The sequence below is a fragment of the Rhodopirellula sp. MGV genome, from assembly GCF_002251265.1.
Taxonomy (GTDB): Bacteria; Planctomycetota; Planctomycetia; order Pirellulales; family Pirellulaceae; genus Stieleria; species Stieleria baltica_A.
In genome coordinates this window covers 1-57,671 of the sequence record NZ_NPDI01000008.1, presented here as the reverse complement: position 1 = coordinate 57,671, position 57,671 = coordinate 1, and the positions used below count along the sequence as shown (strand labels likewise).

The following is a 57,671-nucleotide window of genomic DNA, read 5'->3' as shown; positions in this document are numbered from 1 at the left end:
TCAACAGTAGTGCGACGCTGTTTTCGCTGGATATCTACAAGCATCACCTACGTCCCAATGCGAGCACTCGCTCGGTCGTGATCTCCGGTCAGTTGTGCAGCTTCATCGTCGGCACGATCGCGGTCATCTTGGCACCGACGTTGTTCTATGGCCGAGACGAGATCTTTGGGTTCTTTCAAAAACTGAACGGCGTTTACTTCATTCCGATTCTTGCGATCATGTTGGTCGGCTTGGTCAACAAGACCGTCGACGGATTGTCGGCGCTCACGACCTTGATCGTCGGCCTGGTTGTGATGGCGTTCGGGACGTTTACCGGTATGACGCTCTTCGGATCCGGTTACCACTTCATGACCGCGGTCTTTATCGGCTTGGTTATTTTGCAACTGACACTTGGCGCCTTGGGACTCCGTCGCAGCGAGCCCTATGTGCAAGCGGACGTTGGCGCCGTCGACCTGACACCCTGGAAAGCCGCACCTTATGTTGGCGGCGGATTGATCGCATTCGCTATCGGTGTCTACGCGTTCTTCGCGCTGTAGAAGTGCTGTGAAAACACTCGGCGATTGGCCAAACACCACAGGTTTGGGGTGTCGACAAACATCAATTCTGGCGACTGGCCGTCAGTTTTCAGGATTGATGGGGTAAACCCACGGGATGACAGAAATGAAACCCGCTGGACGGATTTACCGGCCTTTTCTTGTGGATTCAGTCACTCCACATGGGGAGAGTGGGGTGTGCGTAGCGTGTCGATGACTGCCTTTATGGGGTCTTAATGCATTAGTTGGTGAAATCGCCGAACAGGTTGTTTGGCGGTTTGTATATACTTCGCCTTGCATTTGACGACTTGTCGCGGCGCGGTTTAGACGTTCCGAATCGAAGTTGGCTTTACCGTGGGGCGCGGTTGGTCAAATGTAAGTTCGATCTCGTGTTCAGTCTCCCATTCGTTAATCCCGATACGCAATGGACGCCCCTCCAGAAGAACCGTTTGTGGATCCATCTGGTGAAACGCCAGTTCGCCCTGCTAGGGAGGGCGAAACGCGAATGTGTAACGCGCTGGAAACGAACATGACCTCGCCACTCGAGCCTGGTCAACGTTTCGGCGAGTTCGAAATCCGCGAGCTGCTCGGCCGCGGAAAAGCGGGATTCGTATACTCCGCCGTCGACTTGGTTTCGAAGCAACGCTGTGCGCTCAAATTGCTGTGCCGCATGTCGTCGCACGACTTGTATCGCAACAAACTAGGGTTCCGGCGCATGTCGCCGTTTCGACATCCCAGTTTGATGCGTACCGATCGAATTGAGATCATCGATAATTTCACCGTGTTGACGATGGAAGAGATCGATGGCGAGACACTGTATGCTGCCGCGCGTCGATTGCGCAACGAACCATCGCAAGTGGCGTATCGTAAGCTGCACTCGCTGCTGCATGATTATGCCTCCGGCTTGGCGATGATGCATTTTGGTGGCCTCGTTCACCGCGATCTGAAACCGACCAACCTGATGGTCCGCTCCAAAGGGAACGGTGTCATTGTCGATTATGGCTTGGTCGCGAGCTGTGATCCTGAAACCGATCCGTTCGGATTGCGCCCCTACATTGCTGGGACGCCACGATATTTCTCGCCCGAAGCGTTGTGGGATCAAAGTTATACGCCGGCAGGTGACGTTTTCAGCTTGGGATTGGTCATGCTGGACTGTCTCAACGAAGTTGCCGGCAACGATCAATGGCTTCGCCGCGGTGACTTTGCCGATTGGGTTCGCGACGAAGACGAAGAAACGATCGCGACGGCAATTTCAGAAATGGACGAAGAGATCCCGCCGGTGCTGCGCATGGCAATCGCGGGGATGCTTTCGGCGGATCGTTCGCGACGGCCATCGTCCCTCGAAGTCGCATCCATGACGAAAGTCGGCGAAGGCCCCATTCGCTTGATGACGACACATCACTTGTACGGGCGCGATCAAGAACTCGAGCAGTGCACCAATTTCATTCGCGACATCTATCGCGGGAAAACGGGACGGTTGCATGTCTATGGTGTCCCGGGTGCCGGAAAAACAAGATTGCTGGACGAGATCGAACGGCAACTGCGACAGATGCACTGGGGCCAAGTATTCCGCGTGAAATGCCGATCACGCGAAAACCAAACGCTGCAGGTCATCGACCAATTGGCTGACCAGATTGCACAGCGTTACGCACAACGCGATCGCGACCGCATCACGTTGGATTCGGTCAGCGCGTCGATTCTGAAAAAATCGTTCCCGCAGCTCAAACACGTCATTCACGAGGATCTGTATGAGGTCCCGGCGTCGTTTAACGGCAAACCACAACGTCTGGACGCGTTAACGGCCGCCATTCGACTCAGCCGCGAGCTTCGCAAGATGGGACCGCTCGTCATCATCATCGATGACGTGCAATGGTCCGACCATGATAGCCACACGATCTGGGACGCTTTGCTGTCCGACCCATCGGGCCAACTGGCAATCATCACCTCGTCGCGTGAAATGGAAACGCAAATTCGTTACCCAGCAGATTTACGTGTCCCAGTCGGCCCCTTACCGCCGGAAGCCGCGTTTTCTTTTCTGCAGACCGCTGCAAGTCGCTGGGGTGCGAACATCAACGTCGCTGGCTTGCAGCAATTGCTCAAGCTTTCGAAGTGCAATGCATTTCGGCTTCAGGAACTGGCCGAAGAATTCCGTCCGGGCGGCATGCTGCATGGCCTGGAAGATTCGCCGAACTCCTCGATGTCGAACTTTACCGATGTCGATCGGTTCTGGCAGACCCGGTTCGAAAAACTCAGTCCCGAGGCAAAGTCGATTCTGGCGTTCATCGTGACCGCCAACGCACCCGTTTCGATCGGCGAGCTGTTAGACCTCACCGGTCTCGGGGAACAAGTCGATATTTTGGTCTTCGAATTGGTCCGACAACGTTTGGCCGTGGACGATTCGTCCAACAGCGAATGCGTGACTGTCTTTCATGACAAAGTTGCCGAAGAATTGATCGACAACTTCGATAAAAAGGAACTGCGTCGCGCTCACTTGGCGTGGGCTGAACTGCTGAAGAAGCAAAACCGCCCACGTGATTTTGCCGCCCGGATCGCTGGCCACCTCTATGATGCGAACCAGGACGGTGCCGCGTTGCCATTCGCGATTCTGGCAGCTGAAAATGCGGACCGTGCATTTATGAAGGCCGAAGCGGCCGAGTGGCACGAAAAAGTGCTGCAACAAGTCGCCGGAGAAGCACGGCTGAAACACCTACGCGATGCCGCACGATGCTTCGAAGAAGCGGACTTACCCGAGCGTGCCGCACCTTACTATGAAACGCTCGCGGAGACGGCGTCGGACGAATTTCAAAAGCGACGCTTGAAAGCGACCGCAACTCAATTGTTGGTCCGCAGTGGGCGGTTAGATAAAGCGCGACCATTGATTCAGGACTTGAGCGATGAACTGAATATCTTGCCGCGTCGACCGATCACGATGGCGACCTGTCGTTCCGGTCTCGCAATGCTGACCGAACAGCTTGCCAAGATCGATTTCAAGAAACTCCAGTCAGAGATTCTGACCAGTGAATCCGTGCAACGACCAGATGACGTTGCGACGGCGATGTACCTTTGCAGCGACGCGACACGGTCGATGGCGTTCCTGGATTTTCATGGAACGATCCAGTTAATGTCGCACGGCGCAAAGCTGGCGATTGGCCACGGAACCAATGCGGATCGATTGCACTTTGGCGTCCGGGCGCATGTGTGGTCAGGCGTGCTTTCCGGTCGCGAAACCGACTCGCTAGAACAATCACAGTGCTACTTGGAATCCTTGGTCGGCAACCTCGAGAACTTTCCGCCGGGTCTGATGACCGGGGACGTTTGGTCGGGCTTGGCTTTCTTGAACCTGCTTTCCATGAACTGGACCACGGTGCCACATGCCGTCGATTCTTGCATCGCAGATTTTGGAAATGATTTGAAGCGATTGCGATTCGAGTCGACGCACACGCGATGGTTGAAATTGTGGGCCGATTGGCAACTCGGCAATTGGGATTCGCTGCGAACGAACGCCAACGACATGGCGGAGGATGCCGATCGCCGAAACGACAATTACCAGCGATTCGTTGCCACCTCCGGCTTTTCCGGAAATGGATTTCTCGTTGACGGTAACCTGGCGCGTCTGTCTCAACTCGGCAGTGATTCCTATCGCATTGTCAGTGATACCGGCAGCACGGAATTGAAACACCTGTTTCAGTGGATTCATTCGACGCAAGTTCACCTTTACGAAGGCAACTATTTGGCGGCTTCCCAGGTTGTCCGCAAGATGCGCCGTGAACTCGGACGATCTCCGATCCGAAGAATCAGCCTGTTGCAAATCGTTGCGGATTACCTGCTTTGTCTGTCGTCGTTGCATCAACGCCAAGAATCCGTCCTTTGCGGTAAACCGTCCGCGTCAACCTCCGGGGCGGCCACCACCGATCCGGCGATCGTACGCAATGCAATCCGACGGTTGAATCAGCAGCCGTTTGACTTTGCCAAAATGCTCGGTGCGTTGATGCGTGGGATCGAACGACGCATTGCCGGACGCAAAAAATCAGCCGCACAAGCGTTCTCACTGGCGGCGAAAATGGCACAGCAACAAAAGCTCGTCCCCTATCAATTGGCCGCTGACGATGGTCTGCTCAGTCTTGAGCGAGATGTTGATCATGACTCCTTACGGCAATACATGCTGACACATCGCGTTAAAGCTCCCAATCAACTGGAACGTCTCTATACCGTTGGCTTGCCGAACGACGAATATCCCAACGACTGACACAGTCGAAGTAGCAATCAAGAAGCAACTTTGACGAAGCAATCGCTCGGGCGTCACGCGAACGCCTGGGCCATCGCACCAAACGGAAAAAGAGTGTGTCGACGGAATCGACACACTCTTTTCTGTTTTCACTCGGGTGAAGCGATTGGCGACGCTAGCCGATTTTAAAATCAAACCGCTCTGAATTCAGACGCGGCTTGACCACACATTGAAATCAATCCGCTAGCAGCGACTAGAAGCGGTAGATCGCTTCGAGTTGCAAACGGCCTTCGCAAACGTCTTTGTTCGCAGTCAACGGGAACTCGTAAGCAATCCCGTATTCGGTCGAACACGTTGGCTTGCACTTCATCCCGACCGACTGGGTCACCAAGTTGTTTCCGGCAACGTCGCTAGCTGATAGGTTGAACAAGTCTTGTCCGGCTACGCCCAATGCCGCACCGTTGTCGGCACCATCGGTCCAGTGCCACCAAGCCAGTTCGGTCAACAGATACACGGTATCGGTGACCTTGACATCGAAGTGGTTCGACCAATGGACCGATTCCGTTTGGACCGTCCCATCGGCTGGCACACGCCATCCGAAAGCGCTCATCAAGTGAGCGTTTCCGTCCAAAAATCGCTGCCCACCGGTCGCGAACAGGTGAAACTCACCGTCGCCGATGTCTTGCAAAGCGTCGCGGCTTCCCATTGGGATTTCGTAAGTTCCGCCGACGGACAACAGCGTTCCACTTTGGGTGTCACGCAGCACGTTGTACTTCAAACCTGCCGTGACCGAAGCCCAGCCATCATCGAGCAACGTATCCAGCGTGCCGCCAGTGTTGTCCCAGATGTAACCGTCTTTGACGCCGATCAAGCTCAATCGCTCGGTCAACGCAACGCGGAACTGCATCGCCAACAGTTGGATCGATCCGCCTGCGGGAATGTTGTTTCCGATTGTCGACGGCACCCAGTGGTTGACAAAGATCGGACGGATCTCGGTCAGTGTACGTGGGTCTTCGAAATGGACAAAGTTGATCATTGGGCTGACGAAGTCGTCAAAGCAATGGTCAGTCGGCTTAATCAAACCGGCAAGCAAGCTATCGCCGCATGCCGATGCACAGACGGAATCACATCCGCTGTCGCAATTAAGCAGTGAATCGCAATCCGTCGTGTCACAGCATGCCGACGAATCGCAACCGTTGCTGAAGAGTCCCAAACCGGCAGCATCTGCGGCAGGCGCGGCACCCGTGGCAACGGCAATTGCCAGAACCAGTGTCTGTAATTTGTTTCGTACCGTTGATCTCATCTTATCGCCTCCGTGTGATCGATTCGGTGTTCACTTCCATTCGGAACCGCACACCATGAAAGCAAAATCAAAAAAAAGACCTCGAATAAACCGTTCAGCCGCGCCAGTTTGACGGGCAAGCTTTCCCAGACGGTTCAAGTTCTCGCCGTTGGCGATCGCCCCTCGAAAGCAAGCTGGGCGAATTGGCAGCAAACCGTGACGCATCAGCACAACCGGGACGTCGCCCCCTCAAGCACTTCTCGCGTCGCACCAAAACGACGACGAGCGGACAGTGCCACGAGGATTTTTTTCGGTGCCCGTTGTCCCGCGAGTAGCCCCACGTCAATCCGCCGCCGATTGGGTGCGTTCGAATCGATCTTGCGACGGTCAGCGGACGCGTTCTACCCTACCGTCGTATTTTGCCAATTCTCCATTCCGAGACGATTGCGCCATGGACGGCCGACTAATTGAACCACCGGCGATCACCAAGCCAACTATCGATTCGTTGCGACAACTGACTGGCCTCGGTCTGCCCAGGACTGCGATGCTGATCGCCAGTTTCGTCTGCCTCTTCGCGACGACCGCGAAATCGGCTGACGACGCCCAATGGATTTGGGCGAACGGGACAAGCCCCGAGCAGTCGATTCCTCGCGGCGCACAGTGCTTTTTCCGCAAACCGATCAACTTAAAAGTTCCCGCAGACGTCCGTGTTGAAATCGCCGCTGACGACGAATACGAGCTGTTCGTTAACGGAAAACGAATCGGACATGGCAGATCTTCGCGTGAAGTGAACCAATTCGAAGCGACTGAATCGTTTGGCGTCGGCCGCAACATCGTCGCCGTTCGAGTGATTAATCGCCAAGGCGATACTGCCGCCCTGGTGGCTCGTATCTCGGTCCGACCGGAAAACAGCGACCGCTGGTACACGTTCAACAGCGACCCGTCCTGGAAAACCAGCTCCGAGCCGCAGGAACTTTGGGAAACCGCAACGTTCAATGACCGGCTGTGGGGAGCGGCATCGTCATTCGGTACCCTCGAAGAAGAAACACCGCCGGCCGCACCACAACCCAAAATGCAGGCGGCAACACCTCGGTCGAACACGCCTCAAGCAACCAACCCTGCACTCCCTAAGCCGCCCACTGCTAGCGAAGTCGCATCCAACGATCCGAATTCGTCGGTTCTGGCTGGCCCGACCGCGACCGAAAGTATCGCTGCCGAACCGGCCGCAGGCGATTCCACCGAACAACAAGAACGCTTCCAAATTCAACGTGGCTTCGGCGTGCAGCGAATATTGGCTGACGACAAAATCGGTTCGGTGTTGGCGATGACATTTAACGAATTCGGACACCTGTTGGTCAGCCAAGAAGGCGGCCCACTGATGTTGGTTTACGACGACGACGAAGACGGCGTCCCGGAGACGATTCGCACCTACTGCGACAAAGTCAATTCATGCCAAGGCATCCTGGCTCTTAATGGCCAAGTGTTTGTGACCGGCAGCGGGCCACAAGGCCTCGCGCTTTACAAACTGACCGACGCCGACCGCAACGGGACGCTCGAGAAGGTCGAAGCGATCGTCAAGTTCACCAATTGGGCCGGCAAAGCGATCAAAGCACACGAGCATGGACCACACGGTTTACGTCTTGGTCCTGATGGAATGATCTACTTGGCCGTCGGAAGCCATGTCAAAGCGGTTGGCAAAACCGGTGACGGCGAAACCTACAACCATGAATACGAAGGCGACCTGCTGCCGCGATACGAAGATCCCGCGGGTCACGCACGAGGCGTCAAAGCTCCCGGCGGTACGATTATTCGTACCAACATCGACGGCAGCGTGATCGAACGCGTCGCCGGTGGCCTGCGAAACCCCTATGACCTTGTCTTTCACAGTGGCGGAGGACTGTTCGTCCATGACGCCGACATGGAAGCGGACCTCGACACACCTTGGTATCGTCCCAATGCCGTTTTCAATGTCGCCGAAGGCGGTGAATTCGGCTGGCGAACCGGGTGGGCGAAGTGGCCTGAATACTACTTTGACCGCCTACCAACGATGCTGGACACCGGACGTGGCAGCCCGACAGGCGGCGTTTGCTATGAACACTACGCGTTTCCAGTACGCTTCCAAAACACGCTTTTCCTGGCCGACTGGAGCGAAGGGCGAATCCTGAACGTTCGCCTGACGCCACGCGGTGCGAGCTACACCGCCGAAAGCGAAATCTTCCTGCAAGGCCAACCGCTGAACGTCACCGATTTGGAAGTCGGCCCCGACGGCGCGTTGTATTTCTGCACCGGCGGACGATCGACCACCGGCGGCGTCTATCGCGTGATCTATAAAGGCGATGTACCGGAAAAGATGAAAAACTTGGGCAGCGGAATCGCTGCCGCCATTCGCCAACCACAAATCGAATCGGCTTGGACGCGACAAAAGATCGCTTCGATCAAACGTGAACTCGGTGACCAATGGAACCAACTCGTTGCGGGCGTTGCGTACAGCGACGACAACCCCGATGACTATCGCGTTCGCGCGATGATGCTGATGCAACTGTTTGGCCCCGTGCCAAGCGAGGCGTTGTTGCTGGAACTTAGCAAAAGCAAAAGCGATCTCGTCCGTGCCCAAGCGGCTTTGATGCTTGGACGCGATCCTGGCGAAGAAAGCAAACAGCGACTGATGGAATTGTTGGTTGATAAATCACTGCCGGTTCAACGTGCCGCTTGTGAAGCGATGTTGCGTGGTAAAGTCGTCCCCGAGACTTTCGAATCACTCAACGGCATCTTGGCCAGTGGAGATCGAACACTTGCTTACTTGGGATACAAAGTCCTGCAGTCGATGCCGGTCGAAAAATACCGTGACGAAGTCTTGCAAGCACGAGACACTCGCGTTGCCATCATGGGCATGTTGTCCCTGGTCACCGTTGACCATAGTGAAGCGACCGCATTGAAGGTCTTGGCGCGAAACAGCGAACTGATGAAAGGCTTTCTCAGTGACGCCGACTTCATCGATGTGCTGCGTCTGTGCCAAGTGACATTGCACTTGAGTGAAATCGACACCAGCCAATTGCGAGCCTTAGCCGCACAAGTTGCCGAAGAATTCCCCGCCGGCGAACCACGCATCAATCACGAAGTCATTCGCTTGGCGACCTACCTGAACGCCGAATCACTCGCTGATCGTGCGATCGATTACCTGGAATCCGAAGCCCCGTACGAAAGCCGCACCCTTGTCGCGATGTGTTTGCAAGCGATGAGTGACGGCTGGAAAGCGAAGCAACGTTTTGCGTTGCTGAAATTCTTTGAGAAGGCAGCCAACCGATCGACCTCGGGTTCGTTGCCGCTGTACATGATGGACGTCACACGCGATTTCGCATCGACACTGTCCATGGATGACTTGCATGCCATCTTGGAACAAGGTCACGTTTGGCAAAACGCAGCATTGGCGGCGATCTATAAAGTCGAACGGCCGATCAGCCCCGAGTTGGCGAACACATTGATGGAACTCGATCGCAAAGTCCGTGACGGTGATGAAGAACGCGATGTTCAGCGTCGACTGCGCACCGGTATCGTGGCGCTCCTCGCGAGCAGCGAAGTCCCCGAATCGTCCGAATACCTGCGTGAACTTTGGCGTGACGAACCACAACGTCGTGCCGTGATCGCGATGGCTTTGTCCGTTCATCCGGATGGCGACAACTGGGATTACTTGGTTCGCAGCTTGAGCTTGGTGGATCACGAAGCGGGCATCGAAGTCGTACGTGCTCTACGAACGGTCGAGATTGCAACCGATGACCCGACCGCGCTGCGTCAATTGATCTTGCTGGGTTTGAAAGCAGAGGCCGAGGAACGCTCCTTTGCCGATGTCGAAGCCTTGCTCGAACACTGGACCGGAATGGAACGCCCCGAAGGCGAAGCACCATCGATGGAGCTATGGCAAGAATGGTATGCGTCGGTTTATCCAAACCGCCCGGCGGCAGTCCTGCCCGCAGCCGACCAATCACGTTGGGACTTTGAAGAGTTGGTCAGCTACCTGGAGAGCGACCAAGGACGTCACGGCGATCCGGCTGGCGGAAAACTGGCGTTTACCAAAGCCAAGTGTGCCCAGTGCCACCGCTTCGGAAACTATGGCGAATCGATTGGGCCTGATCTGTCTGGAATCGCTCGTCGATTCACCAAACGTGAAATTCTCGAATCGATCCTGTACCCGGCGCATGTGGTCAGTGACCAGTATGCCAGCCGCAAACTGCTGACGCTCGACGGAAAAGTCCACGTCGGCATGGTCAGTGAACAATCCGATGGCACGATCGTTGTTCGCGATTCGAACAATGCAATGGCGATGGTCGCCGCGGACAACGTGGATCAGATCCTGCCTAGCAATACCAGTATCATGCCCAGTGGACTGATCGATCAGATGACCGAACGGGAAATCAGCGACCTGATGTCCTATCTGGGTGTCGTCCCGGCTGCCGAAATCGCGGCAAAGCCTAATCCTGATGACTTCGCCTCCCGAATCGATCGATTCGGGACGGCGGTTGGATACGCAACGGACTTAGGCGTCGATCGCGACAATCTGTCGGATTAGAGGCGTCCTGGCGGACAATCCCTTAGAAACTTCGCGGGATTAACGACGTTCTGCGGCTGTCACGCGGAACGCGGGCAAGAGTTACAAGCCTGCAATATCTTGGTGTGAATCGCGTTTTCCCTGCAGCGAATCGGGCTCAACGCTTGTTTCGTCTTCCCAAGATTCGATGATCCAGCCAGAATACCGGGCTAATGCGCCCCGGAGGCTCGTGGACCGAGCCCCCTCTCGGTGGGTTGCAACCGGTCACACGATTTCCCCAATCGTCCCTATCGCCGGCCAAGACACTCCCAAGTCATTCCTCAACGAATCGAATCGATCGTGGATCGTCGCACTTATACCTTTCTGCTTCTCTCGGCGGCATTCTTTTTTTTCTACATGTCGATCCGGTCACAGATCGTGCCACCGGAAAATGTCGAGAACGACGCAGTCGCCCAAGTCGATGGCGATAACGCCGAGCAAGCAACTGCGGCGGACGCCGAAAACACCGACGCCGAACAATCAGACAACGCCGAAGCCAACGGCAATGAAGACGCGATCCAATCGACCGAAGGCGACGACGAGTGGTTCACGATCGGATCGATGGATCCGGCCAGCAACCAGAACTTGCTCGTCACGTTTCGTAATCGTGGCGGTGCGATCGAACGAATCGAAGTCACCAAGCGAGATAGCGAAGGCAACCTCGCTTTCCGTCGTGTAGACACACAAACGGGTTACCTCGGCTACTTCGCCGGAACACCAAGCAGCAAAATCGACGGCGTGACCGTCAACGTTGTCGGCCCCGGAACGCCAGCCGCCTTGGCCAAAGCCAAAAACGGCACCACTGGAATTCAAACCGGCGACATCATTCTGGCGATCGGCGAAACCGCGATCCAAACCAACAGCGACATCGAAGCCGCCTTGGCCAAGACAGAACCGGGGCACTCGGTCACTGTCGAAGTCCAACGTGAAGCCGGGACTGGGCAAACCCCAGTCAAACTGTTGTTCGACGTTGAATTGTCACAACACCCCTTGGACCTTGTCCGCCTGGCCGAAGACGGCGGCGACGATCAAATCGCTGGCAACCTGTCACGCCTGTCCTGCTTGGTGACGCTTGCCCAAGCCAACAACAAACGGATCCCAAGCGGCGAACGGTTTATGAAAGCCCTCGGCGATCCGTCGGCGCAGTACTGGTCCGCTTCGACGAGCGAAGGCGAAGGGGGCAGCCAATCGATCAAGTTGGAAACCGTGATCGGTTCCGCCGCGATGGAAGAAATCGGTGGCGAACCGGTGCGATTGGCACGGACTTTCACCGTGACGCCAGGCAGCTTTGTCGTCGATATGGACGTCGAAGTCACCAACCTTGGCTCCAAGCCACAGGACCTCGCCTATCGCTTGGAAGGTGCAAACGGCATCACCTTGGAAGGCTGGTGGTACAGCAACAAGATCAGCCCAAACTTTAGTGGCGCCGCGGCTCGTGACATCGTTTATCGCACCGCAGCGGACGGGCACACGTTGATCAGCGGCGTGACACTGCTGAAAGAACAACGCAAGGACCCTGAAAACGCATTCGAAGGCATCTTCGCATCGGACAGTGAATCGTCCGCCAAAGACCTCAAATACATCGGTGTCGACGCACAATACTTTGCCGTTGCGTTTTTACCAGAAGACGGCGAGTCCGCATTGAAGGGCTACTCACGCGCCGAAGCGATGCTGGTTGCAAACGAGTCGGGCATCGAAAAACACAAAGAACGCGCCGTCAACGTTTCTTTCTCACTCAATAGCGATAGCGTTCAAGTTGCTCCCAACGAGTCGTTCAAACAAAGCCTGCGCATCTTCGCCGGGCCCAAAGAACCCGAATTGCTCGCGTCCTATGGCATCGGCGATTTCATCTACTACGGGTGGTTCGCGATCTTTTCGTCGATCCTGTCGGGACTGTTGCACGTGCTGCATTCCGTCGTCGGTAACTACGCCGTCGCGATTATTTTGCTGACCGTGATCGTCCGTGGTGCGATGTTCCCGCTCAGCCGCAACGCTGCCGTCAACGCGCAGAAGATGCAAGAGCTGGCACCGGAGATGAAAAAGATCGCCGAGAAGTACAAAGACGACATGGAAGGCCGTCTGAAAGCCCAACAAGCGTTGCAAAAACGAGTCGGGTTCAATCCCTTGGCCGGATGCCTTCCCATGTTCCTGCAGTTACCAATCTTCATGGGACTGTACCGGGCATTGTCGGTCGACATCGAACTGCGGCAAAAGCCGTTCTGGTCGCCGACCGGATGGGCATCCAACTTGGCCGCGCCTGACCAGTTCATGTACTGGGGCGATTCAATGACCGACTTCATCGCCGGACGTGGCACCGGTTGGTTGGGTCCGTACTTGAACATCCTGCCGATCATCGTGGTGATCTTGTTCATCACGCAACAGAAACTGTTCATGCCTCCGGCAACCGACGAACAGACGGCAATGACACAAAAGATGATGACGTTCATGACGCTGTTCATGGGCCTGTTCTTCTTCCGTGTTCCAGCCGGATTGTGCTTGTACTTCATCGCCAGCAGCATGTGGGGCATTGGCGAACGCATGATGGTTAAAAAGACGCTGCCTAGCGGAAAGCACTTCGACCTGGACGCCGATGGAGACGTTCTGGATGCCGTCTCGGTATCGGCGAAAAAAAATGACGGGAAGCAAACGCTTGCCGAGCGTCTGATGTCGCAAATGCAACAGAAAGAACCCGAGCCCGCCGTCGCTCGCCCCAACAAACGCAAACGCCCGCCAAATAAGAAAAAATAGGGCGTTTCAAGCTCGATTCGAATACAAAGCGAGCGTTCGCCGCTCGCCAGTTCGGATCCGATTCGGCGCCTCATCCACGCCGTATGGCTGAACCCACAGTCGCGACAGGGTAAACTGAAACCGTCCTTCGGAGGACACTCGAGTTACGGTTTCTGTTTTCTTGCCCTGGCACCGGATCGGCTTGTCCATGTCGTTGCGTTTCATACGTTCTGCCGCACAGCAAGCGGCAACTTTTGGGGGACAACCAAAGCGATGGCTGCGATGGGGCCTTGTCATCATCGTGGCAGCACAGGCAGGCTGTGACCGCGGCAAAAGTGATCCGCTGCCCAGTGATACATCGAACGCAGCGGTCAAGCTTCAAGCGAGCACAGCATCCGACCTCGCGTCAGATCCAGCCCCCATCACACCAGCCTCTCGCGAAGAAACGATAGCGCTTGCCGAGCGTGCGGCACACGATGGTGACCTAGTCACCGCAGAAACAGAACTCAAACGTCTGTTGGTCCGTGACCCCGACGACGCCGAAATCGTGTTTCGTCTCGCCGCATTCTATGCCGATCAGAACAAGCTTTCGCTAGCGATCGACATGCTCAGCAAAATTCCCAGTGGGCACCCCGATGCCGGACTGCCGGCCCTTGGGCAAGCCGCCGACTGGTGTATGCAGGTTGGGCGTTACGACGATGCCGAGCAACGCTACAGGGCGATCCTTGATGTGGTCCCGTCGGCTGCCGAAGCACACCGGAAGCTCGCCTTTCTTTACAACTGCCAAGGCCGGCGTCACGAAGCTGCCTCGCACCTCCAGCAGTTATGCCGCCAAGGCAACATTCGACAAGACGAGCTGCATGCTCTTATCCATCTCAGTCATGCGATGACCGACGAAACGGAGACGGTCGAGGAAATTCAATACAAACCGCTGGGTGTCTCCGCAAAGGCCCGTTCGTTGTTTACCGACGAACAATACGAAGAGGCGTTTGAGTGTTTACAGGAATCGATCCAAGAGGACACGCAACCTGCGTCGATCGAAGCCCTATTCGGACGTGCCGCGGCCGAAGCACAGGACATGACACAACTGGAGAAATGGCTTTCAAACGTCGATCCCGAAGTGCAACAGTATGCCGAGTACTGGGCCGCGATCGGGTTGTGGCTGGTCACCCAAAATCGACACCAGGAAGCCGCCCGGGCACTGCTTGAAGCGATCGATCGTGATCCCACCGATTACCGTTCGATTAGTCGCTTGCGTTCGGTCATGGAAACATTGGGCGACGAAGATGCGGCCAACCGTTGGGACACACGTGCAGTCACACTGCGGTCATTGTTTTTGGCCAACAACCGTGTCGCCGACATGGCTGCCCCCGATCCCGAGACGATCGAGAAACTCGCAGCGATTCTGGACCAGCTTGACCGATCACTGGAAGCAGTCTTGTGGCGCTCGATCGCCGCTTACCACCAGCAAGCCCCTCGCGAAACAATGCTGAAACTTCAGCAAACGATGAGGACCTTGGTGAAAGCAGAACACGGTTTCCCCGAACGGCAGACGCGTTTATGCGGGGTGAAGATCGGTCGTTTTCCTCTCCCCAGCATTGAACAACAACAACTTCGCGAATCGATCGCTGAAGACGCGATAACATCCACGCAATCCGAACAGGAAAGGTTTCCGGCAGCTTTTCGAAACGTCGCCAACGAGATCGGTCTGCAACACTCTTATCAAGTTGCCAGTAGACCGCTTGACCATGGATTCTCGATCTACCAATCGTTTGGCGGCTCAGTCACTGTCACCGATTTCGATTTGGACGGACAAGCGGACCTGTATTTCTCCCAAGGCGGTGCGGACCCACCAACGTTCATCGGCAGTCAAACCAACCAATTGTTCCGTCATCAAGGTGACCAAGTAGTCGACGTTACCCTGTCTGCGCAGGTCGACGAGTACCGCTACTCAATGGGAACAACGGCGGGGGACTGGAACCAAGATGGCTTCGCGGACTTGTTCATCGCGAACATCGGCACAAACACCTTGCTGCTAAACAATGGCGACGGCACCTTCACGCAACAGCCAATTGATTACCGGGATGACCAGACACTGTTGACCACATCGCTAGCAGTCGCCGATCTGAACGGGGACATGCTTCCGGATTTATTTGAACTGAACTACGTGCACGACGAACGCTTGACCGACGAACCGAAACGGAATGAGCGCGGTGAAGTTCTTGAACCGTTGATGCCGCAGTACTACCAAGCGGCCTTTGACCGAATCATCTTCCAATCGGCCGACGGCGGTATCGAGTTTCACCAGATGGATCCGGATCCCGATGCCGCACGAGCAGGACTCGGTGTGATCGTCAGTGACTTTGATAACGAACCGGGAAACGAAGTCTTCGTCGGGAATGATGTTTACGCCAACCAGTGGTGGCAACGTGACCACGACGGGAATTGGCACGACCTCGCGATGCTTCGCGGATGCGCCTATGGTTTCAGTGGCGCGAAAACCGCATCAATGGGGATCGCGTCAGGAGACTTTGACCGGAACGGTTGGCTCGACTTTCACATCACCAATTTCCAACGTGAACACGTTAGCTACTTTCTAAATCAATCCGGCCAATACCAAGACCGCAATGTTCAATTTGGTCTAGCAAAAGCCAGCCTTTCGGTGCTTGGATTCGGCACACAGTCGATCGACTATGACAACGACAGCGATCTGGATTTGGTCGTTACCAATGGGCACATCGAAGATGCGATTGCCAACCGAGCACCATTTGAACAGCCCTCGCAGTTGTTTTCGAATGAAGGGTCAAGCTTTGAATTGGTTGATGTCACTGACCCATCCGGGTACTGGGCAAAAAATCACTTGGGACGTGGACTGGCAAAACTCGATTGGAATCAGGATGGCAAGCTCGATTATGTGTTAACGCACCTCAACGAAGACTCGGCGTTGCTAGTGAACGAAAGCCCCAACGAAAACCATTGGATCGAAGTCGAATTACGTGGCACGAAGTGTGAACGGGATGCGATCGGGGCACGCGTCAAGATTCAATTCAACGGACGTGAAATGTATGAATGGGTAACGGCCGGTGATGGATATTTGTGCCACAACGAAGACATTGTTTCATTCGGACTCGGAACGGCCAACAAGATTTCGGAATTGACTGTCATCTGGCCCAGCGGCAGTACGCAAACGATCAACGACGTCGACGCGGACCAACGAATCCTGATCATCGAAGACCAGCCAGAATCGTTTCGGCGATAGAGCAAAAATCGTTTATACTTGGGGTTTGCTTGCCCTACCGCCCTATTCTTGTTCTCTATGTCTTCGCACGACTTGTTCAAACGCGGGGGCCTGATCGCGATCACGTTGTTGACGTGCTTTGTGGTCGGCTGTGACTCGCAATCGATTGAAAACATCGCGACGGATCAAGTCGTCGAAGAAAAACCCAATGACCTTTCGCTCGCTCGTCGTCGAGCCGCCGAGGGGAACTGGCAAACCGCCGGTAACGCCGCGATCCGTTTCTTGGTGCAAGATCCGGAAAATCATGAAGCGATTCTGATTGCCGCCGAGTCCGCGTTGCGTCTCGATCACTTGGACAGAGCCTCCGAATTGGCCAAGTCCATCGGTAAGGAATCGCCGCTCTATGATGCAGGAATCGATTTGCGAGCGCGCGCCTTGTTTTTGGCCGGACGTGCCTCCGAAGCGGCAGATGTCTTGGTCAGCGGAATCGAAGTCCGGCCACAAGAATGGGTTTGGCATCATCGTGCTTGGGGACTGCTGACCCGGGTCGGTCGACGTGAAGAAGCTTCCCAAATTGCCGATCGACTTTGTTTGGCAGGGGAAGCAAATGAGATGGAACTCAATTCGCTCATCCGGCGAACCGAGGCGTTCCCTACGAAGCCAGATCCCGCCATCGAACTCGGCGAGTATTTCGAGCCGGGACTCGGTCTCGCCCGTTGGCACTTTACACAACTGAATTACCCCGAAGCCATCGATGCTTTGGCGTCCGAACGAGATTCCGGTTGGCCAGTTCCCGCTGCGTCGGCTCTCTATGGGCGTTTGCTTGCCGAAACACAACAGCACGAACAGTTTGTCGATTGGCATGCCGAGTGCGATCGCGATCGGCTGCAACACTTTGGCGATTACTGGGCCGCGATTGGCACTTACTTTTTTGACACACGACACTTCGAAGACTCTGCAGCGGCTCTGTTGAATGCCGTGTATCAAAACCCAACCGACCGCAACAGCACCCAACGATTAGCCAAAGTTTTCGATGCACTCGGAAAGTCCGAGCAAGCCCAACAGTACCGTGTACGCGGGATCGATTTAGCGCAATGCGAAAACACTTCGAATCAATTACAAAGCCCCGGACTGCAGTTCAGAGAACATCTGGACCTGCAGAATCGGATCATGAAACAAGTCCTGGAACTCGAACGCCCCTTCGAAGTCTTGGGCTGGGCGAGCCTCGTACATTCCGGCAGCTCGGTTGCGAAACAACGTGAAATCATTGCCAAGCGACAGCAACTTCTGCAAACCGAAGGGATCGACAAACTTGCCCGCGATTCCGCCTTGCTTGGGGAAAAACGCTCGGGCTATTCGTTGGGCGATGCCTATCAGCAACTTTGCCGCGGCACGCCACAATTCGATAAGCCAGTCGACGTAGTGGAAGTCTCGCCGATCGCTAAACCGCATTTTGAAAACGTTGCCTCGACCGTCGGCGCCGATTTCCAGTGGTACCGTTCGCTGGAACTGGACGATTCGCCGATCCCGATCCACGAATCGATCGGCGGTGCGATTGCAATCGTTGATTTCGACCTGGATGGATGGCCTGACGTCTACCTGGCACAAGGATCGGGCGAACCGCCTACGGACGCGTGCACGCGATCAAATGTGCTGCTACACAATCATGATGGAAAGTTTATCGACCGGACCGTTCCGTCGATCACGGAAGATTTTAACTACGGATCGGGCATCGCTGCTGGTGACGTCAATCAAGACGGATTCATCGACCTTTGGCTCGGAAGCCTCGGACGAAATCGCTTATTGATCAACAATGGCGATGGTACTTTTCGTGACGCCACGGTTGTCATACGTGACGCCAGCGATCAATTCACTGCTTCGTTGGCAATCGCCGACCTGAATGGCGATTCCATCCCCGATCTCTTTGAATGTGATTACATCGAAATGGAGGGCGCGTTTGCGCTCCCAAAGCTGGGGCCCGATGGGCTTCCGTCGCAGCCGTCGCCGCTGGAACACTATGCACAATCCGATCGCTGGTTTTCGAGTCGTGGCGATGGGACGTTTCAGCTTCATACGATCGGACGCGACATCGCAACTCCGGGGACCGCGTTGGGAGTTGTGGTGACAAACTTTGATCCAAACGACGGCAACGAAATCTTTGTCGGAAATGACGTGCGTCCCAATCACTTGCTGGTTTATCAAGGCGATCAAGCATTGGCGAACGCGGCTGATGCCAAAGGCGTCGCCAACGGCTTCGAAGGCGCGGCGAACGGATGCATGGGAATTGCCTCAGGAGACTTCAATCGTGACGGAACGATCGATTTACACATCACCAACTTCAGCGAAGAATCGGCCAATCTTTACCTTCAAGCGTCCGACGGCGGGTACACCGATTTTGCAACGCGATACGGGATCAAAGACCTGAGTCTCCCGATGGTCGGCTTCGGAACCAAAGCATTGGATATCGATCGCGACGGATGGCTGGATTTGGCAGTCACCAACGGCCACATCTTTGACATGCGTCCCTATGGCAATGCGTACCAAATGCGTCCGCAACTGTTAATGAATCATGGCATCCGGTTCGAATTGACGGACGTCACCGACAAATCGGGATATTGGCAAGGTGAGTACCTTGGCCGATCAATGGCAAAATCCGATTTCGATCGGGACGGTGATCTCGATTTGTGGGTCAATCATTTGGATCAGCCTTTGGCTCTGTTACAAAACCGCACAGAAACGTCCGGCTCCGCGATCCAACTTGAGCTGATCGGCACGACATCAGAGCGTGACGCGATTGGCACCCGCGTTGACGTCTTTGCCGAAGGCAATCAGTGGAGCGATTGGGTGACCGCGGGAGACGGCTACCTTTGCAGCGACGAACCGGTGCTGGACTTTGGTATCGGCAAGATTAAGTCCGTCGAACACATCGACGTAAAGTGGCCTTCCGGGATGACGCAGCATTTCGCGGGGCCGTTCACTTCGGGACGCTACCTCATCGTCGAATCTGCCGACGGCGTCTGGCAACGCAGCGAACCTGTGCAGGCAGGGCGGAAAAATGTTCACGCAGATTGATCGTGAATCCGTGTTGTGGCTAGCAAGTTCTGTTATCTTGGGGTGTCATGTTTTGCACTGATATAGTTTTATATCGTTGCCCTCCCCGTTAACGTGGATCACTCAAATGAAAAAGTTCGTCGTTGCGATGTTCCTGATTAGCATTCCGGCAATTGGTTTGACCGGATGTGGCGACTCAGGAAACAAAGTCACCGAAAAACCTGAAAACTCGTCTCCAATGACCGATCAGCAAATGCAGGACTACGAGGCGCAAATGCGTTCCGGCGCCGCGACAAGTTCGCGTCCAGGCAACTGACATCAAGACATTTGTCTGTCGATCAAAACCGCAGCGGCGCCCCAAGTTAAGCGCCGCGAGCGGTGATTGACCGATTGTGGGATTGCGGCTTACTGGTAGGTCGCAATCTCAACACCTTCTTCGCTGCCTTGTACGATCAAGTAATCCCGATTAGCCGCCAACTCGGGCAACTGTTCCGTTGATCCGTCCGGCCATTCGATTCTCACATCAGTAACGCGAGTCGAACCGCCAAGGCCAACCAGTCGCTTCTTTTCGTTGCTACAAAAATAGCCATCCCCAGAAAGCTGCCACACGGTTCGCTCGTTCCCGTCAACCTTGAAGCGAATGACTGCTCCGATGGCATCACGGCTGGATCGCGTCCCCACCAACTGAAACCCAATCCGATTGGCTTCGCTTTGCGTTTCATTCATCACCAAAGCGATTCGTTCTCGCGTGTGCGTGATCAAAAAATCGCAACGACCATCACGATCCACGTCCGCCCGCCACAACGCCCTGCCAACATGCTGCGACTGGAAATACGGTCCCCATGATGCATGCTCCAGCTCCATAAAAGCGCCGGTATCACCGCGGCGAAATGCCTGAAACGGTTGCTCATAGCGGTCGGCGCCGGGTTCGGAGAACTGGCCGATGTTCCCGTTGGTCACCACCAATTCGTCGATGCCGTCGTTGTCAAAATCGATCGCTTGAGTCCCAAAGGCAACAAACTCTAGCGTCGGCACAATCAGGTTTTGTTTGGCCGTCGTGTCACGCCATAGTCCTGGCGAGATCTGTTCATAGTAGATGTTGTACTCACGGCCGAAGCCCGTCACATAGAAATCAAGGTCGCCATCCGAATCGAAATCACCCGCCGCGATTCCCATACTGGCTTGTGCAAGCGAGCGTCCATCAACAGCCAGTCCTGCCGCCGTGGCCGTGTCGTTAAGCGATATCGCGTTGTTTGTTGTAGCGGTTTCGACAGGGTAGTAAGCGTTTCGAGTCATGTCGTTTGCGACATACACTCCCATCCGCCGCGAATCGAGTTTCCCCGCTACGATCCCAAGCCCACGCCCAATCGGTGGAGATCCGATCCACGATTCGGTGACATTTCGTAAACGCCCGTCACCAACCGACTGATACGCTTGGTCAATATCGCCCGCAAAGACCATCGGATGGCATGGCCCTTCGACTCCCGCCGCATTGGTGCACGCGCGCTCGAGCTCCGGTATCGGGACGCAGTACTGGTCAATGATCAAATCAGTTATTGAATCGCCATCGACATCGACAAAAGCAGCAGACGTCGACCATTGTGCAGCTTCCGAATCGCCGAGCCACTGTGAGCAATCTGTAAATGTGCCGTCGCCGTTGTTACGCAACAACTGGTTGCTTCCCAAGTTGCTGACCAACATGTCAGGAAACCCATCTTCGTTGATGTCACCAACGGCAATCCCCTGGCCAAATCGTTTGTCATGAAATCCTGCGCGGTCACCAACACTTTCGAATCGAGCACCGACATTCCGCAGCAGTTGATTCGGCATCGAGTCTAACTTCATCATCGTGCCACCCGCATTAATCACGGCGATGTCAACACTCCCATCCAAATCGAAATCGATCGCGCCTCCACCAGCACCGGTCGATCGAATCAGTGGCGCCAATTTTGGATCGCTGGGATCATTTTTGTTACCGACACCATCGAGTCCCCATTCCGATCCTCGCTCGACGAATTGGATGTGATCATGAGTTGTTCGCTCAGGGATGACCGCCTTGGCGTCTGTCGATGCAACGCTCGCAATCGACGGTTCTGGTAATTTCGAATAGTCAATCAGCAGGGCGGGCGCGTGCTTCGTAATCCATGATTGGTCAGCCTTCAGTGACTGAACGATTTGTTGCCGCAGCACCGCGAGTTCGTCGGTAGGTTGTTTCTCCAACGTCGCCGCGATCGCAGACCACGCTTCGGCTTCCCAGGTTCGTCCTGCATCAAACAGCGTGTGAGCAACTTGAAAGGCCGCGTGTTGGCTGTCCTTGCTGTGACCGGCGAAATCGTTGAACGCATCGCGAATCGCGAGCAAACGCTCGGTGTGTTTCTCGATCGCCTGCAAATCTTTGGGATCGACTTGTGACGCCAACTCCGAGCCACTTGCCTTGAGTTGTCGCGCCGCTTGGCCAAGACGACTCCATGACAACGCACGACTTGGCGCCCGCCGACATGCTTCCCAATAGGCGCGAACACTCGGCGCGAGCTGACCGGAATTTTGAAGATAATCACCAAGTGTCAGCCAATAGTCCGCGTATTGTTTGCTGGCGTTCGGCGCGCTACTCAGCCAGTCCGGGATCGCTTGCCATTGCGACATTCCGACAAGTGCTTGCCCCTTCATCGCGTACGCGGCCGCAAAGTCTGGGTGATGTTTCAGAACGTCATCGAGCACCTCGGCCGCAGATTTGAATTGACGGCGATAGAGGTACAGAAACGCCTCTGACAAACGGACGCGATGATCCTTAGGATTGCGTTGTAGCAACCGTTCGGCCGACTTTTCAGACAGACGCCGCGACGAATTCTCAGTCGTCGTGAGCAGCAACGGCAACGTAAAGTGGCGGTGTGCAATCAGCACTTGTAAGTGCTCAGGGATCTGCTCGCTGCGCTGCACTTCGTTGTAAAAACCGATCAGGATTTGACGATGCGCATCGCGATTGGGAAACCGCTTTAGCGACTGCTCGAGCAACTCGATGGCGGCATAGATTTCACCGACATCCATCAAGCCTCGGATCGCATTTTCAACCCTTGAAGCGGGCTCAAAATCGGCGACACGGGCTGCATCAGCCAACAAGGTTGCGGCATCACGTTTGCGGTCCCGAAAGGCGAGGACTCCGGCAGCCAACGTCATCACCCCCGGGTCATCGGGTGACTCGATCAACGCCTGGTTTGAGTACCTCTCTGCTGATTTCCAATCCTGACGGGCGATGGCTTCCCGCATCTTCGCGTCGGCCGTTCCGTTGACCTGGCTGGCTTGCGTGTCGGACTCAACATCAGCAGCAGGCGTGTATCCGCCACTATCCTTCGCTGTTGGTGCGCATCCCAACACCAACAAGCTAAACAAAAAACACACCTCTGCTGTGGGGATTGAAAAGTTCACTTGAGTGGTATTTGCGGATTATTGAGAGGTCTGAAAAGAACGAAAGCGCACTATCGCGGGATTTTACTGATTAATCAGCCCATTAGCGTGTGATTAACCCCCTAGGTTCCTATATTGAGGGGTAGCGTGCCAGTGTGAGTTAATACCCCCACAGTTTTTATCCGTGGGGGGATTCGTTCGACTTTTTTATCGGGAGACTTGGAATGGTGCGAAGTAAGGGGATGTCCCGTGGTTTCACGCTTGTGGAGCTGCTGGTCGTCATTGCAATTATTGGAATTCTGGTGGGATTACTCCTGCCGGCAGTTCAGGCGGCTCGCGAAGCCGCGCGACGAATGAGTTGCAGTAATAACTTTAAGCAGATCGGGTTGGCGATGCACAACTACCATTCTGCGTACAAGGAACTGCCTCGCCAAAACGGCGGTACTGGCCTGGGTATCCTTGATGGATGCACCCAGTGGTGGGAAGGCTCCACGACCACCAACAACGAAGAACTCAGTGCCTTCGTTGGAATGATGCCGTTTTTGGAGCAGCAAGGACTTTGGGACAATATCGTCCAGCCCGGAACCCGGACACTCGGCGGTGCAGCACTGCCACGAGCTGCTGGTACGTTGGGTCACTGGACATCAATGGGCCCCAACCCGCGTCTGGACCGTAACGGCGAAGAATCGCGTTTGTTCATTCCTTGGTCAACCGAAGTCGCGACTTTGCGCTGCCCCAGTGACCCTGGACAAGGCGCTCCTGCGGGTGGTCGGACGAACTATGCCGTTTGCTTGGGTGACTCGTACAACCAAGTTTGGGACAACGGTATGAAGAACGGTGACTTAACGCCCGGCGACGCTTGGCGTGCGAAGTTCTTTAACGCTTCGGACCGTGGTTTCTTCTCACGTAAGAAATCGACGAAGTTCCGTGACATCCTCGACGGTCTTTCCAACACCGTCGCAGGTGGCGAAATCATCACTGACCTTGGTGACCGTGACAAACGAAGTGCGTTGGCCGCCGTTACACAAAGCTGGGTTGTCGAAAACAACCCAATGTACTGCGTTCAACAGGGCTGGATTGACCAAGAGTCACCTTCGTTCTGGTGCGATGTTAGCTCCACCGGATGTACTCCTCCGACTCGTTACATGGACGGTGCAGCCGGCCGTGGGATGAACTGGGCCTGGGGTGCATTTACCATGACAGCGATGCACACCATTCGTCCGCCCAACAGCGAAATGTGTGAAGCCCACTGGTACGACAACGTCGGCCTGTGTCCACCAAGTAGCCGTCACCAAGGTGGCGTTCACATTCTGATGGGCGATGGTGCTGTTACCTTCATCACCGACTCCATCGATGCCGGTACGCAAACCGAACCCTGCATCGGTTCGCACTCGGAACCGCCACGTAGCCCCGATGAACCTTGGCGAGTCGGTAAGAAGAGTCCCTATGGTGTTTGGGGAGCTCTCGGAAGCTCTCGTGGTAAGGAAACGATCGAAGAATCGTTCAATTAATCACCTCTCAAGATGTGATTCAACACTCGGAAACCCCGTCCGCGATCGCGGACGGGGTTTCTTTTTTGTTAAACTTGAACGCTTCAGTTCTTTCTCTTTCGATAGTGAGACTCGGTTTGAAACGCGTGCTTGGAATTCCGGTCGCTGCGTTGCTGTTGCTTGGCACGTCGATGTCGCTGCACTTTGACGAGTCGACGCAAAGTACCGAGACATCGAAACCAGCGATTGCAATCGCTGATGGAGTTTCAAGCGACACCAAGCCAACCTTTGTTGGACGTGATATCTGCAAAGAATGTCATCAGACGAACTATGACTTGCACGCTCACCATGGTCACAAGTCGACGTTCTACCTGGCCGATGATCCTAAAATTGCCGAGCTGTTCGACGGCAAGACCTACGACGCGGGTGAACCGTACGGAACCTATCACTACCACACTGACGAGGACGGCCTTTACGTTACGCTGCCAGAACGTTTTGGTGACCGTCCTTTCCGCTTGGACTATGCCCTCGGTTCCCCCGAAGGCGCGATCACATTGCTCTCTTTGATTCCCGATCAACAGGGCAACACAATCGCGATCGAGCACCGGGCATCCTGGTTCAATGCCACCCAAAAGCTCGGCCCCACGCCACAGGAAGCTCCCGGCCCGATGCCAGTCCAAGCCGAAGCATTCGGATTGAAACACCAAGGCAACGTGATGCGAAAATGTGTCTACTGCCATACGACCGCCGGGGAAATCGAAAACCAAACCGTCGTCGGACTCGTTGCAAATGTGAACTGCGAGAAATGCCACGGACCGGCCAGTGAACACGTTCGTCTCGCGCGGCAAATGGAGAACCCGCCCAAGTATTCGGTTGGCAAAGCGGACTGGGATGTCGAATCAGAAATTCAACTGTGTGGTGATTGCCACCGACTGCCAATGACGATTTCACGATCCGAGTTGCGTGAATACCCCGACGAACTCGTACGGTTTCAGCCGGTAGGGATTCTACGCAGCCGATGCTACCTGGAATCCGAACGCCAGCTCGGTTGTTCGACTTGCCACAATCCGCATGAATCCGTCGAAACGGTTCCAATGGAACGGCACGTTAAGAAATGCGTCAGCTGCCATTTGGAATCCGAGTCGGATCACGTCGCTTGCCCCGTCTCGCCTAAAACCGGTTGCATTGAATGTCACATGCCGGCAAAACAATTGCCCGGTATTCATCTCGACTTCCACGATCATTGGATTCGAGTTCATGAACCACAGTAAAACCATTCGCCGCTTCCGCGTACGTGTCTTGGTCGCGACCGCATCGTTCGCGCTCTCGTTTAGCGGTTGCACCCAGCCGACCGAACCGTCCTCGTCAAAGGATCAAGCCAAGCTAAACGGTCGGTCTGTGCCGCCCCTTGACGTGGTCGGTCGTCCTGAAAAAGTCAGCATCAACACCCGCCCTTCGGAACGTTCTCCTGCGTTAGCCAAGCCACAACGGGCTGAAGAAGAAACTGATCCCGTCGCATTGCAAGACGCGGCGATCGAAGCATTGGAACGCGGCGATCTGGTCGCCGCGTACGACTCGATTCGACAAGCGAACCGAATCGCTCCAGAAGATCCGCAAACCGTATTCCTGCTCGCTCGCGTTCTCGCCGAACGAAATCGCTTTCCCGAAGCCATTCAGATTTTGGATGAGCTCGCAATGGTGACTCCGGATGCTCGCCTGCCCATTCTTGGCCAGACGGCTGAGTGGATGGTCATCCAAGGCGATTGGGAACAGGCCGAAACTCGCTACCAGTCGTTGCTGACCGCGACGGATGGTAGCCCGATGGTCCATCGCAAACTCGCCGAACTCTATCTGCGTGAAGGGCGTCGAAGTGAAGCGTTCGTCCATCTCCGGTCGCTTTGCCAATACGGGAACGTCGAAGAAGCCGAGTTACGTGCGTTGCTCAACCAAGTTCATCCCTTTACTGGCGAGCTTTCAGAGGATGAACAATCTCCGATCGGCGTACTCGGCATCGCAAGGCATCTGATTGGCCAAGGTGACTGGGTGGGTGCACACGAGGCGTTATCGAAATCGCCCAATGCGAACACACAAATCCAAGGCCTACGTGGACGAGTGGCGGCTCACTTGCCCGACACCAAGACTCTCGCAGATTGGTACAAGGAAAACGAGTCTTTCCAATCCACCATAGAAGACAACACCTCGGACCATTGGTTCGGATTTGGAATGTGGCAGGCCAGCCAAATGGAATGGCGCAAAGCCGCGTACTCGTTTGGCCAGGCTTTGAAACTCGACCCGACTGACGCAGAGGCTTACCAACACTACGCCACGGCATTGAAATCACTGGGGATGGATCGACAGTCGGACATTGCACAACAGCGTTTCGAGTGGCTAGCGAAAACCAAATCCATCGGCTCAACAATGGCGATCAAAGAGCAGCGAAACGATGCTGCCCTGGGTGAACTGGTCGACTGTTTGGATCAATTACGTCGGCCGCTGGAAAGTGTCGCGTGGCAAGCGATTCGAGTAGTCTACGCCCAACAACAAGGAACGTTGTCCGCACAGCAAGCTCGCGAAAAGCTTGAATCAATCCGCCAACAGCGTCAGAAACTGGATCCTTCGGGCAGAGATACGGCGAGTGCGTCGTTCATCTTGTGCGACATTGAACTCGAACAATTCCTTGACGAATCATCGGGCGACGAAACGAGTACTTCGGCTGACGACGGCAGCGAGTGAACGGCCCGTCGTTTTTCGCAATCGTTACAACCGTCAAGCGTCGCGTCGGATCCCCAACAGATTCGATTGCGATCGATGATCAGCAGGTTTCTTTGGCCGATGTCAGCATTGGACCGTGCCGCAGATTGACTCGCACCACACCCGTTGTGCCGAGAGTCTCAAGATTGCGCCCAAGGAATATCGATGCGGACATCCAATGCGACTTCACTAGCGATCGGCGTGCTGACCGCCAGTCTGACCGTGGGATGCGCAGCAACACCGCCAACTGGCCCAGCCACCGACATCAGCCATCAGGTGACTGCCGTTGCGCCAATAGCGCCGGTAGCAAATGGCACTTCCAATGGGACGCTTGTCAGCCAAGTGGACTATGAATCATTCGCCTCGCTCTTGAGCGAAACGGATACAGTACCACCGCACATAGACGCTCCGGGACCATCGCATCTCCCGTCCCTCATCGACGATGCGCTGGCGAATAATCCTCGCTTGGCCAAACTTCAAAGTGAGTACCAAGCGGCGGCAGCCCGTTCGCGATACGTCGACAAGCTTCCCGATCCGGTATTCGGCGTCAACGTATTCGGCAACCCTCTGGAAACGGCGGCGGGCTCGCAACGTGCGAACATGAATGTGGGGCAAGCGATCCCGTGGCTTGCCAAACTTGACGCACAACAACAGCAAGCCTGCTTAGAAGCGATGGCAATCCACGCGGAATTTGAAGCCGCGCGGCTAGCGGTCACGGCACAAGTCGCGACCGGTTGGTACCGCCTGTACGTCATCGACAAACAAATCGAAACCGCTGTCGCCAATCAAGAGTTACTCGAGTCACTGATCGATGTCGCCAACGCGGGTGTCTCAACAGGCACGACAACACAAGGCGATGTCTTGCTCGGTACGCTGGAGCTGTCACAGTTGGAAGAACGCTTGCTCGCTCTGCGTAAACAGCGGACGAGTGTCCAAGCTGAAATGAACCGCTGGATCGGACGTTCGGCGGCGACCGCCGTGGTGACCGATACAACGATTGCTCACAACGATGTCTCTCTCGATGCAGACGCTTTGCTGCAACTCGCGATGTCACATCAACCAGAGATTCAAGCGGCGCAGCTACGTTCGCAGGCAACGCGCTGGGGTGTCGAAGTCGCCCGACTGAGCCGCCGCCCCGAATTCAGGTTATCGGCCAGCTACTTTATGACAGACGACAACCGCCCCGCGTCATCGGTCGTCAATGTGGGCGAAGATCCCTGGGCGATTGGGGTGCAAATGAGTTTGCCTCTGCGGCGAACAAAGTACGATGCGATCGCAAACGAAGCCGGCTGGAAACATCATGCGGCCCACGAGACATTGCAAGGCATCGTCGACCAGTACGACGCAATGATTTTGGAACAGGTCGCTGAAGCTCGACGAGCCTCCGAGACTGCGGCATTGTATGACGCGACGATTCTGCCACAGGCGCGCCAAACTCTGGCCGCCGATCAAGATGCCTACGCCAACTCCAAAGCCGACTTTGACCGAGTTATCCGCGACTACCGAACCTTGCTAACCTTGGAGCTCGGCTACCATCAAGCGATCGGAGAATTGGCTATCGCCAGGGTGAAATTGGAGCAGCTCGCCGGACAGACACTCGGCATCGAATCCTCTGATGCCGAGTGACCGTTGGAGACAACGAACGAAATCCGATGTGGCCGGATTCGAATCTTCGGTGTAGAATTCCAGCTCTCACCTCAAGGAAGACCTGTTTTGTTCGATCTGCTGCGAAAACAAACCGTTTGGCTGACAGTAGCAATGCTGCTGATGCAAGCGGTGTGTCCACGCAACGGAATCGGCTGTGGCTGCCAGTCTGCTTCTGGCTTCCATTGCCAGTCAAACGAGACCGGATGTTGCTGCTGTGCGGGGATGACCTCAAAACCAAGCCCCCAGACAGAGGCAGTTCGCTGCCCACATTGCACAGGCCAGAATGTTGCGAATCAGACCGACGCCGTTCGGCCATTGCAACTTTGCCACTGTGGCGACCATGACACGAGTGTGCCGCCGCAATCAAATCTTCCTGATTCGACGAATACGTCACTACAGGTTTTGCTGGACCTTGTCGTCGCCGCCCATGTTGGTGTGATTTCCGAACCCGTGCTCACATCGGTTCCGAACACGCCTCCATCCTTCTCTTGCGAAACGCTGACCAACCACTACAAGCAGATCGTGCTTGGCGTCTGGCGGACCTAACGTCCGCATTCTTTTCAGTCAGCCTCTCTCTCTATCAACCGCCGGCGTGAATTGCTGCGCGCTCAGCACGTAATCGATCTCATCGAGATCCGTGTTGCGAGGGAAAGGCGTCTTTAGTCCCCACTGTCTCCGAACACTGTCTCCGAACGCTGTCAGCGCTCGGAACCCATTTTTCCTTTTGAAACTTGCGATCCGTTTTAGAAACTTACCCGAGGTAAAAAACATGCGACGAATGACTTCACTTGTTCTCGTGACCGCCGCTGCAATGTTCGCCGGCTGCTCGCCAAAACCGACCCAAGAAACACCGGTCGACGAAGTGGTCGAGGTGACCACCGTTTCGACCGACAACGAATACTGCCCCATGATGGGCGGCAAAGTCACCGAAGACGGCGGGACGGTTCAATGGGGCGATAAGACGATCGGCTTTTGCTGTGACGGTTGCGACGAAGAATGGCAGGCACTCTCCGAAGAAGAGAAGCAAGCCAAGTTCGATGCCGCCCAAGCCAAGAGCGACGCGAAGCATGACGACGAACACGACCATGAAGGTCATGACCATGCGGATCACGCCGAGTAAGACGTGACGTAGCGGTAGGCACCGCTGATGAATCAGGCGACTGGTCGGGAATTCATCCGGCACGGTCCAACGCTGGTTTTCTTGGCCAGTCGCACTTTTTCGAATCCATTCGGCCAAACAAGTTGGCCCTTCGTCCAGCGAACTTGCAATGTCAAACGAATCGCCCACGCCGACGTCTTCAACGGCAGTGCGCCCATCACGGCGTCCGCTGTCATGGTGGCTATCACGCTTCGGACGCGTCGGAATGTTTTTCGCAAGCGGCGTCTTGCTGATTGTCTTACTCGGCCTTGCACAGCGACTGGGCTGGATCCGTAGCGGTCCAGGTGGGCCGGCGAACCCTTCCGCCAATGCCGCACAAGAAACATACACGTGCCCCATGCACCCACAAATTCGCCAGCCTGGCGAAGGACGCTGTCCAATCTGTGGCATGCCTTTGGTACCGGCCGCGTCGTCTGGAGGTGACCTTGATGACTTCGCAATCAAGATCGAACCGGCGCAGCGACGCCTTGCAAATATTCAGACCGAAACGGTCCAGTCACATCCGGTCACGTCAACGATTCGCACGATCGGATCGATCCAGATCGACGAAAGCCGTCAAGCCACGCTGTCGTCCTATATCGACGGCCGAATCGAACGGCTTTTCGCCGACTATACCGGCGTGTTGGTCAACCAGAACGACCACCTAGCTGTCATCTACAGTCCGCAACTCTATGCGGCACAGGTCGAATACCTCGAAGCGAAGAATTCACTCGCCAAGCTTTCCGGTTCGACGCTCGATTCGATCCGCCAAACGCAACAAAAGCTGGTTCAAAATTCTCGTCAACGATTGATTGAATATGGCATGACCCCGGAGCAACTTGCCGAGATCGATCAATCGGGCGAAGCACAATCGCGATTGACCATCTACGCCCCGATCGGTGGAACGGTGATCGAAAAGATGGCCGAAGAAGGCATGTATCTTTCGGCAGGCGAACCGATCTACCGAGTCGCCAACCTGAATACGGTTTGGCTGATGTTGCAGCTCTATCCCGAAGATGCTTCGCGCGTACGCTTTGGCCAACAAGTTAGCGCGGAGTTGAACTCGCTTCCTGGCGTCGCGCTGCAGGGTCGTGTGGCGTTCGTCGACCCAAGCGTCGATCGAAAGAATCGCACCGTGGGCGTGCGTGTCGAATTCCGAAACGATGACGGCAAACTGCGTCCAGGCGACTATGCCGAAGCGACAATCGATGTGCCGATTGGGCCTCAGGGCGAAGTCTATGACGCGGAACTGGCCAACAAATGGATCAGCCCCATGCACCCGCAAATCATTCGCGATGCACCCGGTGAATGTCCGATCTGTGGAATGGCGTTGGTCCCGACATCACGGTACGGCTACAGCGATCGCCCTGTCGACCGAAAGAACTCCTTAACCATCCCGAGGTCGGCGCTCTTGATGGCTGGCGAACACAGCGTCGTGTACGTCGAAACCGAACCCGGCCGCTTCGAAATTCGCAGTGTCAAAGTCGGCCCAATCGTTGACAACAACGTGGTCATTCAAGATGGCGTTCAAGCGGGCGAGCAAGTCGCTACGGCAGGCAACTTTTTGATCGACTCTCAAATGCAACTCGCGGGCAAACCGAGTTTGATCGATCCGACTCGGGCGATTGCCAAACAAGCGATTCGCAACGAGCCGCTGCAATTCGAAAACATCCAAGTCGCGAGCTTCGATGGCCCAACGGGTCAGTCGCTGGAGCAACTCTATCAAGCGTACTTTCGAATCCAATCATCCTTCGCTGAAGATAAAAAGCCGAACGCGGCCAACGTCGAACGGCTTCAATCCAGTACCCAAAAGTTACTCGAGGACTCGTCACTCACTGACGACGTCAAACAGCAACTGGACAACATTGCAAAGAACACCGCCCACCTCCATCACCTTCCGATCGACCAAGCGAGGGTTCAATTTAAAACGATCAGCCACGCCGTCATCCGGCTTGCCACCGAAGCACGTGGCGCTCAAGCAGAACAGCCGTTTTATCAGTTCTTTTGCCCCATGGTCAAACAAGGTGAAGGCGATTGGCTACAAAACAATGACCAATTGCTGAATCCCTACTGGGGCAGCGAGATGCTGCACTGCGGTGAATTGGTTCGCACGATCCCTGCCGACGCTTCGGGGGACCAATAGATGCTGCGAGGACTGATTGCGTTTTGCGTTCGCGAACCCCTGATTACCGGTGTGATCGCCGCGGTATTGATTGGATTTGGTCTCTACGCGACTCGCCATGTTCCAATCGATGCGATCCCCAACGTCGGTGAGAACCAAGTGATCGTCTTCACGGCATGGCCCGGACGATCCCCCAAGGACGTCGAAGATCAAGTGACCTATCCCTTGTCGGTCGCGCTATTAGCGGTACCGCATGCCGAATCCGTGCGTGGCAAAAGCCTGTTCGGATACAGCTTTGTGCAGGTCACATTCAGCGACGACACCGATTTTTATTGGGCCCGTTCACGCGTCGCCGAACAGCTTGGTACCGTCGGTGCGAAACTGCCCGAAGGGGTCGTGCCGACGCTTGGTCCCGATGCGACCGGGTTAGGGCAGGTCTTGTACTACACGCTGACGCCAGCCGAAGGGATGAACCTCGCTGACCTACGCAGCATTCAAGACTTTGTCGTCAAATATGAACTGCAAGCCGTCCCCGGAGTCAGCGAAGTCGCCAGCGTCGGTGGTCACGTGCGTCAGTATCAAATCGAAGTCGATCCGGACAAACTTCGATTTCACAACTTGCCGCTCGATCAATTGGTCGACGCGGTGCAAAAATCCAACTTGGACGTTGGCGCCAAAACCGTCGAATCCGGAGGAATGGAATTCATCATTCGCGGCCGAGGACTACTGGGCGCTGATCAAAGTGTCGAGCAAGCGATCAAAGACATCGAGCAAACGGTTGTCCGCACGAGCGACGGTATTCCGCTTCGGATCGAAGACATCGGCGGCGTCCAGCTTGGCCCCGAGTTCCGTCGTGGCGCGATCGACTTGAACGGGACCGAAGCCGTCGGCGGTGTCGTCGTGATGCGGTTTGGCGAGAATCCCCGTGACGTCATCGAACGGGTCAAGGCGAAGATCAATCAAATTGAACCAAGCTTGAGTGGCGTCAAAATCAATGTCGTCTACGACCGCACGGGGCTGATCAACGAAACGATTGGGACACTGACCGAATCGCTACTCCAAGAAGTCCTGATCACCGCCGCAGTGATCTTGTTCTTTTTGTTGCACTTACGTGCCAGCCTGGTTGTTGCGATCACACTTCCGGTGGCTGTGCTTTTGGCTTTTATCGCCATGCAAATTTCCGGAATCGAAGCGAACCTGATGTCGCTCGCCGGGATCGCGATCGCGATCGGAACGATGGTTGATATGGGGATCATCGTTTCCGAAACGATCTACGACCGACTTGCCGAATGGGAACAGGCCGGTCGTCCAGGTGGCAGCGAGCGTCGCTTGGAACTGATCAACGAATCGGCAAGCGAGGTCGCACCGGCTGTGGTGACCGCGGTGATGACGACCGTGATCAGTTTTCTCCCCGTACTAATGTTGACCGGTCGCGATTACAAACTGTTCGCACCGCTGGCTTGGACGAAATCGTTCGCCTTGATCGCTGCACTCATCGTGGCCGTCACGCTCGTCCCACTGCTCAGCCGCCTTTTGCTTCAAACAAGCAGATGGACTCGGCAACGCAGACTGCTTGGCGCCTTCGGAATGGGATGTGTCTCCACAGCGGTCGCAGGGGGATGGCTGTACTGGTTCGCTGTCGACGGCAACCATTTACTCGCTTTGTTCGCTGTCGCAATCATCAGCAGCATCGCGGGTTACTGGATGCTGGGCGAACGCCTGCGTCCGACCGACCAAAACCCGGTCAGCCAACTCATCTTGCGCGGCTATGCACCCACACTGCGATTCTTTTTATCACGCAAAGGCTTGTTTGCGTTGCTGCCAACTGTGGTTGTGGTGCTGGGGCTTGGTGCCTGGTTCGGCTTGCCGACCGTGCTGCGACCATTCGAGCAATTCGCGTCGAAGCTGGGTGCCGATTTGAACGGCGTCCCAGGCTATGTCGAATTCAAGCACCAGATGACCGGTTTGGAATCCGATGACTGGATCGCCCTCGATGAAGGCAGTTGGTTTTACATGCCAACGCTGTATCCGGCAGCCAGCTTTTCGCAAGCGATGGAGGTGCTGCAGACCCAGGACGCGTTGATCAAAGAAATCCCCGAAGTCGCCAACGTGCTTGGAAAAATCGGGCGAGTGGAATCGGCTCTCGATCCCGCGCCGACCGCGATGATTGAGACCTATGTGATGCTGAAACCTCGCGACCAATGGCGTGATGGAATGACCGGCAAACAGATCTGGGACAAAATCAATGCCGTGGCGACACTGCCGGGCGTCACCCCCGCATCGCCACTACAACCGATCGAAGGCCGCGTTGTGATGTTACAAAGTGGCATCAAAGCGTCGATGGCGATTCGCATTTACGGCGACAGCTTGGAAGGACTCGCCAACGCTTCCCTGGACGTTGCCGCGCAGCTGAAAACAATTCCCCAAGTTGACGCCGCGACGGTGAATCCCGATATCGTCTTGGGAAAACCGTATGTCGAGTTTGACGTCAATCGTGACGCGGCCGCCCGCTATGGGATGTCGACAATGATGGTCAATCAAATTGTCGAAACGGCGCTCGGCGGCTCAAACGTGACACATACGCTCGAAGGCCGCGAACGGTACCCCGTTCGGATCCGCTATGAGCGTCACCTTCGTGAACGACTCGACGAACTGAAGCGTTTGCCGGTGGTCACGCATTCCGGTGAAGTGGTCCCGCTTTCGGTGCTTGCCACCATGAAGACGACTTGGGCCCGGCGTGATCAATAGCGAAGATGCCCGACTGGTCGCGCACGTTTCCTTTTCCCCATCCGGAATGGTCGGCGACTTGGAAACCGTCGCAATGGTCGAGTCAAACTTGCGTGATGCGCAGAACGATGAAAAATTGACACTACCGACCGGCTATGCTTTAAAAGCCGTCGGATCGTTTCAAAATCAAATCGAAGCCAACCGGCGATTGATGTGGGTGATCCCCTTGGTGATCCTAATCAATCTGTTCATCATCTACTTGCAGTTCCGACACCTGCCGATTTCGATCAGCGTGTTTGCGGGAATCCCTGTCGCGTTTGCCGGCGGGATGATTTTGCTGGCGATCAACGCAGTCGAAATCAACACCGCCGTGTGGATCGGATTCATCGCATTGTTTGGCATCGCAGTAGACGACGGTGTCGTGATGGCAACCTATTTGGATCAGGTTTTCTCACGCAAACGCTTGGCCAGTGTCAGTGATATCCGCCAGGCGACCGTCGAAGCGGGGTGCAAACGGATTCGACCGTGTCTGATGACAACCTTCACAACAATTATTGCGTTGATCCCTGTCATTCAATCAACCGGTCGAGGCTCTGATGTCGCCAAGGCGATGGCCTGGCCAGTGATCGGCGGGATGTCGGTCGAGCTTTTGACGCTGTTCGTCGTCCCGGTCTTGTTCGCGGCCTTCAAGGAATTCGAAATGAACCTGGGCCTGCAGGACCGGCACTGGGAAGCATCAGCAGAGAGGGATTGATGCGAGTTCACGGGTAGTTAACCTAGTCTCTTCCAATCCGCGTCACCCTTCGATGGCCTTGATCTGATGTCACGCAAACCACACCTAATCTTGTTGGTGGCGGTTTTACTGTTTGTCGTCTTGCGGTATCCGCTGTTGGAGAATCATCCGGGGATTCAAGACGAACAGTGGTTTGCGATACCGGGGTACACGATGTGGACTGAAGGGGTCCCGAGGATCCCTTATCTTCCTTCGCGGATTCGTTCGTCATTTTTCGAAAATGCTGACGTTTGCATGATGGCGTTGCCACCGGGGTTAGCATTCGCGCAAGCACCGTTCTTTGCAGTGTTCGAACCTGGTTATCCGACAGCACGGTTGCCGGTATTTCTGGCCGCTATCGGCACCATCATCGTCGCCTACCTCCTCGCGAGACTGCTTGGTCTAAAGGAACGCGTGGCGGGGGGCGTCGCAATCTTGATCGCACTCTCACGACCGCTTCTGTTTGCAGGCCTGACATCGCGGCCGGACGCGTTGTGCATCTTTTTCGGCATCTTGTGCTCGTATTGGCTTTCGAAGCAAGTCCTTGGCTTGGCTGATGCGTCTCCTTCGATGCGATCGAAAAACATGGCCGTGTTTTTTGCGGGACTGTTTTGCGGACTTGCCGGATTGTGTCACCCGCTTGCGATCGTCTTCGCAATGCAATCCGGAGTGACGCTGTTGTTTATCGGCGGCGGACCGAAGCGGATTGTGATCGCTCTGTGTCTCTTTGCGTTAGGTGCATTGCTTGGTATCGCTCCTTGGCTGCCGTACGTGCTGACGTATTCGTACGAGTTCAATTCTCAGTTTATGGCCAACGTCTTGGATCGCGCCGGGCCGGGCCTGTTTGCTCGCCTGCTATGGCCCTTTCCGTCGCTAGTTCATCATGCGGGGCTTCTTTTAGCATTGCTTGGACCGGCGCAATTGGCACTGTTGGCGACTGCGATGATCGCTGGAACAATTGCAGTGATCCGGTCACGTTCACTTTCGCATCGCAGCCGCTTGCTCGTCACTTTTTATGCTTGGTCAGGCCTCTACTTCACCGCGACGGCAGCTGGTCGTCACCCGAGTCAGCTTTACTGGTTGTACGCATTTGTGTGGTGCATGATTTTTGGAGCGGTTGGCGTGAACGCCGCGATCGAGTGGATGCGCGAAAAGTATGCGAATCGAACCAAGCAAGCTTTGATGGGGATTGGGATCGCCGCATGCATCGCAGTGATGATGCCTGGCGCGGGATTGCGAACTTGGCTGACTTATGTCACGCACTGGAAAGACGCCCGCTACAACGGGCAAGCGTTTATTGCAGAAGTGCTCAGTGACATCCCGAAGGATGCCGAATGCTGCGTCGATGTGAGCTATGTATTCGATGTTTATCTGAGCGGCCGGCCGACGCGACTTTGTGCCCACCGCCAAGGCATGTGGGGCGACGAAGAAATCGAGTACGACTTTTTATTGATCGCTTGGGAAGGAGCCGATGGCGACTGGGCCAACCAATACGAGGCTCGCTTTGTCAAACGATACGGATCCGACACCTCACCCCAAGAATGCTACGTCGACCTGTTCGTCCCAGCGAATCAATAATACCTAACGCATTGATTCGCTGTTCTGACGCTTCGCATTGCGTTTCAGCTGTGCGTCATAGTTTGCTTGTGCCTGGGCGACGTCTTGGTGCGTTTGGGCGATCGCCAGATTGATTGGGTCAAGCTTCAACAACGCTTCATCGGACTTCGCTTCATAAACGGCGCGCACAAAGTCTTGCCATACCTGACCGCCGATCACCGGCACCAAGAAAGGCGTGTGTTTCTTTCCGTCGCGGTAGAGCGGCCTTGGCATCGGCTGATAGCACAGGCCGTCACCAGAATACATTCGCATCTTGCCGTCGCGGACCGTTCCGTCCGCCGAGGTCGTCGAATAGAGAAACTGTTGCTCGATCGTCGCCATCAAGTCCAGTTCCCACAATTGAGGTTGGCGATAGTCCCAAACGTTTTGTGTTGGGTTTAATTCTTTGATCCGATGCTGGCCATCGAGAAGCTTGCCACCTTCATAGCGAGAGAAATAGTCGAAGCGAGTTTCGGTTGCTGGCTTCATCGACGGGTGATCGGTGAGAAACGACTTGCCGGTCCGCTTCTCGAAATCGAACATCGCGTTTTGAAACTTCCGCATCAGCGTCACGTCGGTTTTGAGTGGCTGATGGGGCCGCAGCAGAATCGCTGGCTTGTTCGATACCGACGCGATAGCCGCTGGAGTTGGTGTGACTTGTTTCGAAGGCGATGCTGCGAACGGCGTGCGATCGACCTTTGCGATCGCCTGCTTTGGTATCGCTGCCAGGGGCTGGTTGCCGCCAGACGCAGTAACACTAGGCACAGCGACACCAGACGCTAGGACGTCGAACTCTGTGACATCAAACGCTGGGGCGACTGGCTTGGGCTGGACGGGCTGACTGAGGAACCACCAACCCGCGCCGACGATCGTGGCAGCAACGAGGACTTTGTAATAGTGTCCGGCGATGTAAGCACCGATCAATCCCGTGACGACACCGGCGAAGATTTTACCGTCGCCTGGCAGCAGCCCCATTCCCCAAAAGCCAGCGGCTAAGAATCCGAAGATTGCAAACATCGGATTGATCGGTGTCGCTGGCGTCGTTTGAACGCGTTTTTTCGACTGACGTTGGCTTTTGGACCTGCCGCTTGAGACCGACTTCTTTCCCGATCGCCGCGATTGAGGCTCATTTCGACGGGGCGAGCCTGCCTGCTGCTCAATGGCTGCCTGCTGCTCGGCCTGCATCATCGCGGCATCGTGGGCTTGCTGCTCCGCGAGCTGACGATTCATCGCATCTTCTTGCATGCGTCGCTGCTCTTCAGCCTGCGACCCGGCGAGGTCGTTGTAGCCATCGACGCTGCTAAATCCGCCGCCGGGATGATTTCCAAAGTCGCTCATCCGTAGTCCTTTTCCAAATGCTATTCGACCGCCAACATCCGACTGATTCCTGCCCTATCTTCGCTAGCCCACCGTACCGAATCCGAGAGTGGCAGAGCTAGTGCTATTGCTGGTCTCCACTCGCCTGGCATCGTCTTGGGCACCTTGAACATGCAAATCCTTCAATTTTTTCGACCAGTGCGTTATGCTGATGGCGTTTTGTTCGAGCCAGCCACGACCACATGCGTCGCATTTGTGGTAAATAGCCAGCCAGTTCTTTTTCCCGATTGGCAATCCGCTGGCATGAGATTGTCAGCCGAACACACTCGCAATCTCCATGAAACGACTTTTCCCATCCCGACGCCGTCGCGTGATTTCCCAAACGGTTCTCTCGCTACTCGCCTGCACAAGCTCCTTTGCCGTTGCAGACGAATTCGAATGGCCGAAATTCCAAAACGCCGGAAATTCCGTGAACGTCAATCTGCCGACCGAATGGTCGCCGACCGAGAACATTGCCTGGACAGCTGACATTGTCGGCTATGGCCAATCGACACCCATCGTCGCTCATCAACAAGTCGTCGTCACATCAACGAGTGGCGAAAACAAAGACAACTACCACATCAGCTCGTTCAGCCTGACCGACGGCAGCCCGAATTGGCAAGTCGATGTGAGCAACCCATCGCCGTTCAAGAATTCGCCCATGGTCAGCCGCGCCGCACCAAGTGCGGTTGCGACCCAAGAGGGTTTCGTCGCATTCTTTGAAGGCGGCGTCTTAGCTGCGGTCTCGCCGGATGGAACGATCCGCTGGGAAAAGAACTTGGTGGAACAGTTCGGTCCGATCGAAGCTCGCCATGGCCTTGCCGCATCGTTGGAAAGCGACGCCAAACGTGTCTTCGTCTGGGTCGAACGAAGTGAGGACCCTTACGTTTTGGCGATTGATCCGGCCACCGGCGAACAACTCTGGAAAGCTCCCGGGGTCGGTTCCGCTTCATGGGCGTCGCCTCGATTGGTTGACGTCGGCGACCGGCAGCACTTGGTGTGCAGTGCCAAGGGCAAAATCGTGGGAATGGATCCAGAATCCGGCAACCAACTTTGGGTGTTCGAAGACGTCATCAACAACACGTCTTGCACCCCGATGCCAGCCGGAAACTCACAATTCCTCGTCGGCGCCTCGGACGGTCGTGGCGAATCGTCGGCCGGTGATGCGGCGTCATCGAACGGGCTGGTGCAAATCCGGCCGCAAGCCGACGGCACGTTCGATGTGAGTTACAAGTGGCAAGCCACGAAAGCAACGTCAACGTTTGGCAGCCCCATCGTCGCCGGCAAAACGGCCGCCATTGTCAATCGCGCCGGTGTGCTCTATCGGTTCGACCTCGAATCCGGCGAAGAAATCTCCGTCGAACGCACCGATGCAGGCGGCATCTGGGCGACACCCTTGGTGGCCGGTAACAACCTTTATCTGTTCGGTTACAAAGGCACGACGTCGGTGATTTCGCTCGAAAACGGCAAAGAGATCGCCGAGAACCGCTGCTGGGAAGCCGCCGCGGAAGACCCTGGCTTTGGTGGCGGAAGCGTTTTGTATGCCGCGACGCCAGCGCCGCCGTACCTGCTGATTCGACGCGGCGATCGCATCTACGCGGTCAAATAACGCGACAGCGTATTAGCTTTTCCAAAAGAAGTCGGTGTGCGTCCCGCCGACCCAGATGCTGTGCTCGGCGGCAAGGTTTAGTTTTTCGAACTCTCCCTTGCCGCGCATCTCGATCACCAAGTCACGCAACATGTCGCCAACGTAGCGATCCCAATCAGCGACTTCGGAACTTTCGGGTTCGATTACTAGTTTCGTTCCGTCGGGCAATGCCAACTTCAGCGACTCGCCCTCATCAATTCGCATCACGGCATCATGCCAATGTTCCAAATCGAGCACATGGTCAGTGCCTTCGATGAACTCCACCGACTCGGCTGATTCGGGGCGTGTATCGAACACCAGATCGACGAAGCCTTCATATTCGATATCGAAAAGCACTGAAATCGCCGTGATCGGGCTGTCAGCTTCACCCGCATCTGGCTGTGGACGTTTGATGTAAGCTTTGATGCGTTGGCGAAGATAACGCTGGACCTTGCCACGATCTGTTTTCAGATTGATCCGCAGAATTTTCGATCGCGTAAAATCCTGCAAAGTCAGCGTCAGACTGTCTGCTTCGCCTTGGCTCAGATAGTATTTGTAGCGCTGGTGTGCTTCGTGTCGCTTCGCTTCATCCCATCCGTCGAACGCCTTACGAAACCTTCGACGCTTTTGGTTTTCCAATTGCTCGAACGCTAGCTCAAACTCGTTCGCCGGTTGATTGGTCCGGAGCATGACCGCCAATCCGGAATCGTGTGCGCTGCTACAAGCCTCGATCAGACATTGCAACGTCCGCACTGCGGACTCCAAATCGGATGGCGTCGAATGATCGGCGTTCAGCCACTGGCTCGCAATCAATTCGACTTCGCCAGCATCGATCTCGGCAAGTTCCCCTTGAAAGGCATGCGGGATCATTGCCAAGGTCCGCGACGGGATCGCATGGTGTTCGGCGAAACGGCCATAAACGTCACGTCGCAGCTGCCACCATGCTTTTCGGTCGTCCAAGATACCGCGCCGAGCTGCGATCACAATGACAATGTCATCGATCGTCAGCGGCAGCGATTCGATCACCTTCAATTCCAACATGTTGTTGGAATCTGCCAAGATCTTGTCGAACTGGTCTGAAGACGCGACGATCAGGTCTGCGTGTGGTTGCATCGTTTCCCGCCTTTGAAGATCGCAACAAAAACTGACTAGCGTGACCGCTCGGCATCGATGATCGCTGCGAGTTCTTCACGCAATGATGCGACGATCTTGGGATGCTCGTCGACCAGATTTTTGGTTTCTCCGAGGTCGTGATCGAGATTGTAAAGCTGGCCTTTGTAAGATTGATTGCGATTTCCGCGCGGGCCGCGATCGCTGAAACCGCCCGATCCGTCACCTTCGATTAACTTCCAAGGGCCGCGTCGGTAAGTCATCAGACCGCGACCGCTTTGCAAGGCAAGCGACTCACGTTTGGGACGATCAGAAGGCTTTCCGGTCAATTCGCTTAAGAAACTGAAACTGTCCGGACCGGCTGCGATGGCCTCGCTTTCAGACGTTGATTGGACGCAGTGATTTGATCCGACGAGTTCATCCATTGTCGCGACAAAGTCGACGAAGCTGACCGTCGCATCGCTACTGGAACCGGGCTTCACGACACCGGGCCAACGAACGACCATCGGCATCCGGTGTCCCGCTTCCCAAGCGTCTGCTTTCATACCTCGCAAACCGCCACAACTGTCGTGGCCGAACGCTCGAGTGTCTTTGTCGTACCAGACCGGCCCGTTGTCACTGGAAAAGATCACCAGCGTGTTTTCTTTCATGCCGGCGTCTTCGAGGGCGCCGAGCACTTTGCCGAACATGTCATCGACCATCGTCATGAAATCGCCGTACAAGCCCGCTTTGGATTGGCCTTCGTACTTTGGTAGCGGCAACCACGGTGTGTGTGGCGAGGGCAGGGCGAGGTACAACATCAAGGGTTGATCATTGCCTTGGTGTGACCGAATGATGTCACAGGCTTCGCTCGTGAACCGGGGTGTCACATCGACCAGATCCAGTTCGGGAGCGATCCCGCCGGCCCGCCAAAACGCACCTTGAATTTCATTCCACTGGCTACCGGTTTGCTGGCTGCCGGATTGGTTGGCTTCGATTGAATCGGTGGGCGGCGTGACCGCGTTCCGGTCGCGGATATAAAAATAAGGCGGGATATCCGTCGAGGCCCGGATGCCAAAAAACGAGTCGAAGCCGCGATCAACGGGTCCGCCAGGCAGGGGGCGATCGTAGCCATTTTCGTCAAAACCGACATGCCATTTCCCGACCATTGCAGTTCGGTATCCGGCATCGCGGAGCAGCGACGGTAACGTGACCTCACCTTCTTGAATCAATGCGTGCTTTGGCCACTGACCTACATTGATGCGGAACGGATATCGCCCCGTCATCAGGCCATAGCGTGACATATGACATAGGGGGCCTGAGGCGTGGGCATCGGTGAAACGCATTCCCTCGGCAGCCAAACGGTCGATGTTCGGCGTCGGGATTTTGCTTTTCGGATTGAAGCAACGGGGATCACCAAAGCCCATGTCGTCGACCAAAACGATCAAAATGTTTGGTAATTTTTCGGCAGCCCCCGCATCGGTGGAGCCGATGGAACTGAACGCTACGGCGATGAAGACGAGGAATGCAGAAAGCGAAGTTGAACGCATCGATCAATTTTTCTGGAAATAGCAGGCCTTGTTCGAAATCGCCCGGCACTGCGGGAAACATCCCCATGGGGCCGTTTAGAATCGAAGAATCTTGGCAGAATTGTACGCTGATCAGGCCAACCGCGTTTGCCCACCTTCAACCAAGTCTGGAAAAGACGCTAAACTTTTCGGTCCGATACTTTTACAACCACAAACCCAAGGATGCTCATCATGTCCGCCGAAGAAACTCTGATGGATGCCGAAGAACGAATGGAAAAGGCGATCGCCGTGCTGGGCAACCAGCTTTCCGGAATTCGAACCGGCCGTGCGACCCCGGGTTTGGTTGATTCATTGAAAGTCGAAGCGTACGGGTCTACCTCTCCGCTCAAGCAACTCGCTTCGATCGGTGTTCCCGAACCGCAACAGATCCTGATCCGCCCATACGACGCGGGTACGATCAAAGACATCGAAAAAGCCATCGTAGGTAGCGATCTGGGATTGAATCCCCAAAACGATGGACGCGTCATTCGCTTGAACGTGCCAGCTCTTTCGACCGACGTGCGAAAGAAGATGGTTTCACGAATCAAAGAACTCGCCGAAGATTCCAAGATCTCGATCCGCAACATTCGTCGTGATGCCAACAAGCACGCCGATCAGTTGGAAAAGGACAAAGAGATCTCCGAAGACGATCGCGACAAGTTGAAAGACGAGATCCAAGAACTGACCAAAAAGTACGAAGAGCAAGTCAACGAGTTGTCGAAAGCTCGCGAATCGGAAGTCATGGAAAGCTAGTTCGCTTTCGAATTTCACAATCGTTTCATCCCTTCTTGCAAGGTCAGCGGCAAGGTGACGGCGGATCCACCACAAGGCTCGAGAACGACGCGTATCAATGTGATCGCGGCAATCGCAGGGCCCCTCGGTGCTGCCGCCGTCGGAGCGATTGTGTCAAGCTATGGACACGATTCTGCGGTCGCGATCGCCGCAGCAGTCGTCGTCTGGTGCGCGATTTGGTGGATCACCGAGCCGGTCCCCATCGCGGTGACGTCCTTGCTTCCGCTGGCCATCTTTCCCGCCTCCGGTGTGCTCACATCGGCACAGATCGCTGGTGCTGTCGGACACCAATTGGTCTTGCTGTTCATGGGCGGGCTGATGTTGTCGATGGCGATGGAACGCAGCGGCGCCCATCGTCGTTTGGCCCTGGTGATGGTGCGGACCTTTGGGGGACGGAACGCCGACGGTGCCAATCCACGCCGCGTTGTTTTCGGATTCATGGCCGCCGCGGCAATCTTGAGCATGTGGATTTCGAACGGGGCGACAGCACTGATGATGCTGCCGATCGCATTGGCAGTGGTCGAACGCTCCAACAGTACAACGCTGGCGCCGTGCCTTCTGATGGGCATCGCCTTCGCGGCAAGCGTCGGTGGGACAGGAACACCGATCGGCACGCCACCTAACTTGATCTTCATCGACAACTATAAAAAGATCGGTGGTGCCGAACCTTCGTTTCTTCAATGGGCGGCGTGGACCTGGCCGATCATCGCGTTGATGTTACCGATCCAAGCGATCTGGCTCACACGACGCCTCTCCAGCAAAGAGCGTTTGTCGATGCCATCGGTCGGCGATTGGCGTCCCGAAGAACGACGGACGTTGATCGTGTTCGGCATCACAGCGCTACTGTGGGTCACGCGGACGGCGCCGTTCGGTGGCTGGAGTGAGCTTGTCAATCTTCCGCACGCCCATGACTCCAGCGTCGCCTTGTTCGCCGTCGTGGCCATGCACTTGATCCCCAACGGCAAAGGCGAAACTCTGCTGACCTGGAACGATTCGGTCCGCATTCCCTGGGGAATCCTGCTGCTCTGCGCCGGCGGATTTGCGATCGCGGAAGCTTTTCGCTCGACCGGAATCAGTCTGATGATCGGCAAGCAGCTTTCCGGACTAGGAGACCTACACCCGTTCTGGATTGTCGGCGTCGTCTGTCTGGCGGTTACGTTCTTGACCGAAGTAACGAGCAACACGGCGACCGCGAACTTGCTGTTGCCAATTCTTGCGTTGATTCCTGCGGAGGATCCCAAGTTAATCATGATCCCGGCGACAATCAGCGCCAGCTTTGCGTTCATGATGCCCGCCGCGACCTTCCCCAACGCGATCGTATTCGCGAGCGGCAGGATCCACGTCAAAGAGATGGTCCGAGAGGGCTTTGTGCTCAACCTGATTGGCGTCGTGATCGTCACCGCGATCTGCTTTCTGATTCTGTAGCGATTCAGCGCTCGATTGCAGAAAGCCACTTTGCAAGAAAGCTTGCCACCAAAAACCTTTGCGCAGGAACGCCAAACCACGCACCCGTCCTGCGTCATGACGAGTCGCAAGGCTATACTTTCGTCTGGCGTCGTACGCAGCAGTGAGCGACACGCTGGCCGGCGAACGCAATTTCTCATTTGGTTCACGACGGTTTTTCAACCTTCAAACGGGGTCCGCTTGAACAATGGTCACCGTAAAGCCCAACCTCGAATTTCAGATTCCCAACCCATTTTCGACAAGCTTTATCGCCCCCACACAGGTCCGATACCGCTTCAATCATGGGGTCAGTGGAACGAATCCACAGACCATCGACATGCACCTCGAAGGGCTTTTGGCGACGCTGAAAAAGACGCGTCGAGGCGTCATTTTGGGGCCACATGGAACAGGCAAGTCAACCTTGCTGCATACGTTCCTGCCAAAGTTGCAACAGTGCTATCCGATGGTTGCCTTTGACCAAATCAATAACGATCCGTCGGTCGGCTGGATCGGAAGGGTCAAAGAACGCCTGCGAGCGGGACAACGGATTCTAAAAGAATTAGCCGGACTTCCTCGTGACGGCCTGCTGATTGTCGATGGGTGGGAACAGCTCTACCGTGTCTCTCGGCTCCGGGCAATCAGGGCGGCTGCCGCGAAGAAGCTCACCCTATTGGCGACGTCGCACCAGCGGATGACCGGCTGGACGACGATCCATGAAACCAAAGCAACGCAAAAGATGGTGCAATCGCTCGCCGGTGACTTACTCGAAGACACCCCCTACGAACTCCGCAAGATGGTTGACAGTCACCTAAAGAAATGTAGGGTGACACCGAAAACAAACGTCCGCGATCTGTGGTTTGAGATGTACGATCTGATTGAGGACGCCCAAACCGATCCGGTCAATCAGACCACCCTGCCAAACTCCACAGCAACCGGCCCAAGCACTCGGTCTGACCGCTTGGCCCACTAACGGCGATGCCTCCCGCGATGCGACTCCCAGTCATTCTCGTTCAAAACCCGCCGGCTGCCGGACACGCCGTTGCTGATGCCTTGGTCGCGTCGCTGATCGGATTCCCCGGATTAGACCTAACACTGGTCGAACGCTTTGATTCGATATCCGTCGACTCGACCGATTGGATGACACTGTCCGCGATCACCGTTCCCGCGGCAGTGCTGGACTGGCGCCCGGCCGAAGAGTTGATGTCGGCACTCAACAGCATCGATTTTCCGGGCTATCGATGTGCCCACCGCCTGGATCCCGATCCGCCAACCTCGACGACACCCCATCGTCGACGGCTGTTCCTTTTCGACCTTAATCAACATCGCGATGCGACGAGCATCGTCGCAGAACTTGAGCGGCTGCGCGACTCACTCAGTGTGAAAACCGTTTCAATCGGCGGTTTGTCAGCACCGGGCTCGGCCACCAAAGCATCGACATCTTCAACGGTCGCTCCGACCGCAAATGCGGCGGCCGGAACCGAGCCCAATGCGGCGAATGCTACAGGTCACCGCAAAGCCATTTCGCCGATCAATTTGGGGCACGACCCCAGTGACGATTCACTGGACCAATTGCTCGACCAACTCGACGATCTGGACGTTTAGGGGCCCCCAGCCGCCCCCACTTAAGTCGATTCTCAAACGTATTCGAAGTCGATCGGCGAATCGATATCCGGGTGCAAACTCTGGTGCACCGGACAATGCCGTGCTGCGGTTTCCAGTCGAGTCCGCATTGCGGCGTCGGCGACACGCTCGGCAGGAATCGTCACCACGCATCGCAACGCACCGATGCGACGAACAGGCTTTTGGATCATCTCTTTGGTCACGCTGACCTTTGCACCGCTCAAGTCCAACTCGTGGCGTTCGCTGACCAGACCTAAAATCGTCAACACACAGGTCCCTAGTGCGGTTGCCACCAAGTCGGTTGGCGAAAACGACAAGCCCTGGCCGCCGTTATCAACCGGGGCATCCGTTACGAGCTGTTTACCACTCGGACCGTGGGTCGCTTCGCAGCCAAGTGTGCCGGTATAGACCGCTTGAATTTCAACTGCCACGGGCAATCTCCTCGTCGTTGGCAAGTTCAGTGTCGGCTCGATCGAATAGCCCTCCAGTACTGCGACCGGTTTGCATCGCAACCTCGCCATGGAAAGACCATTGTGAATTGTTCGGGCATCAAACCACAGATATCCGCTGCTCACAATCCACCACCACCAGCGGTGAGCAGATTTGCTGTCCGGAGACCCTTGCACTTGCAATCCGAAAAAGAGACGTCAATCGGAACGAAAAATGCTACTTGTAATAAATAACTGTTTTTTCTGGTGGATTTTTCGAGCATCTGATTAGCGTTAAGTGACGATTACGGTTGTGAACAACGCATTGCGCGTTTTTCGACATCCTGGAGTTTGGAGTCGCAATCCGTCTCGACGCTGCTGCCTGCTCCTGTTATCAATCCGCCCCAAGTTAGTCCCGTTTCTACAGAAACATCCGTTGGCCCGATTCGCTGAGCATTAGCGTCAGGAACTGAATCTCGCCAATTGGGAGAAAGGCCGATGGCTACCACGATCATGCGCGATGGGCGCACCGCCCAAACGATCAACCGAATTGATTCGGTGTTGTCGAATCACCGAGAGCTTGCCCCCTATCGAACGGGCCTCGACATCACACTGGAAGGGTCACGGATCGTCGTCCGTGGTCAATTGCCAACAGCGGCTCTACGACAAGCACTGGTCCCAGCGATTCGCCAAGCTGGCGTGCTCGGACAGGTGTGTAACTGCGTCGAAGTTGCTTAATCGCTGCACCGCGGTTGGCGTTCAGTGACAGGTGCCAGTAACACTTGTCAGTAGGAAGCCAACAGCGACTTGCTGCTGTTATTGAAGCATTCGCCCAACACCTGCGGTGCGGTCTTTGCGTTTGGGATCTCGTGGAGGGTTCATGCCCTCAAACAACTTCTCGAACCGCAAGCCGACGTTCTCGAGTGCTTTACGCTGAATGGTCGGATCGTTCGCCGGGCCGGTAACTTCAACCGTCCACAAGGTATAACGATCAGCCGCCAACGGTCGCAGGATTCGTGTGAACGTGTTGCGTGGTGAAACGCGTGTATTGAACGTCAGATCGATGTTTTTGCGCCGGTCCATCGTGCCACTACCGTGCAGTGCAATCAGACTTCCCCAAAGCTTCAGATTGTTGAACTCCACCTGATCTTCGATCAGCGTGTAGTCGATTTCCGCATTCGTGAACGCTGACTCTTCGTTCGGGGTGATCGATAGCACGTTCAACAACTGTACCAGTACGGGTAGCTGATAGAGGTTCGCATCTTCAATCGTCGCCTTTCCGCGACCTCGCAACAGGTCGCGTGTTCCTAACAGACCTTCCAATGTCATGTTGGCATCAAGGGTACCGGACAGTTCCTGTTCGGCTTGACCAATATCTGCCAAGACGACTGGCACCGACGCCCCAACGAGTGCCAATCGCACATTGAAGCTTGCATCGGACAGCGTCATCGTTCCATCAAGCCCGATCGATCCGTCAAATAGCTTTCCTTCGATTGGTCGTGCGCTCACGTCGCCTGATTGACGAACACCTAAACGCAGATGCTCGTCGCGGATTTGGAAGGGTCCTCGGATCTGAGTGATCTGCAAATCGTTGACATGCATCGAATCGACTCGGACTTCGCCCTGCGCCGAAATTCCTGTCGAGTCCTTGCGCCCACGGATATCGAGTTCCCCGCGGAGCGAGTGGACAGGCCCCACATCGCCAATCCGATTGCCTTCCAATTGAAGCTTCAAATCCCATCCGAACACCGGCTCCGGATGGGTCGCGTCCGACAACAAAGTCTCAGTCAATCCGCTTAGTCCGACAGGGCCACGCAGGTTCAACTCACGTACCGCGGCACGCATTTGTTCTGGCAATGCGGCCGCAAATTCAGCGTCCGGTACAAGCCGACTTCCGTTGTGCACATCCATCGCGAGCAACCACCTGCCATCAGCAATCCGCTTGCAACTTCCGTCTGCGGACACGCTCGATCCGCCATGTTCGGCATGCAGCGAATCGATATACACGCTGCCTTTGTCATACCGAACCATGCCCTGGGTGATGTCCAAACGATAGGGCAACGAACGCGGTTGTAACCGCAAGGTTTCGGCACCGATTTGGTTGTGATCGTACTGCCGCGCGACAACACTGAGGTCAAGCGGTGTGGAGTTGCCACCGCGATGGACATCGATCTTCAACTGATCGAGCATGCCACTGGGGGCCAGATGATCCCAAGCCTCTTGTGATGATTCTGGCAACGCCCGTCGCAACGCCTCATCGAGTGCGATGCTGATCGCATCGAAATGCAATTCCAACACGTTCCCGCCAGCGGGTGCAACCGAATCCAATGCAGCGCGGACTGGGGAAGTGTTGTCTGCAAGTTGGACATCTGGCGTCGAATCTGGAGTCTCCGGCATTCGGTAAACACCGTCACACTGGATCAAACCGCCGTTCGAGTTCGCACCTTGAAAATTGACCATCCGCACATGCTCGTCGACAACACGGATTTGACCGGTAACGTTGTGGAGCGGATACGGAAACAAATCGTAACGCAACGTACCGTCGCTAATTTTCAATTCAAAGTCGCGATGCTTGGTCCCATCGTCGTCCGTCCGAAGCGTCCCGCGAACCAAGTGGACTCCGCCCAACGGATTCAACGAACGAATGAAATGCTCGAGCTTCGAAGTCGATTCGCCTCGCGGTGTCAGCGCATTGAGCAGGTCATTGTTGATCGCAATTGGCCCATCCATCGCCGCGGAAAACACCTTGGGCGAATTCGGCAACGGCTTCATGGGGAAATCGAACAAGCACTGCATCAAACGTCCGCCAACCCGGCCACTCATCAACGAACTCTTCAAGCGTCCGTGTTCCGCAGTGACCGTGCCGCTCAATTGCCGCACCGGATAGGGGAACTTGTCGAAATTAACATCGACACCTTTGCAAAGGATCTCGGCTTCTGTTTCGACTTTGCCGTCTACCAAATCGAATCGGGCTCGCGGGATATCAACGACGCCGCTCGGTTCAAGTTTCTTCCAACCGTCTTTCAATTTTTCCGGAATCACGGCAGCGAAACGCTGGTCCAACACCAAGTCATAGACGGACACATTCATGCCGCCACGAAATTGTGCGATTCCCTGACGGTTAGGATCATTTTTAACTTCGCCGCCAAACACCATCCGAGCTTCGCCCCAATATCCCTGGCAAGCATCGAAACGAACCTCCGCTTGACCGTGTTCGTCGAGCGTGCCGGTGATCATCCCACGAATGCCTTGGACCGGCATCACCGATGTTGGATGCTGGAACGAACCCTCGTGAATCTTGCTCTGTGTTTTTAGCTTTGCGAGTTTCCCGCCTCGAATCCCCGCACTGATTTTCGTGTCAACATTCAGCTTTAGTCCCCGGGCGTGCTCAAGCTGTTGAACCTGATCACGCAGGACTGCGGGCAACTGATCGATCAAACCGCCTTCGATTCGTGCGCCGTTGATGTCACATGTCAGCGTACCGCTCGTCCCAACCATTGACATTTGCAATGCGAATCGATCGGCCAAACTTGACGATCCGATCGCTTGCAACACGGTCGAGCAAACGTCGCCCTCGGCTGCGATCGCCCCCGAGGCCGGATTGACCGCATGCTTCAGCATCACGGCTTTGGAAACATCCAACTGTATTGGACGACTACCTTCGATCTGTGTTTCCAGTGTCAATTGCGCGTTGCGAAGTTCCATTCTTGGACAGATCGCGTCGCTGAACTTTGGTGGTGGCCAAAGTCTCTCGAGTGAGAACTCATCATCGGATTCCATCCATGCGTGACCACGCAGCCCGCTGATCAACACGCGTTCGGTCATCAACGGATTTTGCTGCTCCAGCAATTTGCTGAAATCAGCTTTGGCAAATACGACGACACGATCGATGCGCAACAATTCTCGCGATGGGCCATTGGACAACCCAAGACGCTGGATTGCTTGTTCAATCGCCGGCATCGCCTCGGGGCGGTCGGGCGGAACCCCGAAGCGGACGTCTTCTAGAATCAATCCGATATTCGGTTCAACACGCCCATGACCGATCGTGACATCCAGCCCAGGGTATTGCTCACGCAACATTTTCTGAACGTGGCGGCGGACCTGATTGCCGACCGTCTGTGGGCCGATGAAACGCACCACAAACACAATGGCCGCGATTAGCAATACAGCGACCATCCATCGGGACATCTTTCCCGAGGGCGCAGGCTTAATCGTTTCGGCGTCCTTGCCGCTCACGCGAATACGTCACGTCCGTTTTGGATGACGAGAGGAGTGCGGAATGCTTGCGATCTTGCAATCACCCGCCGGCAACGAGCCACCGTTCATTGCCACCTGAGCCCGCATCTTAATTCCGACTTTAAGCCGCAATCCAGCCCAAAAAACGCCAGAACCGATACAACCAAGGGGACTGCCAAGGACCATTCAGTGCGGTCGAAACCGAAAAAACAGAAAGTGCTAGCAATACAACCGCGAAACGCCTTCCCCAAACTCTCTGGCCCAGCCAATTTGATGGCCCACTGCAAGCAAATAGCCAAAGCGGCGCGAACCAAAGCATCCAGCGAAAACAGACACTGACACCGCCATAATTTCGGTCGATCTCCGGTCGCATCACATAGAACGCCATGCAGACCAAACTGGCCGTTGCAATTGCTGCCAAAAGCAGGCGGTGGTCACGTCGGGCAACCACATCGCTTGATGACGCATGTAGGTTCGCAAACCCCAAACCCGCCAACCCAAGCGGCATCAGCAACCAAATCGGTGTCAACGAAAACAGACCGTAGTGCCCGATCGTCATGTTGACCAAGTAAACCAGTCGTGATGACTCGCCTCGATCGACGCCTTGTCGGCGTCCGTCTACCCAGTAGCTGCCGGGGTAGTCGTACCAATCATCCCAGTACCGAAGCTCGGAATCGCCGCCGGAATTCAATATCAAACCGTACTGGCGATGCTCGTCCACCAAGATCCGTTTGCGACCATCTTGTCGCGAGCCATAACGCTTGACCGATGAAGCAGCCGTTGCCATCCCATGCTCGATCAACAACTGCTTTGTTCCGGCAAGGTCTTGCTGCAACGATCCATCTGCTGTCGCAATCAGGCCCCCGTTCCCGCGGTGCGTGTATGGCGGGCGCAGACTATGGTGCGCCAGCCAGTTGGTTGCAAAGAACGCGATCGCGATCACCACCACACCGATCGTATATCCGATGACAGCTTCGCGTCGAACCAGCACAAACAGCGCGCCAAAGAAAACGGTCATCGAAAGCGCAGGCAGTTCGTTCGCGGCCAAGAAACCGCCGGCAAGGCCCGCCAACAGCCACCACAGAAACCCGAGCTTTTGATCAAGCGAACGGACAAACACGAAGAGCACGACAGCCACCGAAGCGGCAGCTGGCAAGTGGTTGTTCAATGAGATCGTGAACGGAACCATCATGGTTCCCAAGCAGGTCGCGGCCGCCAAAAAGCATTTCGCCCACCAGTGCGGCGTGACGCGATCGATCGCAGCAATTGTCGCAAGCAAGAAGATCGCCAAAGTCGGTACATTGACCAACCACAAAATGATGCGGCCAAGATAAAGCGGCTGATCGCTTAACCACATCCCCATTGTATTGGCGACGCAGTAGTAAACACCGGCATAGATCGTCGGCAACAGCGGCGGCTTGCTGCTGTAGTAATGAAGCTCGCCATCTTCACCGACATGCCGCACCAAATCGATTGTCGCCCAAGGCCTGCGGTTCATCTTCGAACCACGCCGAAAGATATAGTCATCGATTTCGTAGGTGCCGTATTCGACCAGCGACGCAATCGTGCACCAGCGTGATCGGTCGTTTGCACTCAAGAATGCCGTGTCGCCTTCGCGGCTGACCACGACCGCAATACGCCCCGTCGCGATCGCAAGCGTCGCCATGATCAACATGGCGTAGACACTGCGTACCCATTTCGATGATTCGTTGACGTCGCTCATCATGGCGACTCCGTTTCTTCGGCGATGCTGTAAGGTGACTTCGATTGTTCCGCCAACGAAACCACTAGCTCCGATAACAATCCGGCCAAGAACAATTGTGACCCCAGCAGCAACGCCGTGATGCAGTAATAGAACAACGGTGACTTGTGCAGGTGAAAATCATTCATCGATTCGATCTGCCAGGACAAAATCCGATGCCCTGACAGGTACACGATGCCTAGCCCGCCGGTGACAAAAAATAGCATGCCGATCGCACCAATAAAGTGGAACGGGCGTTTGCCGAACGTTGTCAGAAAGAAAATCGACAGGAGGTCCAAGAACCCTTTGGCAAGACGTGAGACGCCGTACTTGCTTTGACCAAATTCACGCGGGTGATGAACCACAGGCACTTCGCCGATACGCCAACCACGTGCCGCGGCAAGCACCGGTACAAATCGGTGGCGTTCGCCGTACAGTGTCACGTCTTTGGTAACCGCTTGGCGATAGGCTTTGAAACCGCAGTTATGGTCGTTCAGCTTGACACCGGTTAATCGGCTGACCAGCCAATTGAACACTTTGCTGGGCATCGTTTTATCGAGTGGGTCGTGACGTTTCTGCTTCCAGCCGCTAACAACGTCGTAGCCTTCGTTCAGCTTGTCGATGAACTTGGGAACCTCCACCGGGTCGTCTTGCAAATCGGCGTCCATGGTAAACACGACGTCCCCCCCGGCACGGGCGAAGCCTGCGGCCAGCGCAGCCGCTTTTCCAAAGTTGCGTCGAAATCGCATTCCACGCACATGCTTGTGCTGCCGTGACAACTCAGCAATTCTCGGCCACGTTTGATCCGTCGAACCGTCGTCGATTAACAAGATGTCATGACGCAGATTCAACGTGCCACAAACATCGTCGATCTTTTCGACGAGCGTCGCCACCGTCGCTTCTTCGTTCATCGTGGGGATCACAAAAGTCGCGGATCCCGGAAAGTCATTCATTAGATTTGTGCTGTCTCGCCAGAGCTTCGTTTTCGGCCCATCTTATCTTGGCGGACTAACCACGGAAACAATGGTTTCAGGGGCAAAGACAAACAGATAGGTGTTTCGGCCATCGACAACCGTAACCGACGCTTTACGTGGCGGTGCGAAGGGCATCCCGTTGCCGCCGAGTGCCGACAGATCCAATTGGTGTTCGCCGGAGGGCAATTCCGCCCGCAGCACTTGGAACTCGCGGGGGAGCATCGACCAGCATCGTGTGTCGGCATGCTCCGTCGCAGCCCAGGCATTGACGGCAGCGAACTGAAAAATCGAAGCCGCGTTCCCGTTCAAACCGATCGCTCCTGAAGCGGTCGAGACGCTCGCCTCTTTGATCGCACGCCTCGCAATCGCACGACCAATGATCCACGGCATCTCGGCATCCAATCGGTCGGTTGCCAACCCGGCGACATCCGTCAGCGGCTGGGTTGCTCCCAAGAAAACGCCATCGCCAATCCCAACACCGATCGCGGCAAGCGAACTCGGCGGCACGTAGACTTTCGGAACTTTGACTTCGGCGATTGTCGGCAACACGATCGTGTCATCGTCTTCCTCGCCGTCCTTTTTCTTTTGATTCAAACTCGCATGCCGGACCAATGTCGACGCGATTTGCAGGGACTGGGTCGTTGTCGGTGCGACAGACTCAACCAGCTGCGGGCCTTCGCCAACAAAGCCGATCACATACAGCACGCCGTGTCCCGGTCGGCTATGAACGCCTTCGCCGACCCGTTGGATGTCTTCCGCGGCAGGCAAAAAGCTCGGCTGAATCGAGCTGACCAGACGGAACGAACGCAGCGCATCGTCGTAGTTTTGATGAGTCGCTTCACGCAGTGTGCCGTGCAGATACGGTGCTAATGCGACGGAGAAGGTACCGGCAAGTTCGTCGGACTTCGCATCATCGGCCAACTCTCGGGAGCGGCTTTGGGCTTGCAAACAATACGCGCTGGCATCACCGCTGCCGGACGCCAGTGAGGTCAGAGCCAACATCGAACGCAGCAATACTTGTTCGTAACCGGCCAACTGAAAATCGCGTTTCGTGTCGTCAGTGGCTAGCGAAGCGGCATCATCCAAGCCGACTCCGCCAACCGAATCGAAGTGATCGCGAAGGTCTCGAAGCTGACTTTCGGCTTCGGCCGGGCGGCCTTGGGCAAGGTTGACGACTGCCAAATCGAGCTGGCTCGCGGAGCGTTGTTTGCGTTTGCCGTCTGCCAACTTTTCCAGCGCGGTCGCGGCAGACTGTAGGTCTCCGCCGCGATAGGCGGCGTGCGCATCGACGAGCTTTGGTCCTGTCGTGCGGCACCCCGCGGTCACCAGGACCAATCCCAGAATCCACCAGGCAACCGTTTGCAGAGACTGTCGCGGGGCGGAACGCGATCGAACGTTATCGCAGATCATCGGGCCAAGCGGCTATCAACCGTCCGCTTGGTCAAATGGGCCGTAATTCCACCATTTGCCGGCACGCGTCTTGGAGTAGCCTTTGCGGATTTTTGCAGACTCTTTCAAAAAGTCACCGGTGTGGACGTTGACCATTTCCAGGGTCAGCAAGTAATCACGCTGGCTGGTTTTATTGCGGTCGGTCGTTCCCGTCGTGATCGTGGCGAACAGCAAGTAATCGACTGGCGAGCCGCTGCGGCCCAACGTCGCAGTGAAGACGTCGCGGTTGGCAGGCAGGAATAGCGAATCGGGACGCAATCGGCATTCGCGAAGTGCGGTTTCGACCACGCGTCGGCTGATCGCGCGATAGGTCCCGTCGTTGATTTGACTGTCGATCTGTTCGTAGAGCTGGTCTTTGAAGTCGCCCAGTTCTTCGGCACTTTTGTTTTCGATGCCGACGAAGCAGATCGTCGCGGGGCCGCTGGATGCCAGAGCTGCGTTGATCGATTGCGGATCGAGCGACATTTCGTCTGACGCTTCGAACGCAACGGGCTGGACGTTGGTCGGGCAGCGCGAGAGCAATTGGGCAACAGACTGCTCAACCAGGGGATTCCAGGTGGCAGCTCCGGCGGCGTGGCTGCCCACCAGATCTTTGTCGTCGTTGGCTAGCAGGTGTCCGTATTGACGGCCGGCGCATCCGCCGATTGCTGTCAAAACCAGCGCAACCGCCAAGCCAGGGAAAAGACTGGCGAATTGTGATTTGACCGGCGATAAGAGCCGGGATTGGCAATCGGTACGTCGATCCATGACGGTTCCTTCCATGAAGTCTGCAAAAACATTCCGATTTTTGACCGTTGCGGCTTGGCCATGGACGTCCGAAACGCTTCCAATGGGCTGCAAAATCTCGTAACGAGCCGAATTTTCGCTTGGGTCTCTTGCCGGAACTGGCTTAGGTATCAAAATGTGCGTCCGTCGGACTAGGTTGATCTTCCTAATTGCGAGCCGGCGACCGAGCCAGCACGGATCGATTCCGGGGTCCACACATTGAGACTGTGTATCGGCTTGGCGACGCGTTTTTATCCACCTGTTGCTGCCGCAAACATCAACTGCTGGGATAACCCCGCAAACGTCTGCGACGACTGATCCATACTGATTTCATACGGCGGCCCGATGGCCGAGAACCACCAACCAAGGTGGTTTGTACAACTCAGACTCCGGTTCCACTCCGGCGACCGGCCACGGAAATTCGCCGCTTTCCCTCCCCATCTATTTGTATTTCCGGTTTTTTGATGAGTGTTGCTCTAGTCGATTCAGTGGCTAACCCAATCGCCCCCATCGCGGATATCGTCACCAGCCCGGGTGCTGCACCCAACTGGCGAACCGGTGGCGTGGTCGCCAATCCGAGTCTCGGGTCCGACATGGATGACGACGACGATGATGATGACGACGACATGGACGACGACGGAGATGGCTTCGACGACGACATGGGTGGCGAGGAAGTCGACGACGAATTCAACGACGGCTTGGACGACGACGACGACCTGGACGATTTCGACGACATCGACGAAGACGATTTCGATGATGATTTCGACGACGACTTCGAAGAAGAACTCAACGACGACTACGAAATCGAAATCGACGACGAAATCAGCGACGAATTCGGCCTCAGCACCAGCAAAGACGAAGAAGAAGAAGAAGACATCGAACTCGACGACTTCGAAGACTTCGACAGCGTTTAAGGTGTCAGGTACCTTTTTAGCAGTCTAGGCAAAATAGCTACTGCACGCTCCCCCGCGAGCCGCCGCATCTCGATCACCGCGTCTGCTCGCATTTGCCCCACGCAAAAACGTTCGACATTCTTCCCGCGGGGCTGCTTTCTCGACACCGACGGATGTGTGACGGTGAGCAAACGCTACAGCAGGCTAACTCCGTCGCCAGATCAGCTTGTTCCAACACACAAAACAGCAAGTTACCTAAAGCGCCCAAAAGGTACCTGACACAATACTGTTCGGCACGGAATTTGCGCAGTCACAATAGGGCAACCAGGGGCTTTGGGCGGAGTTGCGCGTCGAGCGATGACATGACATACTTTGTTGGTGAGACAACCACCTGACACCGCCGACGA

35 protein-coding genes (1 of these 35 running past the window's edge) are annotated in these 57,671 nt (G+C 55.5%); 24 read left to right on the top strand and 11 right to left on the bottom strand.

Annotation, left to right across the window (positions count from 1 at the left end; genetic code table 11):
• Together CGZ80_RS03880 and CGZ80_RS03875 are read left to right on the top strand one after the other, a co-directional pair.
• Window positions 1-536 carry the 3' end of a solute:sodium symporter family transporter gene (locus tag CGZ80_RS03880; RefSeq protein WP_094411541.1) on the top strand. The gene continues 1,078 nt to the left of window position 1, outside the view, so the window shows 536 of its 1,614 coding nt (coding positions 1,079-1,614); its start codon lies beyond the left edge, outside the window; the stop codon is at window positions 534-536.
• 526 nt (window positions 537-1,062) lie between these two features.
• Window positions 1,063-4,779 carry a protein kinase domain-containing protein gene (locus tag CGZ80_RS03875; protein ID WP_158222539.1) on the top strand — a complete coding sequence of 1,239 codons (3,717 nt, stop codon included), beginning with the start codon at window positions 1,063-1,065 and terminating at the stop codon, window positions 4,777-4,779.
• Between the two features lie 232 nt (window positions 4,780-5,011).
• Here CGZ80_RS03875 and CGZ80_RS03870 read toward each other — a convergent pair whose 3' ends face one another.
• On the bottom strand, window positions 5,012-6,061 hold the full coding sequence (locus tag CGZ80_RS03870; protein ID WP_233148218.1) for a hypothetical protein: 1,050 nt from the start codon (window positions 6,059-6,061) through the stop codon (window positions 5,012-5,014).
• Window positions 6,062-6,491: 430 nt separating this feature from the next.
• On the opposite strand from CGZ80_RS03870, the gene CGZ80_RS03865 reads away from it, so the two are divergent.
• The 5 genes from CGZ80_RS03865 to CGZ80_RS03845 all read left to right on the top strand — a co-directional run bounded on the left by CGZ80_RS03865 (window position 6,492) and on the right by CGZ80_RS03845 (window position 19,954).
• The gene (locus CGZ80_RS03865; protein ID WP_233148217.1) at window positions 6,492-10,604 is read left to right on the top strand and encodes a HEAT repeat domain-containing protein; all 4,113 of its coding nucleotides are present in this window, start codon (window positions 6,492-6,494) and stop codon (window positions 10,602-10,604) included.
• 318 nt (window positions 10,605-10,922) lie between these two features.
• Complete coding sequence (gene yidC / locus CGZ80_RS03860; RefSeq protein WP_094411537.1) at window positions 10,923-13,370, top strand: membrane protein insertase YidC; 2,448 nt, start codon at window positions 10,923-10,925, stop codon at window positions 13,368-13,370.
• Window positions 13,371-13,557: 187 nt separating this feature from the next.
• On the top strand, window positions 13,558-16,608 hold the full coding sequence (locus tag CGZ80_RS03855; RefSeq protein WP_094411535.1) for an FG-GAP-like repeat-containing protein: 3,051 nt from the start codon (window positions 13,558-13,560) through the stop codon (window positions 16,606-16,608).
• Window positions 16,609-16,665: 57 nt separating this feature from the next.
• Entirely contained in the window at window positions 16,666-19,659 is a 2,994-nt protein-coding gene (locus tag CGZ80_RS03850; RefSeq protein WP_094411533.1) for an FG-GAP-like repeat-containing protein, read from the top strand.
• 106 nt (window positions 19,660-19,765) lie between these two features.
• On the top strand, window positions 19,766-19,954 hold the full coding sequence (locus CGZ80_RS03845; RefSeq protein WP_094411531.1) for a hypothetical protein: 189 nt from the start codon (window positions 19,766-19,768) through the stop codon (window positions 19,952-19,954).
• 89 nt (window positions 19,955-20,043) lie between these two features.
• Here CGZ80_RS03845 and CGZ80_RS03840 read toward each other — a convergent pair whose 3' ends face one another.
• Window positions 20,044-23,061, bottom strand: coding sequence for an FG-GAP-like repeat-containing protein (locus CGZ80_RS03840; RefSeq protein WP_143543734.1), 3,018 nt, complete (start codon window positions 23,059-23,061; stop codon window positions 20,044-20,046).
• A gap of 203 nt (window positions 23,062-23,264) precedes the next feature.
• Between CGZ80_RS03840 and CGZ80_RS03835 the strand changes: the two genes are divergently transcribed.
• The 10 genes from CGZ80_RS03835 (at window position 23,265) to CGZ80_RS03790 (ending at window position 37,265) form a co-directional block, all read left to right on the top strand.
• Window positions 23,265-24,551 carry a DUF1559 domain-containing protein gene (locus CGZ80_RS03835; protein WP_094411527.1) on the top strand — a complete coding sequence of 429 codons (1,287 nt, stop codon included), beginning with the start codon at window positions 23,265-23,267 and terminating at the stop codon, window positions 24,549-24,551.
• A 125-nt stretch (window positions 24,552-24,676) separates the two neighbouring features.
• Entirely contained in the window at window positions 24,677-25,801 is a 1,125-nt protein-coding gene (locus CGZ80_RS03830; protein WP_233148219.1) for a multiheme c-type cytochrome, read from the top strand.
• Complete coding sequence (locus tag CGZ80_RS03825; protein WP_158222538.1) at window positions 25,788-27,263, top strand: tetratricopeptide repeat protein; 1,476 nt, start codon at window positions 25,788-25,790, stop codon at window positions 27,261-27,263. The genes CGZ80_RS03830 and CGZ80_RS03825 overlap by 14 nt, the downstream gene beginning before the upstream one ends.
• Window positions 27,264-27,446: 183 nt before the next feature.
• Complete coding sequence (locus tag CGZ80_RS03820) at window positions 27,447-28,907, top strand: TolC family protein (RefSeq protein WP_094411521.1); 1,461 nt, start codon at window positions 27,447-27,449, stop codon at window positions 28,905-28,907.
• Window positions 28,908-28,994: 87 nt separating this feature from the next.
• The gene (locus CGZ80_RS03815) at window positions 28,995-29,474 is read left to right on the top strand and encodes a hypothetical protein (protein ID WP_143543732.1); all 480 of its coding nucleotides are present in this window, start codon (window positions 28,995-28,997) and stop codon (window positions 29,472-29,474) included.
• A 223-nt stretch (window positions 29,475-29,697) separates the two neighbouring features.
• Window positions 29,698-30,048, top strand: coding sequence for a hypothetical protein (locus tag CGZ80_RS03805; RefSeq protein ID WP_094411514.1), 351 nt, complete (start codon window positions 29,698-29,700; stop codon window positions 30,046-30,048).
• A gap of 244 nt (window positions 30,049-30,292) precedes the next feature.
• Window positions 30,293-32,209, top strand: coding sequence for an efflux RND transporter periplasmic adaptor subunit (locus tag CGZ80_RS03800; RefSeq protein WP_158222537.1), 1,917 nt, complete (start codon window positions 30,293-30,295; stop codon window positions 32,207-32,209).
• Window positions 32,210-34,936, top strand: a complete 2,727-nt coding sequence (locus CGZ80_RS03795; RefSeq protein ID WP_315851402.1) for an efflux RND transporter permease subunit — start codon at window positions 32,210-32,212, stop codon at window positions 34,934-34,936.
• Complete coding sequence (locus tag CGZ80_RS29080; RefSeq protein ID WP_315851401.1) at window positions 34,926-35,669, top strand: efflux RND transporter permease subunit; 744 nt, start codon at window positions 34,926-34,928, stop codon at window positions 35,667-35,669. Before CGZ80_RS03795 ends, CGZ80_RS29080 begins: the two co-directional genes overlap by 11 nt.
• 66 nt (window positions 35,670-35,735) lie before the next feature.
• On the top strand, window positions 35,736-37,265 hold the full coding sequence (locus CGZ80_RS03790) for an ArnT family glycosyltransferase (RefSeq protein ID WP_094411510.1): 1,530 nt from the start codon (window positions 35,736-35,738) through the stop codon (window positions 37,263-37,265).
• A gap of 3 nt (window positions 37,266-37,268) precedes the next feature.
• Here the strand turns inward: CGZ80_RS03790 and CGZ80_RS03785 are convergent, their stop codons facing one another.
• A complete protein-coding gene (locus tag CGZ80_RS03785) occupies window positions 37,269-38,621 on the bottom strand; it encodes a hypothetical protein (protein ID WP_094411508.1) in 1,353 nt (450 codons plus the stop codon).
• Window positions 38,622-38,937: 316 nt separating this feature from the next.
• On the opposite strand from CGZ80_RS03785, the gene CGZ80_RS03780 reads away from it, so the two are divergent.
• On the top strand, window positions 38,938-40,248 hold the full coding sequence (locus CGZ80_RS03780; protein ID WP_094411506.1) for a PQQ-binding-like beta-propeller repeat protein: 1,311 nt from the start codon (window positions 38,938-38,940) through the stop codon (window positions 40,246-40,248).
• A 12-nt stretch (window positions 40,249-40,260) separates the two neighbouring features.
• On the opposite strand, the gene CGZ80_RS03775 is transcribed toward CGZ80_RS03780, so the two are convergent.
• Both CGZ80_RS03775 and CGZ80_RS03770 read right to left on the bottom strand, forming a co-directional pair.
• Entirely contained in the window at window positions 40,261-41,379 is a 1,119-nt protein-coding gene (locus tag CGZ80_RS03775; protein WP_094411504.1) for a hypothetical protein, read from the bottom strand.
• A 35-nt stretch (window positions 41,380-41,414) separates the two neighbouring features.
• Window positions 41,415-42,905, bottom strand: a complete 1,491-nt coding sequence (locus CGZ80_RS03770) for a sulfatase family protein (RefSeq protein ID WP_094411502.1) — start codon at window positions 42,903-42,905, stop codon at window positions 41,415-41,417.
• Between the two features lie 210 nt (window positions 42,906-43,115).
• Here CGZ80_RS03770 and frr point away from each other — a divergent pair, with 210 nt between their 5' ends.
• The 4 genes from frr to CGZ80_RS03750 all read left to right on the top strand — a co-directional run bounded on the left by frr (window position 43,116) and on the right by CGZ80_RS03750 (window position 46,760).
• The gene (gene frr / locus CGZ80_RS03765; protein WP_094411591.1) at window positions 43,116-43,676 is read left to right on the top strand and encodes a ribosome recycling factor; all 561 of its coding nucleotides are present in this window, start codon (window positions 43,116-43,118) and stop codon (window positions 43,674-43,676) included.
• Window positions 43,677-43,730: 54 nt separating this feature from the next.
• Window positions 43,731-45,140, top strand: a complete 1,410-nt coding sequence (locus CGZ80_RS03760) for an SLC13 family permease (protein ID WP_198953625.1) — start codon at window positions 43,731-43,733, stop codon at window positions 45,138-45,140.
• A 226-nt stretch (window positions 45,141-45,366) separates the two neighbouring features.
• Window positions 45,367-46,128, top strand: coding sequence for a hypothetical protein (locus CGZ80_RS03755; RefSeq protein ID WP_094411500.1), 762 nt, complete (start codon window positions 45,367-45,369; stop codon window positions 46,126-46,128).
• Window positions 46,129-46,145: 17 nt separating this feature from the next.
• On the top strand, window positions 46,146-46,760 hold the full coding sequence (locus CGZ80_RS03750) for a hypothetical protein (protein WP_143543731.1): 615 nt from the start codon (window positions 46,146-46,148) through the stop codon (window positions 46,758-46,760).
• 32 nt (window positions 46,761-46,792) lie between these two features.
• Here the strand turns inward: CGZ80_RS03750 and CGZ80_RS03745 are convergent, their stop codons facing one another.
• Complete coding sequence (locus CGZ80_RS03745) at window positions 46,793-47,209, bottom strand: OsmC family protein (RefSeq protein ID WP_094411587.1); 417 nt, start codon at window positions 47,207-47,209, stop codon at window positions 46,793-46,795.
• A 495-nt stretch (window positions 47,210-47,704) separates the two neighbouring features.
• On the opposite strand from CGZ80_RS03745, the gene CGZ80_RS03740 reads away from it, so the two are divergent.
• Window positions 47,705-47,944, top strand: a complete 240-nt coding sequence (locus CGZ80_RS03740) for a hypothetical protein (RefSeq protein WP_233148216.1) — start codon at window positions 47,705-47,707, stop codon at window positions 47,942-47,944.
• Between the two features lie 78 nt (window positions 47,945-48,022).
• Here CGZ80_RS03740 and CGZ80_RS03735 read toward each other — a convergent pair whose 3' ends face one another.
• From CGZ80_RS03735 to CGZ80_RS03715, 5 genes are all read right to left on the bottom strand, one after another.
• Window positions 48,023-51,394 carry an AsmA-like C-terminal region-containing protein gene (locus CGZ80_RS03735; RefSeq protein WP_143543730.1) on the bottom strand — a complete coding sequence of 1,124 codons (3,372 nt, stop codon included), beginning with the start codon at window positions 51,392-51,394 and terminating at the stop codon, window positions 48,023-48,025.
• Window positions 51,395-51,563: 169 nt separating this feature from the next.
• Window positions 51,564-53,165 carry a hypothetical protein gene (locus CGZ80_RS03730; protein WP_233148215.1) on the bottom strand — a complete coding sequence of 534 codons (1,602 nt, stop codon included), beginning with the start codon at window positions 53,163-53,165 and terminating at the stop codon, window positions 51,564-51,566.
• Window positions 53,165-54,136 carry a glycosyltransferase family 2 protein gene (locus CGZ80_RS03725; RefSeq protein ID WP_094411494.1) on the bottom strand — a complete coding sequence of 324 codons (972 nt, stop codon included), beginning with the start codon at window positions 54,134-54,136 and terminating at the stop codon, window positions 53,165-53,167. Before CGZ80_RS03725 ends, CGZ80_RS03730 begins: the two co-directional genes overlap by 1 nt.
• A gap of 42 nt (window positions 54,137-54,178) precedes the next feature.
• Window positions 54,179-55,567 (bottom strand): hypothetical protein, encoded by a 1,389-nt coding sequence (locus tag CGZ80_RS03720; RefSeq protein WP_233148213.1) that lies wholly within the window; start codon window positions 55,565-55,567, stop codon window positions 54,179-54,181.
• A gap of 15 nt (window positions 55,568-55,582) precedes the next feature.
• Window positions 55,583-56,368 carry a penicillin-binding protein activator LpoB gene (locus tag CGZ80_RS03715; protein WP_143543729.1) on the bottom strand — a complete coding sequence of 262 codons (786 nt, stop codon included), beginning with the start codon at window positions 56,366-56,368 and terminating at the stop codon, window positions 55,583-55,585.
• 467 nt (window positions 56,369-56,835) lie between these two features.
• On the opposite strand from CGZ80_RS03715, the gene CGZ80_RS28460 reads away from it, so the two are divergent.
• On the top strand, window positions 56,836-57,285 hold the full coding sequence (locus CGZ80_RS28460) for a hypothetical protein (RefSeq protein ID WP_233148211.1): 450 nt from the start codon (window positions 56,836-56,838) through the stop codon (window positions 57,283-57,285).
• The last annotated feature ends 386 nt before the right edge of the window (window positions 57,286-57,671 follow it).

What these genes read in the sequence shown, in the direction of transcription:
- CGZ80_RS03725 (WP_094411494.1), bottom strand. Translation starts at nt 54,136, where the DNA reads ATGAATGACTTTCCGGGATCCGCGACTTTTGTGATCCCCACGATGAAC.
- CGZ80_RS03845 (WP_094411531.1), top strand. Translation starts at nt 19,766, where the DNA reads ATGAAAAAGTTCGTCGTTGCGATGTTCCTGATTAGCATTCCGGCAATT.
- CGZ80_RS03770 (WP_094411502.1), bottom strand. Translation starts at nt 42,905, where the DNA reads ATGCGTTCAACTTCGCTTTCTGCATTCCTCGTCTTCATCGCCGTAGCG.
- CGZ80_RS03870 (WP_233148218.1), bottom strand. Translation starts at nt 6,061, where the DNA reads ATGAGATCAACGGTACGAAACAAATTACAGACACTGGTTCTGGCAATT.
- CGZ80_RS03720 (WP_233148213.1), bottom strand. Translation starts at nt 55,567, where the DNA reads ATGATCTGCGATAACGTTCGATCGCGTTCCGCCCCGCGACAGTCTCTG.
- CGZ80_RS03835 (WP_094411527.1), top strand. Translation starts at nt 23,265, where the DNA reads ATGGTGCGAAGTAAGGGGATGTCCCGTGGTTTCACGCTTGTGGAGCTG.
- CGZ80_RS03790 (WP_094411510.1), top strand. Translation starts at nt 35,736, where the DNA reads ATGTCACGCAAACCACACCTAATCTTGTTGGTGGCGGTTTTACTGTTT.
- CGZ80_RS03820 (WP_094411521.1), top strand. Translation starts at nt 27,447, where the DNA reads ATGCGGACATCCAATGCGACTTCACTAGCGATCGGCGTGCTGACCGCC.
- frr (WP_094411591.1), top strand. Translation starts at nt 43,116, where the DNA reads ATGTCCGCCGAAGAAACTCTGATGGATGCCGAAGAACGAATGGAAAAG.
- CGZ80_RS03715 (WP_143543729.1), bottom strand. Translation starts at nt 56,368, where the DNA reads ATGGAAGGAACCGTCATGGATCGACGTACCGATTGCCAATCCCGGCTC.
- CGZ80_RS03875 (WP_158222539.1), top strand. Translation starts at nt 1,063, where the DNA reads ATGACCTCGCCACTCGAGCCTGGTCAACGTTTCGGCGAGTTCGAAATC.
- CGZ80_RS28460 (WP_233148211.1), top strand. Translation starts at nt 56,836, where the DNA reads ATGAGTGTTGCTCTAGTCGATTCAGTGGCTAACCCAATCGCCCCCATC.
- CGZ80_RS03825 (WP_158222538.1), top strand. Translation starts at nt 25,788, where the DNA reads ATGAACCACAGTAAAACCATTCGCCGCTTCCGCGTACGTGTCTTGGTC.
- CGZ80_RS03755 (WP_094411500.1), top strand. Translation starts at nt 45,367, where the DNA reads ATGGTCACCGTAAAGCCCAACCTCGAATTTCAGATTCCCAACCCATTT.
- CGZ80_RS03865 (WP_233148217.1), top strand. Translation starts at nt 6,492, where the DNA reads ATGGACGGCCGACTAATTGAACCACCGGCGATCACCAAGCCAACTATC.
- CGZ80_RS03800 (WP_158222537.1), top strand. Translation starts at nt 30,293, where the DNA reads ATGTTTTTCGCAAGCGGCGTCTTGCTGATTGTCTTACTCGGCCTTGCA.
- CGZ80_RS03735 (WP_143543730.1), bottom strand. Translation starts at nt 51,394, where the DNA reads ATGTCCCGATGGATGGTCGCTGTATTGCTAATCGCGGCCATTGTGTTT.
- CGZ80_RS03855 (WP_094411535.1), top strand. Translation starts at nt 13,558, where the DNA reads ATGTCGTTGCGTTTCATACGTTCTGCCGCACAGCAAGCGGCAACTTTT.
- CGZ80_RS03740 (WP_233148216.1), top strand. Translation starts at nt 47,705, where the DNA reads ATGGCTACCACGATCATGCGCGATGGGCGCACCGCCCAAACGATCAAC.
- CGZ80_RS03780 (WP_094411506.1), top strand. Translation starts at nt 38,938, where the DNA reads ATGAAACGACTTTTCCCATCCCGACGCCGTCGCGTGATTTCCCAAACG.
- CGZ80_RS03850 (WP_094411533.1), top strand. Translation starts at nt 16,666, where the DNA reads ATGTCTTCGCACGACTTGTTCAAACGCGGGGGCCTGATCGCGATCACG.
- CGZ80_RS03730 (WP_233148215.1), bottom strand. Translation starts at nt 53,165, where the DNA reads ATGAGCGACGTCAACGAATCATCGAAATGGGTACGCAGTGTCTACGCC.
- CGZ80_RS03785 (WP_094411508.1), bottom strand. Translation starts at nt 38,621, where the DNA reads ATGAGCGACTTTGGAAATCATCCCGGCGGCGGATTTAGCAGCGTCGAT.
- CGZ80_RS03795 (WP_315851402.1), top strand. Translation starts at nt 32,210, where the DNA reads ATGCTGCGAGGACTGATTGCGTTTTGCGTTCGCGAACCCCTGATTACC.
- CGZ80_RS03805 (WP_094411514.1), top strand. Translation starts at nt 29,698, where the DNA reads ATGCGACGAATGACTTCACTTGTTCTCGTGACCGCCGCTGCAATGTTC.
- CGZ80_RS03775 (WP_094411504.1), bottom strand. Translation starts at nt 41,379, where the DNA reads ATGCAACCACACGCAGACCTGATCGTCGCGTCTTCAGACCAGTTCGAC.
- CGZ80_RS03750 (WP_143543731.1), top strand. Translation starts at nt 46,146, where the DNA reads ATGCGACTCCCAGTCATTCTCGTTCAAAACCCGCCGGCTGCCGGACAC.